52 protein-coding genes and 1 pseudogene (2 of these 53 cut by a window edge) are annotated in these 56298 nt (G+C 71.8%); 23 read left to right on the top strand and 30 right to left on the bottom strand.

All coding sequences use genetic code 11. From position 1 onward, the window contains the following. Positions 1–642 carry the final stretch of a hypothetical protein gene (locus tag KIK09_RS51015; RefSeq protein WP_214326848.1) on the top strand. 921 nt of this gene lie to the left of the window's left edge, so only the last 642 of its 1563 coding nucleotides appear in the window; its start codon lies beyond the left edge, outside the window; the stop codon is at positions 640–642. Here KIK09_RS51015 and KIK09_RS51010 read toward each other — a convergent pair. Both KIK09_RS51010 and KIK09_RS51005 read right to left on the bottom strand, forming a co-directional pair. Continuing rightward, positions 636–1274 carry an NUDIX hydrolase gene (locus KIK09_RS51010; RefSeq protein ID WP_214326847.1) on the bottom strand — a complete coding sequence of 213 codons (639 nt, stop codon included), beginning with the start codon at positions 1272–1274 and terminating at the stop codon, positions 636–638. The two genes, KIK09_RS51015 and KIK09_RS51010, sit on opposite strands and share 7 nt — an antisense overlap. A 9-nt stretch (positions 1275–1283) precedes the next feature. Next, complete coding sequence (locus KIK09_RS51005) at positions 1284–2555, bottom strand: MFS transporter (RefSeq protein ID WP_214326846.1); 1272 nt, start codon at positions 2553–2555, stop codon at positions 1284–1286. A gap of 82 nt (positions 2556–2637) precedes the next feature. Here KIK09_RS51005 and KIK09_RS51000 point away from each other — a divergent pair, with 82 nt between their 5' ends. Then, a complete protein-coding gene (locus KIK09_RS51000) occupies positions 2638–3453 on the top strand; it encodes a LysR family transcriptional regulator (RefSeq protein ID WP_308164795.1) in 816 nt (271 codons plus the stop codon). On the opposite strand, the gene KIK09_RS50995 is transcribed toward KIK09_RS51000, so the two are convergent. Beyond that, on the bottom strand, positions 3450–3974 hold the full coding sequence (locus KIK09_RS50995; protein ID WP_214326844.1) for a Stk1 family PASTA domain-containing Ser/Thr kinase: 525 nt from the start codon (positions 3972–3974) through the stop codon (positions 3450–3452). The genes KIK09_RS51000 and KIK09_RS50995 overlap by 4 nt on opposite strands. A gap of 42 nt (positions 3975–4016) precedes the next feature. Then, positions 4017–5051, bottom strand: a complete 1035-nt coding sequence (locus tag KIK09_RS50990) for a hypothetical protein (RefSeq protein WP_214326843.1) — start codon at positions 5049–5051, stop codon at positions 4017–4019. A gap of 417 nt (positions 5052–5468) precedes the next feature. Here KIK09_RS50990 and KIK09_RS50985 point away from each other — a divergent pair, with 417 nt between their 5' ends. Together KIK09_RS50985 and KIK09_RS50980 are read left to right on the top strand one after the other, a co-directional pair. Continuing rightward, entirely contained in the window at positions 5469–5846 is a 378-nt protein-coding gene (locus KIK09_RS50985) for a hypothetical protein (protein ID WP_214326842.1), read from the top strand. Continuing rightward, complete coding sequence (locus tag KIK09_RS50980; RefSeq protein ID WP_214326841.1) at positions 5846–6457, top strand: tetratricopeptide repeat protein; 612 nt, start codon at positions 5846–5848, stop codon at positions 6455–6457. Before KIK09_RS50985 ends, KIK09_RS50980 begins: the two co-directional genes overlap by 1 nt. A gap of 34 nt (positions 6458–6491) precedes the next feature. Here the strand turns inward: KIK09_RS50980 and KIK09_RS50975 are convergent, their stop codons facing one another. Continuing rightward, positions 6492–9425: a bifunctional [glutamine synthetase] adenylyltransferase/[glutamine synthetase]-adenylyl-L-tyrosine phosphorylase gene (locus tag KIK09_RS50975; RefSeq protein WP_214326840.1), complete on the bottom strand. Its 2934-nt coding sequence runs from the start codon at positions 9423–9425 to the stop codon at positions 6492–6494. A 75-nt stretch (positions 9426–9500) separates the two neighbouring features. Here KIK09_RS50975 and KIK09_RS50970 point away from each other — a divergent pair, with 75 nt between their 5' ends. Continuing rightward, the gene (locus KIK09_RS50970; RefSeq protein ID WP_214326839.1) at positions 9501–10043 is read left to right on the top strand and encodes an HXXEE domain-containing protein; all 543 of its coding nucleotides are present in this window, start codon (positions 9501–9503) and stop codon (positions 10041–10043) included. Here KIK09_RS50970 and KIK09_RS50965 read toward each other — a convergent pair. Further along, the gene (locus KIK09_RS50965; RefSeq protein ID WP_214326838.1) at positions 10021–10704 is read right to left on the bottom strand and encodes a type 1 glutamine amidotransferase; all 684 of its coding nucleotides are present in this window, start codon (positions 10702–10704) and stop codon (positions 10021–10023) included. The two genes, KIK09_RS50970 and KIK09_RS50965, sit on opposite strands and share 23 nt — an antisense overlap. 50 nt (positions 10705–10754) lie before the next feature. Between KIK09_RS50965 and KIK09_RS50960 the strand changes: the two genes are divergently transcribed. Next, a complete protein-coding gene (locus KIK09_RS50960) occupies positions 10755–11600 on the top strand; it encodes an alpha/beta hydrolase (RefSeq protein WP_214326837.1) in 846 nt (281 codons plus the stop codon). On the opposite strand, the gene KIK09_RS50955 is transcribed toward KIK09_RS50960, so the two are convergent. After that, positions 11597–12310 carry a PaaI family thioesterase gene (locus tag KIK09_RS50955; protein WP_214326836.1) on the bottom strand — a complete coding sequence of 238 codons (714 nt, stop codon included), beginning with the start codon at positions 12308–12310 and terminating at the stop codon, positions 11597–11599. The genes KIK09_RS50960 and KIK09_RS50955 overlap by 4 nt on opposite strands. A 261-nt stretch (positions 12311–12571) precedes the next feature. On the opposite strand from KIK09_RS50955, the gene KIK09_RS50950 reads away from it, so the two are divergent. Both KIK09_RS50950 and KIK09_RS50945 read left to right on the top strand, forming a co-directional pair. Then, positions 12572–13819, top strand: coding sequence for a serine hydrolase domain-containing protein (locus KIK09_RS50950; protein ID WP_214326875.1), 1248 nt, complete (start codon positions 12572–12574; stop codon positions 13817–13819). Positions 13820–13988: 169 nt separating this feature from the next. Then, positions 13989–14486 carry a GNAT family N-acetyltransferase gene (locus KIK09_RS50945; RefSeq protein WP_214326835.1) on the top strand — a complete coding sequence of 166 codons (498 nt, stop codon included), beginning with the start codon at positions 13989–13991 and terminating at the stop codon, positions 14484–14486. Positions 14487–14900: 414 nt separating this feature from the next. Here KIK09_RS50945 and KIK09_RS50940 read toward each other — a convergent pair whose 3' ends face one another. The 3 genes from KIK09_RS50940 to glnA2 form a co-directional block, all read right to left on the bottom strand. Further along, entirely contained in the window at positions 14901–15296 is a 396-nt protein-coding gene (locus tag KIK09_RS50940) for an NUDIX hydrolase (protein ID WP_214326834.1), read from the bottom strand. 113 nt (positions 15297–15409) lie between these two features. Continuing rightward, entirely contained in the window at positions 15410–16306 is an 897-nt protein-coding gene (locus KIK09_RS50935; RefSeq protein ID WP_214326833.1) for a phosphotransferase, read from the bottom strand. Positions 16307–16439: 133 nt separating this feature from the next. Beyond that, positions 16440–17801, bottom strand: a complete 1362-nt coding sequence (gene glnA2, locus KIK09_RS50930) for a gamma-glutamylpolyamine synthetase GlnA2 (protein ID WP_214326832.1) — start codon at positions 17799–17801, stop codon at positions 16440–16442. Between the two features lie 151 nt (positions 17802–17952). On the opposite strand from glnA2, the gene KIK09_RS50925 reads away from it, so the two are divergent. Genes KIK09_RS50925 through KIK09_RS59760 form a run of 3 tightly spaced genes read left to right on the top strand, consistent with a single transcriptional unit; the run spans position 17953 to position 20211 of the window. After that, positions 17953–18498 carry an EF-hand domain-containing protein gene (locus tag KIK09_RS50925; RefSeq protein ID WP_214326831.1) on the top strand — a complete coding sequence of 182 codons (546 nt, stop codon included), beginning with the start codon at positions 17953–17955 and terminating at the stop codon, positions 18496–18498. A gap of 11 nt (positions 18499–18509) precedes the next feature. After that, on the top strand, positions 18510–19463 hold the full coding sequence (locus tag KIK09_RS50920) for a terpene synthase family protein (protein ID WP_214326830.1): 954 nt from the start codon (positions 18510–18512) through the stop codon (positions 19461–19463). Between the two features lie 31 nt (positions 19464–19494). Next, a complete protein-coding gene (locus KIK09_RS59760) occupies positions 19495–20211 on the top strand; it encodes an expansin EXLX1 family cellulose-binding protein (protein ID WP_214326829.1) in 717 nt (238 codons plus the stop codon). Here the strand turns inward: KIK09_RS59760 and KIK09_RS50910 are convergent. Then, the gene (locus KIK09_RS50910) at positions 20208–21173 is read right to left on the bottom strand and encodes a DUF5937 family protein (protein ID WP_214326874.1); all 966 of its coding nucleotides are present in this window, start codon (positions 21171–21173) and stop codon (positions 20208–20210) included. The two genes, KIK09_RS59760 and KIK09_RS50910, sit on opposite strands and share 4 nt — an antisense overlap. Before the next feature lie 115 nt (positions 21174–21288). Between KIK09_RS50910 and KIK09_RS50905 the strand changes: the two genes are divergently transcribed. The 6 genes from KIK09_RS50905 to KIK09_RS50880 are packed head-to-tail and all read left to right on the top strand — an operon-like array spanning position 21289 to position 28922. Then, positions 21289–22446, top strand: a complete 1158-nt coding sequence (locus tag KIK09_RS50905; RefSeq protein WP_308164794.1) for an MDR family MFS transporter — start codon at positions 21289–21291, stop codon at positions 22444–22446. A gap of 45 nt (positions 22447–22491) precedes the next feature. Continuing rightward, on the top strand, positions 22492–24339 hold the full coding sequence (locus tag KIK09_RS50900; protein WP_308164793.1) for a sensor histidine kinase: 1848 nt from the start codon (positions 22492–22494) through the stop codon (positions 24337–24339). Positions 24340–24388: 49 nt separating this feature from the next. Next, positions 24389–25825 carry a BTAD domain-containing putative transcriptional regulator gene (locus KIK09_RS60410; RefSeq protein WP_214326827.1) on the top strand — a complete coding sequence of 479 codons (1437 nt, stop codon included), beginning with the start codon at positions 24389–24391 and terminating at the stop codon, positions 25823–25825. A gap of 60 nt (positions 25826–25885) precedes the next feature. After that, positions 25886–27655: an NAD+ synthase gene (locus KIK09_RS50890; protein WP_214326826.1), complete on the top strand. Its 1770-nt coding sequence runs from the start codon at positions 25886–25888 to the stop codon at positions 27653–27655. Positions 27656–27684: 29 nt separating this feature from the next. Further along, positions 27685–28530 carry a TIGR03619 family F420-dependent LLM class oxidoreductase gene (locus KIK09_RS50885; RefSeq protein ID WP_214326825.1) on the top strand — a complete coding sequence of 282 codons (846 nt, stop codon included), beginning with the start codon at positions 27685–27687 and terminating at the stop codon, positions 28528–28530. Positions 28531–28541: 11 nt separating this feature from the next. Further along, on the top strand, positions 28542–28922 hold the full coding sequence (locus tag KIK09_RS50880; protein ID WP_214326824.1) for a hypothetical protein: 381 nt from the start codon (positions 28542–28544) through the stop codon (positions 28920–28922). On the opposite strand, the gene KIK09_RS50875 is transcribed toward KIK09_RS50880, so the two are convergent. The 6 genes from KIK09_RS50875 to KIK09_RS50850 form a co-directional block, all read right to left on the bottom strand. Next, positions 28919–30139 carry a hypothetical protein gene (locus KIK09_RS50875; RefSeq protein ID WP_214326823.1) on the bottom strand — a complete coding sequence of 407 codons (1221 nt, stop codon included), beginning with the start codon at positions 30137–30139 and terminating at the stop codon, positions 28919–28921. The two genes, KIK09_RS50880 and KIK09_RS50875, sit on opposite strands and share 4 nt — an antisense overlap. Continuing rightward, positions 30136–30525 (bottom strand): cupredoxin domain-containing protein, encoded by a 390-nt coding sequence (locus KIK09_RS50870; RefSeq protein WP_214326822.1) that lies wholly within the window; start codon positions 30523–30525, stop codon positions 30136–30138. Before KIK09_RS50870 ends, KIK09_RS50875 begins: the two co-directional genes overlap by 4 nt. Continuing rightward, a complete protein-coding gene (locus KIK09_RS50865) occupies positions 30522–32519 on the bottom strand; it encodes a right-handed parallel beta-helix repeat-containing protein (protein WP_214326821.1) in 1998 nt (665 codons plus the stop codon). The genes KIK09_RS50870 and KIK09_RS50865 overlap by 4 nt, the downstream gene beginning before the upstream one ends. A gap of 225 nt (positions 32520–32744) precedes the next feature. After that, on the bottom strand, positions 32745–33350 hold the full coding sequence (locus tag KIK09_RS50860; protein WP_214326820.1) for a TetR/AcrR family transcriptional regulator: 606 nt from the start codon (positions 33348–33350) through the stop codon (positions 32745–32747). A gap of 7 nt (positions 33351–33357) precedes the next feature. After that, on the bottom strand, positions 33358–34908 hold the full coding sequence (locus tag KIK09_RS50855) for an MFS transporter (protein ID WP_214326819.1): 1551 nt from the start codon (positions 34906–34908) through the stop codon (positions 33358–33360). A gap of 500 nt (positions 34909–35408) precedes the next feature. Continuing rightward, positions 35409–36626, bottom strand: a complete 1218-nt coding sequence (locus KIK09_RS50850) for an MFS transporter (protein WP_214326818.1) — start codon at positions 36624–36626, stop codon at positions 35409–35411. A gap of 133 nt (positions 36627–36759) precedes the next feature. On the opposite strand from KIK09_RS50850, the gene panB reads away from it, so the two are divergent. Continuing rightward, the gene (panB, locus tag KIK09_RS50845; protein ID WP_214326817.1) at positions 36760–37581 is read left to right on the top strand and encodes a 3-methyl-2-oxobutanoate hydroxymethyltransferase; all 822 of its coding nucleotides are present in this window, start codon (positions 36760–36762) and stop codon (positions 37579–37581) included. 355 nt (positions 37582–37936) lie between these two features. Here the strand turns inward: panB and KIK09_RS50840 are convergent, their stop codons facing one another. The 3 genes and pseudogenes from KIK09_RS50840 to KIK09_RS60405 form a co-directional block, all read right to left on the bottom strand. Then, positions 37937–38410 (bottom strand): MarR family winged helix-turn-helix transcriptional regulator, encoded by a 474-nt coding sequence (locus KIK09_RS50840; protein WP_250575129.1) that lies wholly within the window; start codon positions 38408–38410, stop codon positions 37937–37939. 123 nt (positions 38411–38533) lie between these two features. Further along, entirely contained in the window at positions 38534–39379 is an 846-nt protein-coding gene (locus KIK09_RS50835) for an RNA-guided endonuclease InsQ/TnpB family protein (RefSeq protein ID WP_308164792.1), read from the bottom strand. A 271-nt stretch (positions 39380–39650) separates the two neighbouring features. Beyond that, positions 39651–39719: pseudogene (locus KIK09_RS60405) on the bottom strand (hypothetical protein); the annotation flags it as partial. A gap of 172 nt (positions 39720–39891) precedes the next feature. On the opposite strand from KIK09_RS60405, the gene KIK09_RS50830 reads away from it, so the two are divergent. After that, positions 39892–40761, top strand: coding sequence for a 4Fe-4S domain-containing protein (locus KIK09_RS50830; RefSeq protein WP_214326816.1), 870 nt, complete (start codon positions 39892–39894; stop codon positions 40759–40761). Positions 40762–40952: 191 nt separating this feature from the next. Then, positions 40953–41525, top strand: a complete 573-nt coding sequence (locus KIK09_RS50825) for a YbhB/YbcL family Raf kinase inhibitor-like protein (RefSeq protein WP_214326815.1) — start codon at positions 40953–40955, stop codon at positions 41523–41525. Between the two features lie 329 nt (positions 41526–41854). On the opposite strand, the gene KIK09_RS50820 is transcribed toward KIK09_RS50825, so the two are convergent. The 6 genes from KIK09_RS50820 to KIK09_RS50790 form a co-directional block, all read right to left on the bottom strand. Further along, positions 41855–43291, bottom strand: a complete 1437-nt coding sequence (locus tag KIK09_RS50820) for a nitrilase-related carbon-nitrogen hydrolase (RefSeq protein ID WP_214326814.1) — start codon at positions 43289–43291, stop codon at positions 41855–41857. A gap of 96 nt (positions 43292–43387) precedes the next feature. Further along, a complete protein-coding gene (locus KIK09_RS50815; RefSeq protein WP_214326813.1) occupies positions 43388–44053 on the bottom strand; it encodes a response regulator in 666 nt (221 codons plus the stop codon). A gap of 4 nt (positions 44054–44057) precedes the next feature. Further along, a complete protein-coding gene (locus KIK09_RS60400; RefSeq protein ID WP_214326812.1) occupies positions 44058–45257 on the bottom strand; it encodes a sensor histidine kinase in 1200 nt (399 codons plus the stop codon). A gap of 237 nt (positions 45258–45494) precedes the next feature. Further along, complete coding sequence (locus KIK09_RS58740) at positions 45495–46787, bottom strand: pyridoxal-phosphate dependent enzyme (RefSeq protein WP_250575128.1); 1293 nt, start codon at positions 46785–46787, stop codon at positions 45495–45497. After that, complete coding sequence (locus tag KIK09_RS50795) at positions 46787–47083, bottom strand: ArsR/SmtB family transcription factor (protein WP_308164790.1); 297 nt, start codon at positions 47081–47083, stop codon at positions 46787–46789. The genes KIK09_RS58740 and KIK09_RS50795 overlap by 1 nt, the downstream gene beginning before the upstream one ends. A 684-nt stretch (positions 47084–47767) precedes the next feature. After that, the gene (locus tag KIK09_RS50790) at positions 47768–48931 is read right to left on the bottom strand and encodes a trans-sulfuration enzyme family protein (protein ID WP_214326811.1); all 1164 of its coding nucleotides are present in this window, start codon (positions 48929–48931) and stop codon (positions 47768–47770) included. 59 nt (positions 48932–48990) lie between these two features. Here KIK09_RS50790 and KIK09_RS50785 point away from each other — a divergent pair, with 59 nt between their 5' ends. The 3 genes from KIK09_RS50785 to KIK09_RS50775 all read left to right on the top strand — a co-directional run bounded on the left by KIK09_RS50785 (position 48991) and on the right by KIK09_RS50775 (position 54012). Next, positions 48991–50406 (top strand): aminotransferase-like domain-containing protein, encoded by a 1416-nt coding sequence (locus KIK09_RS50785; RefSeq protein WP_214326810.1) that lies wholly within the window; start codon positions 48991–48993, stop codon positions 50404–50406. A gap of 59 nt (positions 50407–50465) precedes the next feature. Then, positions 50466–51149, top strand: a complete 684-nt coding sequence (locus tag KIK09_RS50780) for an alpha/beta fold hydrolase (RefSeq protein WP_250575127.1) — start codon at positions 50466–50468, stop codon at positions 51147–51149. A gap of 271 nt (positions 51150–51420) precedes the next feature. Next, the gene (locus KIK09_RS50775) at positions 51421–54012 is read left to right on the top strand and encodes a BTAD domain-containing putative transcriptional regulator (protein WP_214326808.1); all 2592 of its coding nucleotides are present in this window, start codon (positions 51421–51423) and stop codon (positions 54010–54012) included. Here the strand turns inward: KIK09_RS50775 and KIK09_RS50770 are convergent. The 4 genes in view from KIK09_RS50770 to KIK09_RS50755 are tightly spaced (at most 2 nt apart) and all read right to left on the bottom strand, a layout consistent with a single transcriptional unit that may run on beyond the window. Continuing rightward, the gene (locus KIK09_RS50770) at positions 53975–54301 is read right to left on the bottom strand and encodes a winged helix-turn-helix domain-containing protein (RefSeq protein WP_214326807.1); all 327 of its coding nucleotides are present in this window, start codon (positions 54299–54301) and stop codon (positions 53975–53977) included. The genes KIK09_RS50775 and KIK09_RS50770 overlap by 38 nt on opposite strands. Then, complete coding sequence (locus KIK09_RS50765; RefSeq protein ID WP_214326806.1) at positions 54298–54723, bottom strand: hypothetical protein; 426 nt, start codon at positions 54721–54723, stop codon at positions 54298–54300. The genes KIK09_RS50770 and KIK09_RS50765 overlap by 4 nt, the downstream gene beginning before the upstream one ends. Positions 54724–54725: 2 nt before the next feature. Next, entirely contained in the window at positions 54726–55484 is a 759-nt protein-coding gene (locus KIK09_RS50760; protein WP_214326805.1) for an ABC transporter permease, read from the bottom strand. Then, positions 55481–56298, bottom strand: the 3' portion of a protein-coding gene (locus tag KIK09_RS50755; protein ID WP_214326804.1) for an ABC transporter ATP-binding protein. It continues 118 nt past the right edge of the window; only the last 818 of its 936 coding nucleotides appear in the window; its start codon lies beyond the right edge, outside the window; its stop codon occupies positions 55481–55483. The genes KIK09_RS50760 and KIK09_RS50755 overlap by 4 nt, the downstream gene beginning before the upstream one ends.

Below are 56298 nucleotides of genomic sequence, written 5' to 3'. Positions count from 1 at the left end.
CGCGGCCTGGCCTTCGAGGTCGTCTCGGAGGACCTCTACCTGGACACGTTCGCCAAACTGTCCCTGCGCGACGTGGTGGACGTGCGGGCGAGCAGGCAGTGGGCGGACTACGTCAGGCTGATGAAGGGGATGCTGGAGGATCCGCTCGGCAGGTTCGCCGACCCGCGGCGAGGCGCGCCGGCGGTGATCGCGGCCTACGTGGACCTGCTCGCGGAGACCACCCGGATCGCGGCCGGCCGCGAGCGTCCCGACAAGCCCTTGCCCATGGCCCGCTCGTTCGCGCTGGTCGCGAGCGTGGACGTGGCGGGCGCGCTGCTGGAGTTCACGACCGGGCCGCACGGGGTCCACGTCGTCGTCGCGGGAGCGGTGGCCAGCACCGCCGCGAGCGAGGTCGCGAACGTGACCGTCCGCGTCGGGCTGCGCGCCCTGGAACGGCGGCGCCGCGTCGCCCGATTCGGCAAGGCCCTCGACACGCGCACGCAGATCCTGACGGGCCGCACCGGCGACAGGGCGGCGCGGTTCTGGCAGGACCTGGTGGCCCAGTTCGAGGCCCACATGAGCGAGGAGACGATGGCAGAGGTACGGCGGCGCCAGAAGACCGACGCCACCGTGGAGGGCGGGGACGAAGCCGTCGACTACTGAAAGGGGCTCAGCCGCAGCCGCCTGGCGTGCAGGAGGGCGGCCAGGGTGAAGGAGTCCGTGATCTCCCCCCGCTCCAGCATCGAGTCGAGCTCCGCCGGGTCCGCCAGCAGGACCTGGTCGATGCCCTCCCCCGCGTCGAAGCCGGTGACCTCTCCTTCGAGCTCGGCCCAGTACAGCGCCACCTCGGTGCCGATGAGGCCGCTGTCGGCGTGCATGCGGCCGAGCTCGCGCACCCGCATCCCGGGCATCTGGAGTTCCTCGCCCGCCTCGCGCCTGGCGGTCTCCTCGAAGCTCTCGCCGAGGTCGGCGAATCCCCTGGGGATCTCCCAGTGCCGTCGCCTGGTCGCGTGCCGGAAGTGCCGGACGAGGACCACCTTGCCGTCGCGCACCGGGAGGATCGCCGCTCCGCCGATCCCCGAGGTGTGCAGGAGCCGGACGTAGGCGCCGATCCTGCCGTCGGGGAAACGGACGCGGTCCCTGACGAGCGTGACGTAGGCATCCTTGTAGCGCACGCCGAAGGAGTCGTCGCGGGGATCCAGGATGATCGTGCCGGCGCCTTGCGGGTTGGCGAACAGGTCCGGGTGTCGCCTGCGCAGCGTCCGGTATCGGACGAGGGAGGGATTGGGCCGCATCGCAACAACTTACAGCGCGGTCGTCTCGCTGCGGAGTGTCACGGTTCTGCCTCTCACGGCGTAGGCCAGGGCGGCGAGCGCGACGAGGACGGCGGCGGCCGTGAGCGGGCTCGGGACGCGGGCCAGGACGGCCACGCCGATGGTGGCGCCCACCTGGCGGGCGGCGTTGAGCACGCCGCCCGCGGTGCCCGCCGTACCCGCGGGAGTTGCGGCGATCATGCCGGCGACCAGGGCCGGGAGGCAGAACGACAGGCCGAGGCCCGTCAGCACCAGCCACGGGATCAGCACGTCGGTCAGCGCCAGGCCCGCCAGGCCGGCCGCGAGGAGGGCGAGGCCGGCCAGGATCGGCGGGCGCGCCCCGAACCTGGCGACGATCCGCCCGGTGAGCACGGGGTTGACCGCCATCGGCAGGGTGAGCGGCAGGAACGCCAGCCCGGCGGCCAGCGGTGAGAGCCCCTCGCCGTCCTGCAGCCGCAGCGTGAGCACGAACAGCGCGCCCGCGAAGGCGAAGGTGGCCACCGTGCCCGCGAGCAGTTCCCGCCACGTCGCGCGCAGCAGCCCGCCCGGCAGCGCGGGCGCCTGGCTGCGGCGCTCCACCAGCACCAGGGCGATCAGCGCGGCCGGTGCCAGGACCGCAGCCAGGACCGAGGAGTCGATCAGCGCCTCGGCAAGCAGACCGAGGAACCCGCAGGCCAGGATCTGGACGGCCCAGTCGATCCGCCGCCCGCCCGCCGGCGAGCGCAGCCCTCGTACGGCCAGCAGTGACAGCAGCGCGACGGGCGGGTTGATCAGGAAGACGGCCCGCCAGCCGTACAGGTCGACCAGCAGGCCGCCCAGCAGCGGTCCCGCCGCCAGCGCGGTGCCGGTGATCGCCGCCCACAGGCCCATCGCCCTGGCCCTGCCGGCGGCCTGCGGGTACAGCTCGGCCACCAGCGCCAGCGAACCGCCCAGGCACAGCGCGCCCGCCACGCCGAGCAGCGCGCGCAGCCCGACCAGAGCCCCGAGTGCCGGCGCGGCGGCGCTCAGCAGCGACAGCACCCCGAACGCGGCCACACCGAGCCGGAACACGCGCGCCGCGCCGTAGCGGTCGGCCACCGCCCCGCCGGTCAGCAGCGCCGCGGCGAAGGCGACCGTGTAGGCGTTGACCGCCCACTGCTGGCCCGCCAGCGTCCCGCCGAGGTCGGCACGCAGGTCGGGCAGCGCGATCGTGAGCACGGTCGTGTCGAGCAGCACCAGGAAATAGGCAAGGGAGAATCCCAGGAATCGCCGGGGAGAGATCATGCCCTTAGCCTGCGGAAACCCGGCCCGCCCACACAACAGGCCGACCCGTGGAGGGCATCAGGCGGAACCGTATGCTGGTTGTGTGGAATTGCGACATCTGCGGGGATTTGTCGCTGTAGCCGGGACCGGCAGCGTCAACGGCGCCGCGACCGCGCTCGGACTCGCGCCCGCCTCGGTCTCCGAGCAGATCCGCAGGCTGGAAGGGACCCTGCAGGTCAAGCTCTTCGACCGTACCCCGCACGGCATGCGGCTGACCGAGCAGGGCACGATCCTGCTCTCCCACGCCCAGGAGCTGCTCGACCACGCCGAGCGGGTACGGCGGGCCGTGACGGGCACCCGGCGGCGGGTGCGCATCGGAGCCCTGGAGAGCCTGGTGGCGACCCGGCTGCCGGCCGTGGTGCGCAAGCTGTCGGACCTGGACGTGCACGTGCGGGCGCTGCCGCGGCGCGAGCTGCTCGAGGAGGTGGCCGAGGGCGGGCTGGACGCCGCGCTGCTGCTCGACTCGGGGCTGCGGATCGGCGGGCTGGGCTTCGATTCGCCGCCCGGCCTGGACTTCATCGACGTGGGCCAGGTGTCGCTGATCATGGTGGCGGCGCCGGAGTCGGAGGAGGACACGCTGCTCACGACGCCGCCCGGATGCTCGATCAGGATGGCGGTGGACAGGATCTTCCCGGGGGACGTGCCGCGCAGGGAGCTGACCAGCATCTCCACCGCCCGGGAGTGGAGCAGGCAGGGGCTCGGGAGGTCCCTGCTGCCCGACTTCGCGGTGGAGGCGGACCTGGCCTCGGGGGCGCTGGTGCCGCTCGGGTTCGACGCGCCGACGCTGTCGCTGCGGCTGGTCTGGCTGCGCAGCCGCGAGTCCTCCCTGCGTGACGTGCTCTACGCGCTCAGCGGTTAGCCCCGGCGCGCGGGCTGGGGGCAGCGCTCGCCGTACTTGACGACCCAGAGCTGGACGGGGCGGCCGTCGAGGCGCTCGCCCGCAGGCGGGGTCTGGCGGCAGATCTGCCAGTTGGCGTCCATGAGCGTGAGGCGGTTGCTGCCGCTGGCGTCCTGGACCTTGATGCTGGTCCTGGGCGGCAGGGAGTCCTTGGCGACGCGGACGCTCTTGCCGGTGAAGTCGGGCATCAGCCCGGGCGCGGCGGGCACGACCACGGTGTCGGGGCACACCTCGCCGACCTTGACCACGTCGAGCCGGATCTCGCCGCTGTCCTCGTGCTGGCCGCACACCTGCCAGTCGCGGCGTATCAGCACGATCCGGCCGCGTCCGCTGACGTCGATCGCCCTGATCCGCCTGAACCCGGCCGCGGCCAGCTCGTCGTCGGCGACCGCCAGCCCTTTGCCCACGACCTGCGGCACCGGGTCCGCGGCGGCGCTCACCCCGCAACCGGCCACCAGCGCCAGCACGAGCAGAGACTTCATGACAACTCCCCGTCTGTCCGACCAGGGGGAGCAAGTCCGAGCTTAGCCGGTCTTGGACCTCAACCCGGTGATCCGGCGGAACAGGTCCCACCAGAACGGCGCGCCGAACAGCAGCGCCACGTAGGTCAGCAGGTAGCCGGGCCAGTGGCTGAGCGTGGTGATCCGGCTCCACCACTCGCCGCCGTTCCACTTGATGCTGGGGTCGCCCTCGGCGGGGATGTCGACGCTGACGATCGCGTGTGAGAGCACCTTGACCAGCGCGGGCGAGCTGAGCGTGTCGGTGATGCAGGAGACGGGCTGCTGCGTCTGGCACTGCGCCTTGAGCTCGCTGTAGGCGTCGGGCCCCGACTCGGCCACCGCGCTGACGGAGGCGCGGAAGGCGTTGTCACGCAGCAGCGTCTTGGCGAACTCCAGCCCGTCGGCGCTGAACAGCAGCACCACCACCAGGCCGAGCGCGGCCACCGCCCACTTGACGTAGCGCTTGTAGAGCAGCGACAGGCGCTGCATCTCGCTGTCGAACCAGGTGGTCATGCCCTCCTTGAAGCGCTCCATGTCGCGCTGTGCGGAGTCCCACACGCCCTTGAGGTGGCCGTACAGCGGGCTGTTCATGGCCTTGAGCCTGGTCAGGAAGGCGTCGACGCCGCCTTCCTCGGTCGCGGCCATCTCCATCACGGCCGTGGCGAAGCGCTCGGGCGGGATGTTGGCGATGCTGGTCTTGCCCGTCGTGGGATGGTCGATTTCGCGGACCCGCTCGTAGAGCAGGTTCGTCATGGCGTCCTCGGCCTTGTTCTCGTGCGCGGGCAGCTCCGACTCGGCCGGCGCCGGCTGGTCGCTGTGTTTCGGTCGCGGGTCGCGCACGAACGGCAGCACGGCGAACACGTCCTTGATCCCCGCGGGCAGCCAGGCCCGTCCCTGGGCGTCGGTGCCGTCCAAGGTGTCCCTGAGGTAGGCCCACAGGAACTTGGCGCGGATGCTCAGCATCCGCACGAGCCCCTCGTTCAGCCCGCTCACCAGCAACGACAGGAGCAGGAAGGTGAGCACCAGGCCCAGCGCCAGATCAACGTAAACGGATAGCAAAATTGATCACCCCGCGCTTTGATACACCTGCCGGGGCACTTCTGGCCAGTCGCTTGCGCATGTACGGCTCGCGCGACCATCCTTGGCCATGCCCCGAGACGCATCCGGCGACCGTTCCGAGGCTGCGGAGACGACCGCCTCAAGCGAGCGTTCCGTCGTGGCAGGGGCGATAGGCGACCACGCGATCGTGATTACGGGCGACCGGAATACGGTCAACGTCGCGCAACCCGCACCCCGGCAGGTCGTCGTGGGCGACATCCCGCACCGCCTGCCGTCCTTCCACGAGCGGCCCGCGATCCTGGCGATGCTGCGGGACGGCGAGACGATCGTGCGCTCGGTCACGGGCGGCGCCGGGGTGGGCAAGACGACGATGGCCGCGTCCGCGACTGGCTGGCCGCCGCGGCGGAGCCCTGCCTGGTGGTGTTCGACAACGCCGCGGACGTGTCGATGCTGCGCCCGTGGATTCCCGCCACCGGCCGGGTCCAGGTGGTGGTCACGACCCGCGACCGGGCCTTCGACCGCCTCGGCTTCCCCGTTCCCGTCGGCGTGTTCGCGCCCGAGGAGTCGGTGGCCTTCCTGGGCCGGATGACGGGCCTGGACGATCCGGCAGGAGCCGCAGAACTGGCCGCCGAGCTCGGCCGGCTGGCGCTCGCGCTGGCCCAGGCGGGCGCCGTGATCGAGGAGCGCGGCCTGTCATATGGCGGCTACCTGCGCGCGCTGCGGGCCGAGCCGCTCGCGGACGGCTTGCGCGGTATCGAGGGCGACGCCTACCCCAGGACCGCTCCGGGGTCGTGATGCACCGCCTCACGCAGCGCGCGATCAGGGAGAGCCGTCCCCCGCGCGTAGAGGATGTCCTGGACCTGCTCGAGGACTATCTCCAAGGCATCCCGTCCGGGCCCGCGGCCTGGGAGTTCCGCGACGAGATCGAGGCGCTGGTCGCTCAGGCCGACGCGGTCTACGAGGTGCTGCCACTCACTCCGCGGCTCTACAAGCTGCGCGAGTCGTGCGCCACCCTGCTGGGCCTCCTGCATGAGCCCCAGCGCGCCCTGGCCCTGCGGCTGAGCCGGCTCGCCGACGCCGAGCGCCTGTTCGGCCCCGAGAACGACTGGAACGTCAACGCCCGCTGGGAGCTCGCGCGGGCTTACCAGGCCGCGGAGGAGTACGGCAGCGCCGTGCCCTTCTTCGAGCGGACGATCGCCGACCTGACCGGGGAACTGGGTCCGGAGGATCCCGTGACGACGGCGGCCCGCATCGAGCTGGCCATCTGTCTCATCGGCGTGGACAGGGAACAGGCTCGCGAGCAGGCCACACATTCTGGCTCTGGCGGACGGCGTGCTGGATCCCGGGCATCTGGTCGTCGCGGACGCGCGGGCCGATCTGGAGCGGCTCAGGAACGAGGGCGGTGACCTGCCGTCACGCCCGGCGAAGCCGTGAAATCCTTCACGAGCCGTAGAACACCCGCTCCACCACCTGACGAGCCCGCCGAGTGACGCGGCGGTAGTCGTCGAGGAAGTCCTCTGAGCCGTCCGGCGGGTAGCCCAGCGTCTGGGCCAGGCGGCGCCGTTCGAGGGCGTCGGCGGGGACGCTGTCTCCCGGGCGGCCCTTGACCAGCATGATGGCGTCGCGGATGCGGGAGGCGAAGCTCCAGGACTCCGCCAGGGTCGCCTCGTCGGTCGCGTCGAGCAGCCGTTCGGCGACGGCCGCGCGCAGCGCCTGCAGGGTGCGGGGGGTGCGCAGCGTGGGGCGGTCGTGCGCGTGGCGCAGTTGCAGCAGCTGCGCGACCCACTCCACGTCGGAAAGGCCGCCGGGTCCGAGCTTGGTGTGCAGGCCGGGATCGGCGCCGCGGGGCAGGCGTTCGGCCTCCATGCGGGCCTTGAGCCGGCGGATCTCGCGCACCGCGTCCTCGTTGAGCCCGCCCGCGGGGTAGCGGATCTCGTCGACCATCACGGCGAACTCGGCGCCGAGCGCGGCGTCGCCCGCGGAGAAGCGGGCGCGCAGCAGCGCCTGCGACTCCCACGGCGAGGACCAGCGGGCGTAGTAGGCCCGGTAGGAGGCCAGCGTGCGCACCAGCGGCCCCTGACGGCCCTCGGGACGCAGGTCGGGATCGACGATCAGCGGCGGGTCGGGGGCAGGCAGCGCCAGCAGGCGGCGCAGCTCGTTGGCCACCGCGAAGGCGGCGTCGGTGGCCTCACGCTCGTCGCCGAGCGGCGAGTGGACGAACATCACGTCGGCGTCGCTGGCGTAGGAGCACTCCATCCCGCCCAGGCGGCCCATCGCGATGACCGCGAACCGGGTCGGCACCGGCGCGCCACGATCGGCCGCCACCTTGGACAGCGCCACGTCGAGCGCGGCCTGGATGGTGACGTCGTTGAGCGCGGAGAGCACCACCCCGACGGGCTCGATCTCGAGCAGCCCGGAGATGTCGGCGACAGCCGTACGGAACAGCTCTCGGCGGCGGACGGCGCGCACCGCGGCGACGGCGGGCTCGGCGTGGCCGCCGTGCCGTGAGACGGCGGCCGACAGCTCGCCGAGCAACGCGTCGGCGGGGCGGGGGGCGAGGTCGGCGTCCGAGCCGAGCATGCCGACGGCCTCGGGCGCGTTCATGAGCAGGCCGGTGGCGTAGCGGGAGGTGCCGAGCACGCGGGCCAGCCGGGCGGCCACGGCGGTCTCGTCGCGCAGCAGCCGCAGGTACCAGGGGGTGGTGCCGAGCTTGTCGCTGATCTGGCGGAACCCGAGCAGCCCCGTGTCAGGGTCGGGCGAGTCGGCGAACCAGCCGAGCATGACCGGCAGCAGCGTGCGCTGGATCGCGGCCCGCCTGGACACGCCCGTCGTCAGCGCGGCGAGGTGGCGCAGCGCGCCCTCGGGGTCGACGTATCCCAGGGCCTGCAGCCGGGCGGCCGCCGCCGTGGTCGACAGCCGGGCCTCCGACTCCGGCAGCCGCGCGACCGCCTCCAGGAGCGGGCGGTAGAACAGTTTCTCGTGCAGCCGCCTGGCCTCCCTGGCGTGCCGCTTCCACCGGGCGGTGAACTCGCCGACCGGGTCGGTGTGCGCGCCGAACGCCCGCCCGAGCCTGCGCAGGTCCTCGGGCGCGGTCGGCAGCAGGTGGGTGCGGCGCAGCCGGTGCAGCTGCAGCAGGTGCTCGACCTGGCGCAGGAAGGTGTAGGCCTCGGCCAGGCTCCTGGAGTCGTCGCGGCCCACGTAGCCGCCGCGGGAGAGGGCGGCCAGCGCGGGCAGCGTGGCGCGGCGGCGCAGCAGCTGGTCGAGCCGGCCGTGCACCAGTTGCAGCAGCTGCACCGCGAACTCGATGTCGCGCAGGCCGCCCGGTCCCAGCTTGAGCTCGCGCTCTCCCTCGGCGCGCACGTGCTCCTCGACGCGGCGGCGCATGGCCTGCACGTCCTCGACGAAGTGGGGGCGGGTGGCGGCCGACCAGACCAGCTCGTTGACCGCCGACACGTACGCCTCGCCCAGCTCGGCGTCGCCGGCGACCGGCCTGGCCTTCAGCAGCGCCTGGAACTCCCAGGTCTTGGCCCAGCGCCGGTAGTAGGCCAGGTGGCTGGCCAGGGTCCGCACCAGCGGCCCCGAGCGGCCCTCCGGGCGCAGTCCCGCGTCGACCTCCCACAGCGCGCCCTCGGGCGTGGCGGCCGAGCAGGCCCGCATCATCGCCTGGGCCAGCCGGGTGGCGGTGCGCAGCGCCTTGGTCTCATCCGCGCCGTCGCGCGGCTCGGCCACGAAGATCACGTCCACGTCGCTGATGTAGTTCAGCTCGCGGGCGCCGCACTTGCCCATGCCGATGACGGCCAGCCGTACGTCGTCGTCGCCCACCTCGGCCCGCGCGATCGCCAGCGCGCCCTCCAGCGCGGCGCCCGCCAGGTCCGACAGCTCGCCCGTCACCTCGGACAGCGTCAGCTCTCCCGTCAGGTCGAGCGCCGCCAGCCGCAGCAGCCGCCCCCGGTAGGCCACCCGCAACGCCACGAGCGCGTCCGCCTCGTCGGCCCGCGGGTCCTCCTCGGCGGGATCGGCGCCGACGGCACGCAGCAGGTCCGCGCGCGGCTCCGGCAGATCCTGTACGGCGAGCAGCTCCACGTGGCCCGGATGCCGGACGAGGTGTTCACCCAGTGCGGCGCTCACGCCGAGCACGGCGACCAGGCGGGTACGGACGCGTTCGTCGGCGCGGATGGCGTCAAGGGCGGCCGGATCGCGCTCGGCCAGCCTGGTCAGCGAGGTGAGCGCCAGGTCGGGGTCGGCGGCGTCGACCAGCGCGGGCAGCAGGTCGTCCAGGTCGACTCCCGCGGCCTCGACGAGACGGGCGGCCCGGGCACCGTCGGCGAAGCCGAGCTTGGCCAGGCGGGCTGCGGTGGACTCGATCCTGGGCACCTCTCCATCTTCGCAGCACTGCCGTATGATGAGAATGCAACGCAACGTTGCGTTGTATTCTGGGAGGTCGAAACGATGGGCGAGAAGGTTCCCGCGGCGGTGACCTGGGGGCTGCTGGCGGCCTGGATGGTGCACGACGCGGAGGAGCTGGCCACGATGGCCTCGTGGTCGCGCACGGCCAAGGACCGGCTCGGGGAGCGGTACCCGTGGGTTCCGTGGGAGCGGCTCGAGGTGTCGCAGGGGCACGTGAACGTGGCGATCGGGCTGATGGGCGGCGTCATGGCGGGCGCGTCGGCGCTCGGCGCGCGCACCGGCGGTCGCAGTCCCGCCTTCCAGGCGGTGCTGGCTGCCTTCGGGCTGCACGGGGTGGTGCACCTGGCGCAGGCGGCGGCCGCCCGGGGCTACACGCCGGGCGCGGTCACGGCGCCGCTGGTGGTGCTGCCGTTCTCATGGTGGGCCTGGCGCCGGCTCAAGGCCGCCGGGGTCCACACCGGCGGTGCCTCCTCGACCGTGGCGGGTCTGGCGATCTTCCCGCTGGTCACGGCCGGCGTCCACGCGGCGGCCCACGCCCTGTCCCGCAGGGCTCCTCGCGGTGCTAGGCGGGAGCGGCGGTTCTGACGACTTCGGCGAAGGCCTCCGCGACGGGGCGCCAGGTGGCGATGAGGCGGTCCTCGGCCGCCTTGACCTCGGCGTTGAGGTCCTCGGCGCCGTCCAGGTCGGCGGCGGAGGTCCAGGTGGTGAAGATCTCGGGGGTGGCCTCGGGGTGGAACTGGACCGCCCACGCGGCCTCGCCCATGCGGTAGGCCTGGTGCGGATACTGGTCCCCGGTCATGAGCGGCACCGCGCCCTCCGGCAGCCGGGTCATGGCGTCCTGGTGGTACTGGACGGCGGCAGCCGTACCGACTCCTGACAGGATGCGGTCGGAGGCGGCGGCGGGCAGCGGGCGCACCTCGCGCAGGCCGACCTCGAGGCCGTTGCCGCCGCGCCCGACGACTCCGCCGCAGGCCATCGTCATCAACTGGGCGCCCAGGCAGATCGCCAGCGTGGGCGTGGACTCCTCCACCGCGCGCCGCAGCAGGTCACGCGTGGCGGGGTGCCAGGGCGAGCGCTCGTCGTCCCAGGCGTCGGCCGCCCCGCCGAGCACGATGAGCCCGTCGGCGGCCCGCTCGGGAACGCTGTCCCCCAGGTACGGCCGGACGACGTCGCATTCGAGCCCCAGCCAGCGCTCGAGGTACCCGAGCCCGGCGCCGGCCTCGTGCTCGATGACGGTGATCCGCATGTGCGTAATTTATCCCCTAAAAGCCGGGAAGCAGTCCTTAGGATCCGGTTATGAGAATCGACGACGTCGGCGGGATGCGGATCGCACGGTTCGGGGAGGGCGAGCGGCTGGTCATCGCGGTGCACGGGATCACCGCGTCGCTCATGGCCTGGAAGGCCGTGGCGGCCGAGCTGCCCGAGGGCTGGTCGCTGGTCGCCATGGACCTGGCGGGTCGCGGCCACAGCGCGGGGCTGGCCGGGCCGTACGGGCTGCCGAGGCACGCGACGGACGTGCTGCGCGTGGCCGAGCACGTGGGGGCGGGACCCGACGCGGTGCTGACGGGGCACTCGATGGGCGCCTACGTGGCCGCGCTGGCCGGGGCGCAGCGGGACTTCGCCAGGGTCGTCCTGGTCGACGGCGGGCTGCCGATGCCGCTGATACCCGGCTCCGACCCGGACGAGATGCTGGAGACCACGCTCGGCCCGGCGCTGGCCAGGCTGACGAAGACGTTCCCGTCGGCCGAGGCCTACGTGGACTTCTTCAAGGCGCACCCGGCCTTCGCCGGGCACTGGAGCCCGCTCGTCGAGGAGTACGTCAGGTACGACGTCACCGGCCCGGAGGGCGCCCTGCGGTCGCGCGCGATGCCCGAGGCGGTCAGGGAGGACGGCCGCTGGCTGCTCACCGAGGACGCCGCGATCGCGGCGGCGCTCGAGGCCATCAAGTCGCCGCTGCACCTGCTGCGGGCGCCGCGCGGGCTGCTCAACCAGGACGTCGGCATGCACCCGGACGCGCTGGCGGCCGCCTGGACCGCCCGGCTGCCTGAACTACGGGACGAGCTCGTCCCCGACTGCAACCACTACACGATCCTCTTCGACGACCGCTGCGCCGCCCTCGTCGCCGACCGCCTCACCGGCTAACGCGGGGCGATCCACGTCGCGCGGGCGGAGGCGACCAGGGCGCCGTCGTTCTCGTAGATGGCGCTGCGGCCGAAGAGCTTGCGGCCGTCGCGCCCGGTCGCCTCACCGACCACCGAGTAGGTGCCGCCGGGGTACACGCGCCGGTGGATCTGTACGGCGAGCCGGCCGAGCAGCGCCGACTCGCCGGGGGCGAAGTGCGCCCAGCCCGTGACGCAGTCGAGCGCCGCGCCGACGATCGAGGCGGGCACGCCGTCCTCGTCGGCGACCGTGAAGGGCACGCGCCAGCCGGCGGCCACCAGGCCCGTGCCCTCGACCGGGCCGGGGAAGATGCGCAGGCCGTCGCCGGGCTCGCGCAGCCCGCAGACGAAGCACTCGGGGAAGGCATGGCCGTGCCAGCCGGGGAATCCGGCCTCGGCCCTGGCCGCGTCGGTGAAGGGCACGAAGTCCGGCGCCTCCAGGTCCTCGGCCACGGGGAACGCCTCGACCAGCAGCTTGTCGCCGTCGGTGAGGGTGACGGTGTTGGCCACGTGCTCCAGGCGGACTTCGGTGTCCAACGGCGTGGGAGCATGGAGGGTGACCTCGACGGCTGATCGGTGGCCGTTGAGCGCGTCGGCCATGGTGCCGGCTATCCAGCCCCCGTTGGCCACGGCGGCGGGGCCGCGGAAGCGCTCTGGAACGGTCAACACGGTCTGCAGGGCAGCCGTCGTCATGCGTCATCCTCCATATCGCCCCCAGGGGGCGGTAAGACCAGAAATACCGATAGAAACAGGCCGATTTTACGGGGTGGGGTGTTTACCGAGACCACGGGGTACCCCACACGTGAACAACATCACTACCCCGTCCGAAACTTCCCGCCTGTGATCCGGGAAACGGTGTCGCATCGTTCCATCCCCACCGCGCCCCCACACTTCCGACATCCCGTAAGATGCGTGGTCAATGTGGCCGATGTGACTTAGGGGTTAGAAGTGACCATGCTCAGCCGGCGGACGTTGCTCAAGGCGGGCGCCGCGGCCGTGCCCGCGATCGCGCTGGGATCCCTGTCCGAGCAGGCCGACGCGGCGACGCTGGTGACGAGCGGCGTCATGCCGTCCCAGCTGGCCAGCTTCGACAAGACCGTCCAGCAGTACATGACCGAGCGGAGCATCAGCTGCGGCCAGCTCGCGATCGCCCGCAAGGGCAAGATCCTGGCCGCCCGGGGCTACGGCACCTACATCCCGAACGGCGGGACGCTGGCGAAGGTGCAGCCGACGTCGCTGTTCCGCATCGCCAGCCTGAGCAAGAACATCACCTCGGCCGCCATCCTGCGCCTGGCCCAGGACGGCAAGCTCACGCTCACCACCCCGATCACCAAGCTGCTGGGCCTCTCGTCCGCGGCGGACGGTCGCCTGGAGCAGGTGACGCTGTGGCGGCTCATGCAGCACACCGGCGGCTGGGACCGCGAGGTCAGCAAGGACGCGCTCTGGCTCGACCAGACGATCGCGGCCTCCCTCGACAAGGACTTCCCGATCACGCACGCCGACATCATCAAGTACGTCACGGGCAAGCCGCTCGACTTCGCGCCGGGCTCCGAGATGTCCTACAGCAACTACGGCTACATGCTGCTCGGCCGCGTCATCGAGAAGGTGTCGGGCATGAGCTACGAGGCGTACGTGCGCACCAAGCTGCTCGCGCCGCGCGGCATCACCCGGATGCGGCTCGGCAAGAGCCTGCGCTCGGAGATGTCGGCCTCCGAGGTCAGCTACGAGTCGAAGTACACCACCAAGATCGTGGTGAACGACTCGGGCATCACCGTGCCCTACCCCTACGGCGGCTTCAACATGCCCAACCAGGACGCCAACGGCGGCTGGCTGGCCTCTGCGGTCGACCTGGTCAGGTGGGCGGGCGTGTTCGATGCCTCGAGCACCGTGCTCAACGCCACGTCGATCTCGCGGGCCTTCGCCAAGCCGGAGATCGGCGTCAGCACCGACGGGTCCTGGTACGGGGCCGGATGGTACGTGCGCAACTGGGGCAGCGGCCTCAACACCTGGCACAGCGGGTCGATGCCGGGCACCTTCACCTTCCTGGTGCGCCAGGCGCTCGGGGTGACCTGGTGCGTCCAGTTCAACCGCAGGGAAGAGGAAGGCTCGCCCGACTTCGACGTCGTCGACAAGCTGCTGTGGCAGGCGCACGACGCCGTGACCACCTGGCCCACGACGGACCTGACCTCGCGCTACTTCTAACCCACGCTACGGCGGGCCACGGCCGGTCGGTACAGCGGGCCACCGCCGGTCGCGGTGCGGCGCACCACGACCGGCGAGCGGTACGGCACACCACGGCCGGCGAGCGGCACGGCGGGCCACGGCGTCGCCCGGTTTGGCGCGTCGTGGTCGTGCGGTAACGTCCCCTCGCGTGACCTTCGCCATCCGCCCCGCCGAGCCGCGCGACCTCGCGGCGCTCCCGGACATCGAGCGCGTCTGCGACGGCGTCTTCCATGAGGTCGGCATCGTCTTCCCCGACGGCCCGCCGGTGATCGAGGAGGTCATCGCCCACGGCGACCCCATCTGGGTCGCCGGGGACCCGCCGGTCGGCTTCGCCGGCGTCATCGAGCTGGACGGCCGGGTCCACCTCGAGCAACTGGCGGTCCTCCCCCAGCACGGCCGCCAGGGCATCGGCGCCGCCCTCGTCTCAGCCGTCCTGACCGCGGCCGCCGAGCGGGGCTCCCCCGGCGTCACCCTCCTGACCTTCCGCGACGTCCCGTGGAACGCCCCCTTCTACGCCCGCCACGGCTTCACCGAGTTCCCTCCGGCCCTCTGGGGCCCCGCCCTCCAGGCCCACTGGCAAGCCGAACTCACCGCCGACCTCCACACCCTCGGCCCCCGCCTCGCCATGCACCACCCTCTCGCCTAGCCCGCCACATCAGGGCCGCTCGAGGTCGCGGGCGCATTGGCGGCTGGGGGCTCGGACAGATGGCGGCGGTCCAGGGAAGGTGCGCCGACTCTCCGGGGCGAGGCAGTCCCAAGCCGGGCGCGTAAGGGGCGCAATGCCGCGTGAGCGGGCGCGGCGCGAAGGCGCGCAGGCATGGCGGGCCCGAAGGCGCGAAGGCATGGCGGGCGCCCACCGAGGTGCCCCACAGCCCGAAGAGCAGACCCATCACGTCGCCGGCCACGGAACGAGGCGAACCCAGCCGCACAGAGGAGCGGCGCGCAGACCGGCCGCGCAAGTGGGCAGCGCGCGTCGGCATGGGGACGCGAAGGCGTGCCGGGTGGCGGACGCGAAGGCACGCCGTGGTGGCGGGCGCGAAGACGTGCCGGGGTGGTGGGGTTACGTGAGGTGGCCGGTGGATTTGAGGGTGTCGAAGATGAGTTGGTCGACGGGGGCTACGCGGGGGCGGTCGGCGTAGGTCAGCCAGACGACCTCTTCGATCTCGCTGCTGGGCACCGGCGTGCCTTCGTAGTCGGCGCTGTAGCAGGTCATCTGGACGATGACGCCGTCTGTATGGCCGTGCGCCTGGGCCGAGTAGGTGCCGACGTGGGTGGCCGTGGCGGGCAGGATGGTGACGGCGAGTTCCTCCGAGATCTCCCGCACGAGCGTCTCCACGTCGCTCTCACCAGCCTCGCGCTTGCCGCCCGGCAGGTAGTAGACGTCCTTGCCCCGGGAGCGCGTGCTGAGCACCCGGCCGTCCTCGATGCGGATCCACGCGACCTTGTCGATGACCATCGGCCCACGCTACAGGGCGGCCACGACGATCCCGACCACGATCAGGACCACCACGACGCAGCGCAGCACCTTCATAGCGTCAACTCTAGGTTGACGCTAGTCAATCGTCAACTCTAGGTTGACAGGGCGAAGCGCTCGAGATCCACGGTCACCAGATCCGTCAGGAAGGCCGCCTGCCGCGGATCGTGCCAGTCCCCCGTCTCCAGACCGTTGACGACCGTCCACACGCCCCACTCCAGGAGCATGTACCGCAGCGCGACCGGCCACAGCCGCCGCTCGTCCGCGGTCAGCTCGACCTCGCCCAGGTACGCCCGCGCGAAGACCTCCCACTCCTGCCTGGTGAACAGCCGGTCCCCCAGGTCGTTGTGGAACAGCAGCACGGCGAGCGCCAGATCGAGCACCCGCGGCACCCGCTCCCCGTTGTCGGGATCGATGAGCACGGGCCCGGCCTCGGTGTAGACGAGGTTGTTCGCCTTGAAGTCCATGCTCGCGTCGACCCACGGCAGCCGGGCCTGCCGTACGGCGGGCAGCTCGGAATCCATGAAGGCGCGCAACCGCGGCGCGAACCGCCCGAGCACCTCCTCGCGCAGCGCGGGACGGTGGGCGCTCATCGCCTTGTCGAGCCCGGTGACGTCCTCCTCGACGGTGGCGGCGTCGCGGTCGGGCCAGCGGAAGTCGCTCAGCCCGGCGGGCTCGGCGCCCAGCGCGTGCAGCCGGCCGAGCAGCGTGCCCGCGGCGTCGATGTCCTCAGGGGTGCACTCGTAGGCGCGTCCCTCGACCCACGGATAGGCCACCCAGTCGTCCTCGCCGATCCGGTACGGCCCCGCCACCGGGGTCACCACCGGGAACCCCACCGAGGCGAGCCGCCTGACCCAACGGCCCATCCCGTCGGCGGAATGGGTCCGCTTGACGGCCACCCCGTCGCCGCGGAACACCGGTGCGTACGGATAGATCGACTCCTGCGCCGGAATCCCGAAACGCCGGAAGACCTCGGCATACTCGCCAGACATACCGCTGGACACTAGCGCCACACCGGACAAATCGCCCACCATTTTCCACCCACCGAGCGCCGGGCGCCCACCGCCACCACGGCGGCATCTCCGGATGGTGCCAGTTAACGGCTTGCACGACCCGGTGGAGGGGTCAGAGGACCGGCAGGTAGCGGCCGAGTTCGAACTCGGTGACGGTGCGGCGGTATTCGCGCCACTCCGACCGCTTGTTGCGCAGGAAGAAGTCGAAGACGTGCTCCCCCAGCGTCTCGGCCACCAGCTCGCTCTGGTCCATGACGCTGATCGCCTCGTCGAGCGAGCCCGGCAGCGGCTGGATGCCCAGGGCGCGGCGCTCGGCGCTGGTGAGGGTCCAGACGTTGTCCTCGGCCGCCGGCGGCAGCTCGTACCCCTGCTCGATCCCCTTCAGCCCGGCGGCCAGGATCAGGGCGAAGGCCAGGTAGGGGTTGCAGGCCGAGTCGAGCGAGCGGAACTCGATGCGCGTCGAGCCGCCCTTGTGCGGCTTGTACATGGGCACCCGCACCAGGGCGGAGCGGTTGTTGTGGCCCCAGCAGATGTAGGAGGGCGCCTCGCCGCCCTGCCCGGCGATGGCCTCGGCGCCGCCCCACAGCCGCTTGTAGGAGTTGACCCACTGGTTGGTGATGGCGGTGATCTCCGCGGCGTGCTTCAGCAGCCCGGCGATGAACGAGCGGCCGGTCTTGGACAGCTGGTACTCGGCGCCCGCCTCGTAGAAGGCGTTGCGGTCGCCCTCGAACAGCGACATGTGGGTGTGCATGCCGGAGCCGGGGTGCTCGGTGAACGGCTTGGGCATGAAGGAGGCCCAGATGCCCTGCTCCAGCGCGACCTCCTTCATGACCAGGCGGAAGGTCATGATGTTGTCGGCGGTGGTGAGCGCGTCGGCGTAGCGCAGGTCGATCTCCTGCTGCCCGGGCGCGCCCTCGTGGTGGCTGAACTCCACCGAGATGCCCATGGACTCCAGCATCATGATCGCCTGACGCCTGAAGTCGTGGCCCGAGCTGTGCGGGGTGTGGTCGAAGTAGCCGCCGGAGTCGATCGGCTCGGGCCGCTCGCCCGGCTCGGGCCGGTTCTTCAGCAGGAAGAACTCGATCTCCGGGTGGGTGTAGAAGGTGAAGCCCATGTCGGCGGCCTTGGCCAGGGTGCGCTTGAGCACCCAGCGCGGGTCGGCGTGCGACGGCGAGCCGTCGGGCATCAGGATGTCGCAGAAGATGCGCGCCGCCCCCGGCGTCTCGCTGCGCCAGGGCAGGATCTGGAACGACGAAGGATCGGGCTTGGCCAGCATGTCGGACTCGTAGACCCGGGCGAAGCCCTCGATGGCCGAGCCGTCGAAACCGATGCCCTCGGCGAAGGCGCCCTCCAGCTCGGCCGGCGCGATGGCCACGGACTTGAGGAAGCCGAGCACGTCGGTGAACCACAGCCGGATGAATCGGATGTCGCGTTCCTCGAGCGTGCGGAGCACGAACTCCTGCTGGCGGTCCAAGGCATCCCCTCAAGCAGACAGTACTGGTCAAGTACCAGAATGCCGTGTCAGTGTTTCACACACGTTACGAGCCTCACCGGTGCGTGCCTCACTGACAAACCCCCCGGCCCGACCTAATGTGATCACGCAGATCAGTCTCGGGGGAGGCAACGTGGCCATCGACCTGCTTGATCACAAGCTGGATCGCGCCTTCGACCACATCGACGCCGACGGCGACGGTGAGATCGACCGGGAGGACGTGTTGGGCCTGGGGGCCCGCATCCTGGTGGGCTTCGGGGAGTCGCCCACCTCGGTCACCGGCAGCAGGATCGTGGACGGCTTCGACGGGATCTGGCGGAGCCTGGCGGAGGCGCTGGATCGCGACGGCGACTCGAGGCTCTCTCGTGAGGAGTTCCGCGCCGGCATGACCTGGGCGTTCGTCTCCGGCGACCGCTACGACCAGGTGTTCAGGCCGACCACGGAGGCGCTGGCCGAGCTGGCCGACACCAACGGCGACGGGCTGATCGGACCGCGGGAGTTCCGCACCATGATCACCGCCTTCGGCGCCGCCTACGACGACGTGGACGAGGCCTTCGACCGGCTGGACAGGACCGGCAGGGGCACACTGACCACCGACGAGCTGGTCCTGGCGGCCTGGCAGTACTACTGCCTCGACGACCCGCATGCCACCGGCAACTGGCTCTTCGGACCCCTGTGATGATCGCGTCCGTGAGATCCGCGCTGCGGTCCGTGCTCAGGAGACCGCTGCTGCCCGCGCCGCGCAGGGGCACCTCGCCCGCCGAGGCGCTGCTGCCGCTGACGGACCGGGTGCCCGCGATGGGCGTGCCATGCCGGATGCACCCCGCCGTGTACGCGATCGAGGCCGCGGTCATCGACTGGGCGCGCAGGACCGGCATGCAGGCCGACCCTGGCGTCGGCTTCCACCGCATCGCCGGGCGGGTGTTCGCCGAGTTCGACGCTGCCGCCGCCGCGCTGTTCGCGCAGTGGCTGACGTGGCTGTTCAACCTGGACGACGAGCTCGACGAGGGCGCCAGGCCGCTGAACCTGTTCCAGGGCATCCTGGCGGGCGCCTGCGGGCATCCGATCGAGGCGGCCTTCGCCGACCTGTGGCGGGTGACCAGCGCCAGGATGAGCGACCAGTGGCGGGCCCGTTTCGCGTTCAACCTGCGCCGCCAGCACGACGCCTGCCGCGACGAGGCGGCCAACCGGGCCACGGGGCGCATCCCCACGCTGGCCGAGTATCCGGCGCTGCGCCGCGGCACCGTGGGCCCGTACCTGTTCGACCTGGTCGAGCCGTGCCTGCGGGTGGAGGTGCCGGCGTGGCTGCAGGGCAGCGAGTCGTGGCGCGAGCTGGTGGACGCCTGCATCGACGCCACCGCCTGGTGCAACGACATCACCTCGCGCGCCAAGGAGCGCGACGACCAGCACAACCTCGTCGTCATCGCGATGCACGAGCTGCGCATGGACCAGCGCGAGGCGGTCGCCTGGGTGCTGGACAGGATCGTCGAGCGCTGCCACGACATGCACCGCGCCGCCAAGCGCATCCCGCTGGAGGCCCTGACGCCCCAGCAGTCCAGGGACGTCAGCAAGGTCGCCTGCGCCTACCTGGCCGCGCCCCGCGCCCACCTCGACTGGCTGCTGGAGTCCAACAGATACACGTAACGTGACGGGCCGATTCCGCTATGTACTCAACGTGGCACGGCACAGAAGGAAACGGCGACGGCCAGGGCTCACCACGATCTCCGTACTCGGCGTGACCGGCGCCGTGCTGTGGAGTCTGTACCTGGCCCGCGGCCCGGCCTGCGCGGCCACTCCCGTCGCGTGCACGGCCGCACCGGCCGACCTGTACGCGTCGGTCTCGCCCCAGGAGTACGGCGAGGCCGCGGCGTGCGGCGGCTACCTGGACGTCACGGGACCGCGGGGCACGGTCCGCGTGCAGATCACCGGGGCGTGCGCGGACTGCCGGGCCGGCGAGGTGGACCTGAGCCGGGCGGCCTACGGCCGCATCGCCGAGCCCGGCCGCCCGGTCACCGCGGTGACCTACCGCCAGGTCAAGGATCCGCAGCTGCGCGAGCCGCTGGGGTTCCGCATCAGGCGCGGGTCCACGCAGGACTGGCTGGCCGTCCAGGTGGTCGATCACGGCAACCCGCTGCACAGCGTGGACGTGCGGGTCGACGACCACTGGCGGGCGATGAAGCGGCGCGCGGACGGCTCGTGGGTGGCGGCCAGAGGCGCGGGCGACGGCCCGTTCACCTTCCGCGTGACCGACGTGCGCGGCCACCGCAAGCAGGTCGGCGATCTGGACCTGCTGCCCGGCCAGATCCAGCGCTCGGCCGTCTTCCTGTACGGCAGCGCCAGAGCGGTCCCGCTGCCGACGATCGCCGCGACCCCGGTCAAGCGCAGCTGCTAGGACACCGGAGCGGAGCCGGCGGCCAGGGCGTCGCCGGTGGGGGTGCGGCGGTAGACGACCTGCTTGCCGACGCGCATGCCGACCGCGAGCCCGCCGTCGCTGAGCACGCCGAGGTGCTGGCTGACCGCGCCGGGGGTGAGCGACATCCGCCCGGCCAGCGCCGAGGTGGTGGTGGGTTCGGCCAGCGCGAGCAGGATCTGGGCCCGGCTGCGCCCGATGAGCGCCGCCAGCGCCCCCGGGGCGGGCGGCGGGCCTTGCTCCCACAGCGTGCCGACGCCGAGCACCGGGTAGACGAGCGTCGACTGGTAAGGGGCCGACATCACCGCGACCGACGGCCAGTAGAACGCGGTGGGCACCAGCACCAGCCCGTCGCCGTGCAGGCCGCCGGTCTCGCACCAGGGCCTGTCGACGATCAGCTGCTCCCCCGTCCAGTTGACGGCGGGGTCGAGCGCGGCGAACAGCGCCTTGGCCCCTCCCTGGGCCAGCTGCCGCGACCTGCGCAGCACGTCGCGTTCGAGCAGCCCGTAGACGCGGGGCCAGAACTCGGCGAAGCAGGCCTCCCAGTAGGCGCGCAGCGCCTCGGTCACGCGGGCGACGGCCCCGGCGGGGTCGGCCACGATGCGGTCGATGATCGCGGGGTCGGTGCCCTTGACGTGGCGCGCCTCGGTGGCGACCCGGTCGGGCGGCGTCAGCCGTACCCGGTCCAGTTCGGCGGCGAAGTCGGGCAGCGGCGTGTCCGGCGGCGGGGTGAGGAAGTCGGCCAGGTAGCCCTTGGGTGGGATCAGTGCGAACAGTTCGGCCAGGTCGAGTTCGGCCAGGCGCGGGCGGACGGCCTTGATCCAGGGCAAGTGGACCGACTGGCGGGCCGGGTCCTGCAGGGTGCGGAGGCTGGCGACCAGCTCCCACAACGGGGAGAAGGCGAACCTGATCCTGGCCACGTCTTCCGGCTTCAGCACCCACATCACGGACACAGCTTTTAGTCTGCCCTAAATCGTTCGCGCGGGCATATACGCGCCCTCGACGCTTGGACGCGTGACAAACGCTCTCGCGAACAGGCCGTCTTTCTGGCGTTCCAAGGTGGGGGGCCTGCCCCGGCCGTTCTGGGCCCTGTGGACCGGCTCGCTCGTGAACCGGCTCGGCACGATGGTGGTGCCGTTCACCGGGGTGTACCTGACGCAGGCCCGCGGGCTGTCGTTGGCCGCGGCCGGACTGGTGATGGCGGTCTTCGGCGCCGGGTCGCTGCTGTCGCAGGTGACCGCGGGGATCCTGACCGACAGGGTCGGGCGGCGGGCCACGCTGGCCGGGTCGATGCTGGCCACCGCGGCGACCATGCTGGCGCTGGGTTACAGCACGACGCTGCCCGCGATCCTGGTGTCCATGTTCCTGCTCGGGCTGGTGGTGGACGCCTACCGGCCCGCCTCGAGCGCCCTGGTGGCCGACCTGGTCTCGCCGGCCGAGCGGCCGCGCGCCTACGGGCTGCTGTTCTGGGCGATCAACCTGGGCTACTCGGTCGGGATGACCGCGGGCGGGTGGCTGGCGGAGGCGGGGTTCGTCTGGCTGTTCTGGTTCGACGCGGCCACGTGCGTGATCTTCGCCGTGCTGGTGTGGCGGGCCGTGCCCGAGACGCGGCCGGAGGTCGGGCACGCGGAGGGCGGGTTCGGCGTGGTGCTGCGCGACCGGCTGATGATCGCCTTCACGCTGGTGGTGCTGGGCGACGCGGTCGTCTACTCGCAGTCGTTCACGATGCTGCCGGTGGCGATGACCAAGCTGGCCGGGCTGACGACCGGCGAGCTGGGGGCGGCGCTGGCGCTCAACGGCGTGCTGATCGTGATCGTGCAGCCGCTGGTGTCCGACTGGCTGGGGCGTCGCGACCCGTCGCGGATGTTCGCGCTCGGGCTGGCGGGGATAGGCGTCGGGTTCGCCCTGACGGCGTTCGTCACCTCGGTGGAGTGGTTCGCGGTGTCGATCGTGGTGTGGACCGCGGGCGAGGTGGTCACGGCCGGGATCCCGGCGGCCATCGTGGCGGCGCTCGCTCCGGAGCACCTGCGCGGCCGGTACGCCGGGCTGTTCGGGTTCGCCTGGTCGGCGGCGGCGGTGCTGGCGCCGGTGCTCGGCAGCCGGCTGCTCGCGCTCGGGCAGGGTCCGATGTGGTTCACGATGGGCGCGATCGGCGTGATCTCGGCCGTCGCCATGCTGGCGCTCGGCCCGGCGATCCGCCGCAGGTCAGCTCATTGAGCAAATTTTGATCCAATATTGGTCCCGCCCCGGTACGTTCCCCGGGTGCGGATCACTTCGGCCAGGGGCATGGCCATCGGGCTGGCCACGCTGGCGGTCGTGCTGGAGCTGGCCGACATCTGGGTGACGGCCCAGCTGCCGCCCTCGCCCTACACGCCGCTGCCGTTCGCCCCCGAGGACATGGCGGGGACCGCGTTCCCCGTCTTCGGGGCGATCCTGGTGCACAGCAGGCCGAGGCTGGTCATCGGGTGGCTGCTGTGCCTGGGCGGGCTGGCCTCGGCGGCCAACATCCTGTCCGCCAACACCGCGCGGCTGCTCGGCGACTCGCCCGCGGACTGGCCGGTGGTGGGCTTGACGTGGAACGCCTGCACGCTGGCGCTCGGCGTGCTGCTGCCTCTGCTCTATCCGACGGGCGCGCTGCTGTCGCGGCGGTGGCGGTGGGTCGTCGTGCTGGCCGTGGCGGGCATGGGGCTGGACTGGGCGGCCAAGCTGCTCCCCGTGCCGGGCGGCAGGCAGGCCGCCCAGGTGGTGGTGGCGGCCGCGATGGGGCTGGCGTTCGTGTCGCTGGCCATCCGCTTCCGCCGCGCCGATCCCGCCGAGCGGCGGCAGCTGATGTGGCTGGTGGTCACGCTCCCCGCGCTGCTGGTCCCGTGGATGATCGGCGATCCGGTGTGGTGGCTGGCCACGCCGGCGATCCCGCTGATCCCCGCGGCCATCGCGGTGGCGGTGCTGCGTTACCGGCTGTTCGGCATCGACACGCTGATCAGCAGGGCGCTGGTCGGCACCGGGCTGGCCATCGTGATCGCCGGCGTGTACGTGGCGGCGAGCGGCGCCTCCACGCTGCTGCTGTCCGGGGTGGACCGCTCCGCCGGGCTGGCGGCGGCCCTGTTCGCCGGGGCGTTCTTCCTGCCGATGCGGCGCCTGCTGCTGCGCGGCGTCGACCGGCTGCTGTACGGCAGCACCGGCGACCCGCAGGCGCTGGCGGGGCGGCTCAAGCACCGGCTGCAGCACGCCGACCCCGGCCACGGTCTGCTGGCCACGCTGGACGTGCTGGTCGAGGGCCTGTCGGTGACGGGCGCCGCCGTGGACGTCGACGGGACGGTCACCACGTCGGGCACGCTGGGACGGCCCGCCAGGACCGTGGCGCTGGTCTGGCACGGCGAGCCGGTCGGGCTGCTGCTGATCGGCCCCACCGAGCGCCGCCGGTTCCCTGCCGCGCACGACGAGCGGGTGATCGCGACGCTCACGCCGTACATCGCCGACGCCGCGCACGCCGTACGGCTGACGGCGGCGCTGCAGCGCTCGCGCGAGCACATCCTCCGCGTGCGCGAGGAGGAGCGCCGGCGCCTGCGCCGCGACCTGCACGACGGCCTGGGCCAGTCGCTGTCGGCGATGGCCATGACGATCAACGTGGCGCGCATGTCGGTGCGCCGCTCCCCCGACCAGGCCGAGCGGCTGCTGACGGACCTGCGCGCGGGCATGGACGCCGTCACGGGCGACGTCAGGCAGCTGGTGTACGGCCTGCGTCCCCCCGCCCTGGACGAGCTGGGCCTGGCGGGAGCCGTCGAGCGGCTGGCCTTCGGACCCGTGCGGACGGCAGGGGACCTGGACGGGCTGCCCGCGGCGGTGGAGGTGGCGACCTACCGCATCGTCCAGGAGGCGCTCACCAACGCGCGCAAGCACGCCGACGCCACCAGGATCGAGGTCCGGCTGGAACGTGACACCCGGCTGCGCGTCACGGTGTCCGACGACGGGAAGGGGCTGCCGGCGGACGCGCGGGCGGGGGTCGGCATGAGCTCCATGCGGGAGCGCGCGGCCGAGCTGGGCGGGACGTGCGTGGTGCGCGGGCGCCGGGGCGGAGGGACCGTCGTCCACGCGGAGCTACCACTGTGAAAAGACGCCATATCACTAAATGCCGGGAACGTTTACGCTTTTGCCTGCCATGGTGACCTTCAATGTGCTCGGACCGTTCCAGGCCTGGAACGACGGAGCCCCCATCGACCTCGGCGGGCAGCGCCAGCGCGCGGTGCTCGCCCGGCTCCTCGTCGCGGGCGGCCGCGCCGTACCGGTGAACACGCTCATCGACGAGCTCTGGCCGGGACGGCCGCCCGCGCAGGCGCTGTCGACGATCCAGGGATACGTCTCGCGGCTGCGGCGGGTGCTCGAGCCCGAGCGGGCGCCGCGCGAGGAGGCGGGGGTGCTGGTCAGCGCGCCGCCCGGGTACGCGCTGCGGGCCGCGCCCGACGAGGTGGACGCCTGGCGCTTCGAGTCGCTGGTGAAGTCGGGCGAGGGGTCGCCCGCCTCGGTCTGGGCGGCGATGGACGGCGCGCTGGCGCTGTGGCGCGGGCCGGCGCTGGCCGAGTTCACGGACCTGGCGTGGGCGGCGACCGAGGCGGGGCGCCTGGAGGAGTTGCGGCTGATCGCGGTGGAGCGGCGCGCCGACGCCGGGCTGGCGCTCGGGCGGGCCACCGACCTGGTGGCCGACCTGGAGGCGCACGCCAGCGGCCATCCGCTGCGGGAGGAGGCCTGGCGGCTGCTGGCCCTGGGCCTGTACCGGACGGGGCGGCAGGGGGACGCGCTGGCGGCGCTGCGGCGGGCGCGCTCGGTGTGGCGCGACGAGCTGGGGCTGGACCTGTCGAGCGGGCTGCAGCGGCTGGAGGCCGACATGCTGGCCCAGCGGCTCGAGGAGGTCGCCGAGCCCGTGCCCGCGTCGCACCAGGGGCAGCTGCGGGTCGTGGTGGCCGACGACCAGGCGCTGGTGCGGGCCGGGTTCCGGGCGATGCTGGACGGGGAGCCCGGGTTCGAGCTGGCGGCCGAGGCGGCCAACGGCGAGGAGGCGATCGCGGCGGTCCGCCGGGAGCGGCCGGACGTGGTGCTGATGGACATCCAGATGCCGTATCTGGACGGGCTGGCCGCGGCGCGGCGGATCCTGGCCGATCCCGAGCCGCCCAAGGTCATCATCATGACCACGTTCGGCACCGACGAGAACCTCTACGCGGCGCTGCGCGCGGGCGTCAGCGGGTTCGTGCTGAAGACCTCGGCGCCCGAGCAGCTGCTGGCCGCGATCCGGGCGGCCGCCGCCGGGGACGCGCTGATCGACCCGGCGATGACCGCGCGCCTGATCTCCGCCTTCGCCGGCAGGCCGGACCCGGACGCGCCGGCCAACCTGGCGGGCCTGTCCGACGCCCGGCTGGACCTGCTCAAGCTGGTGGCCAGGGGGTTGACCAACCGTCAGATCGCCCGCACGCTGGCCGTACCCGAGCCCGAGGTCGCGGGCGAGGTGGCGTGGCTGCTCGATCACCTCGGCCTGTTCGACCGGGCCCAGCTGGTGGTCGCCGCCTACGAGTCCGGGCTGGTCACCCCGGTCGAGCGCAGATGAGACACGGATCACTTTTCGTCGCTTTGACGATAAGAAACGGCACATACTACGCTTGATTCCGTGGCTCAACTGCGCATAGCCCTGGCACAGACGAATCCGACCGTGGGCGACCTGTCGGCCAACGCCGACCTGCTCGTCGAGTGGACGCGCGAGGCCGCCGGCCGCGGCGCGCACCTGGTCGTCTTCACCGAGATGTTCCTCACCGGGTACCCGGTGGAGGACCTGGTGCTCAGGACGTCCTTCGTGGACGCCAGCATCGCGACGCTCGAGGACGTGGCGGCAAGGCTGGAGCGGGAGGGGCTGGGCGAGCTGCCGGTGGTCGTCGGCTACGTCGACCGGGCCAACCGGGCGCCGCGCGCGGGCCAGCCCAAGGGAGCGCCGCTGGACGCCGCCGCGCTGCTGTACCACGGGGAGGTGGTGACCAGGACGGCCAAGCACCACCTGCCCAACTACGGCGTGTTCGACGAGTACCGCTACTTCGTGCGCGGCGACCGGCTGCCGATCTTCCGGCTGCACGGGGTCGACGTCGCGATCGCGATCTGCGAGGACCTGTGGCAGGACGGCGGGCCGGTGGCGGTGGTGGGCCAGGCGGGAGCCGGGCTCCTGGTGGTGCCGAACGCCTCGCCGTACGAGCAGGAGAAGGACGACGTCCGGCTGGAGTTGTGCGCGCGACGCGCCCGCGAGGCCGGGTGCGCGCTGGTGTACGCCAACCAGGTGGGCGGGCAGGACGAGCTGGTCTTCGACGGCGACTCCCTGGTGGTTGACGCCGCGGGCGAGGTGGTGGCGCGTGCCGCGCAGTTCCGCGAGGAGCTGCTGGTCGTCGACCTGGACCTGCCGGAGTCGCACGCCGAGCCGGGACAGTTCCCGCACGACGCGGGCGACGGGTCGACGATCACCGTGGACCGGTTCGTGCTGTCGCAGGAGCCGGTCGAGCCCTACGAACCGCTCCCTCACCGGGTGGCCGAGCGGCTGGACCTGGCCGCCGAGGTGTACTCGGCGCTGGTGCTGGCGGTGCGCGACTACGTGGTCAAGAACGGCTTCCGCTCGGTCATCGTGGCACTGTCCGGCGGCATCGACTCGGCGCTGACCACCACGATCGCGGCCGACGCGATCGGGCCCGACCGGGTGCACGTGGTGCTGATGCCCTCGCGCTACTCCTCCGAGCACTCGGTGACCGACGCCGACGAGCTGGTGCGCAGGCAGGGCGTGAACGCGCGGATCGTGCCGATCGCCGACATCGTCAACGCCTTCGAGAAGGAGATCGAGCTGTCGGGGCTGGCGGCGGAGAACCTGCAGGCCCGCGTCCGCGGCATGACCCTCATGGGGCTGTCGAACGAGCACGGGCACCTGGTGCTGACCACCGGCAACAAGAGCGAGCTCGCCACCGGCTACTCCACGCTCTACGGCGACTCGGCGGGCGGCTTCGCGCCGATCAAGGACGTGCCCAAGACGATGGTGTGGGAGCTGTCGCGCTGGCGTAACGCCCACACCGAGCCGTGGTTCGAGCTGGAGGCGGACCGGCCCATCCCGGAGAACTCGATCGAGAAGGAGCCCAGCGCCGAGCTGCGGCCCGACCAGCGCGACACCGACTCGCTGCCGCCCTACGAGGTCCTCGACCCGCTGCTCGACGACTACGTGGAGAAGGACATGGGCTCCCAGGAGCTCATCGCCGCCGGGCACGACGCGGCGCTGGTGGCCCGCATCATCAGGCTGGTGGACCTGGCCGAGTACAAGCGGCGGCAGTACCCGCCGGGCCCGAAGATCACGCCGAAGAACTTCGGCCGCGACCGGCGCCTGCCGATCACCAACCGGTGGCGCGAGTTGCCATGACACCGGCGTCAGGGTTCTAACGTGTCCGGGTGAAATTCGGAATCGCCTACAACACCGCACTGCACGGCCTGGAAGCCGAGCAGGTCGCAGGGTTCGCGCGGCACGCCGAGGCGTGCGGGTTCGAGTCGCTGTTCGTCCCCGAGCACTCGGTCCTGTACCCGGGTGCCATGGTCGGGCCGTTCGAGATCCCGCCGTCGATGCCCTACGCCGACCCGCTGGACCTGCTGAGCTTCGTCGCGGCGAGCACGAGCGAGATCCTGCTCGGCACCGGCGTGCTGCTGCTGCCGTACCACCACCCCGTGCACCTGGCCAAGCGCCTGTCGACCATCGACGTGCTGTCCGGCGGGCGGATGCGGCTCCTGACCGTGGGCCTCGGCACGCTGCCCGGCGAGGCGCACGCGCTCGGGGTCGACTTCGCCTCCCGCGGCCGCCGGGCCGACGAGGCGATCGACGTGCTGCGGCTGCTGTGGACCGGCGGCGAGGAGGGTGTCAGCTTCGACGGGGAGTTCTTCTCCCTCGACCGCGCCTGCAGCTTCCCCAAGCCGTACGGCGTGCCTTCCCTGCCCGTCCACGTGGGCGGCTCGAGCCGGGCGGCCGCGCGGCGGGCCGGACGGCGTGGCGACGGCTTCTTCCCTGGCGGGGCGCTCGGGCCCGAGGAACGGGCGCTGCAGTGGGAGCTGGCCCGCTCCGCCGCAGCCGAGGCCGGACGCGATCCCGGCGCGCTGGAGTACACCCGCTGGGGCGCCATCGACATGGACGCCGACCGGGTCGAGGAACTGGCCGCGCAGGGCGTGACGCGGATCGTCGTCAGCGGCGACCTGGACCAGATGTCCGCCTTCGCCGAAGCGTATTGCGGAAGATCCACATCCATGTGATCATCGGCAGAATGAGGCGCTTAGTCGCATTTCTGGCCAGTGTGGTGCTGGCCCTCGCGCTGTTCCCCACCTCCGCGGAGGCCGCCGGCGGCACGCGGCTCAAGCTGCGGTTCGGCTGGTGCGAGTCGGCCTGCAAGATCTACGTCACGGTGACCAACAGGAGCAGGTACAACATCTCCTGGGTCGGCGGGACCTGCCGGCTCCAGGTGAACGGCCGGTACGTGGGCAAGGGGACGATCTACATCGGCCCCATCAGCCGCGGCCGCTCCCGCACCAGCACGTGCAGCGTGGTCGACGCGCGCCTGGTGGACGCCTGGTACGACTACCAGGACGGCGACGCGGACTTCGACACCTACGCCACCGCCCACGCGCAGGTGCACTACCGCTACTAGGCGGCGAGCAGCAGGGTCAGCCCGCCCAGGGTGTAGCAGATCATCAGGATGAACAGCGGGATCTGGCCCGCGATCGCGCGGGCGGGAGGCAGCAGGCGCACCGACCGGTCGTGCGCGGCGATCACCCCGCACACGTGGCCTGCGACGATCGCCACGACCTGGACCGTGGCGATCGCCGCGGGCGAGACCGCGTTCTGGTCCACCCGGGCGGGCAGCCACAGGGCCAGCACGGCCGCGCGCTGCCCCTCGATGACCAGAAGCGAGAAGTAGTGCGCGATCAGGTAGCCGGCCGCGATGGGCACCAGCGAGTGGGCGAAGCGCGGCGCCAGCCCCCTGGTCCGGCCGATCAGCCCGGCCGCGGCCAGGCAGGCGCCGTACAGCGTGGCCACGGCGACGATCGCGGCGAGCAGGCCGAGCGTACCCAGCGCCGTCCTGCCGAGCGGGCCGGTCTGCAGCGCGTTCACCCAGCCGGGCGAGCCGGAGAAGCCGTCGTAGGCGGTGCCGCCCAGCAGCACGCAGACCGTGGCGACCAGGCCGGGCGCCGGCTCGATCGCGTCCAGGCCGTCGAACGGGCCGCGCAGCACGACCTTCCCGTCCGCCCGCCTGCCCAGCGGTGACAGGTGGCCGATGAGCGTGGAGTACACCTCGAAGGCGTCGCCGCGTTCCAGCCACGCGTGGCCGTACACCAGCGTGCCGGCCACCTGGGCCGCGCCGTACGCCAGCAGGAAGATCGCGAGCGTGAGCCGGTCGGCGGGGTGCGGCGAGACGAGCTCGGTCCAGGTGAAGGCGAGCAGCCCGAGCGCGGCGGGCCAGTAGCCGAGGCGGAGCGGCAGCGGCCGGCGCGGCCGGTCGGGCAGCAGCCGCAGCGGGTCGAGCAGCCGCCAGACCGGCCCGAACAGCAGCGACGCGGGCACCAGCCCCACCCAGAAGACCACGTAGAACAGGTACGGCGCGGCGTTGCCCGCGTCGGGGCCCACCGCCAGCCAGCCCGCGGCGTAGAGCACCACCAGCAGCGTCGCCACGCGCAGCGCCGTGGCGGGCGGCCTGAGCCGGATCACGCGGCCCGCCGTGTCGCCGCGGAAGCGCGAGTCCGGCCACAGCAGCCCGAGCGCCAGGAACGAGGCCACCAGCGCGGCCAGTGCCCCGGCGTAGGCGTAGAAGATCGGGATCGGCAGGTCGCTGCGGCTGCCGACCCCGTGCGCCAGCACGCCGGTCATCGCACCGCGACCTGGGTCAGCACCAGCTCGGTCCGGTGCGTCTCGACCTCGAAGACGCCGGTGATGGTGGCCTTGAAGCGGATGGTGACCGGCTCGCCGGGCCGCAGCTCGGACTCCAGGTCGTAGCCGTGCACGTGCACCTCGTCGGCCACGTCGCTGGTGACGGTGATGGCGACCTGCTGGCCCTTGGGCACGTCCAGCCAGCCGGAGGGCGGGTTCACGTGCCCGTGGTTGATCGAGATCGTGGCCTCGATCTCGCCCGGCGGGACGCTGGGATCCGTGGTGGCCACCTCGTGGGTGGTGCCAGGACGATGGTGCGTGTCCGACAGCGGCGCGCACGCGCACACGACCGCGAGGGCCGGCACGACGACCCACGCCATCCTCATACCGGCACCTCGACGTGCGGTTCCTCCTCGACCCGGCTGCGCCGCGGGGCCAGCACCACGACCGCGCACAGCACCCACACACCGGCCAGCAAGCCACGGATCCAGCCCGGCCCGACCGGGATGAGCGGGATCAGGTGGACCGACCGGTCGAAGGCGTCGGCGAAGGCCAGCAGGCCCAGGATCACGCTGAACCAGCCGAACTTGCCCCGCCTGGCCAGGCCCACGCCCAGCCACCAGCTCCCCATGCCGACCAGCGCGAGCGAGGCTCCCATGGTGCTGTCGAAAGCCGCCGCGACGACGTCGAGGGCGAGCCCGGCGAAGCCCATCACGGTCGCCACCGCCAGGACCCACGCCGAGTCGCTGCTGCGGCGACGCCTCCACAACAGGGCGCCGATCAGGGCCAGGACCAGGGAACCCGCGAGGGCGAGCTGGGTCTCGACCTTGGCCAGGCCGGTGGCGCCGAACCAGTCGCAGCCCGCGGGCAGCTTGGCGTCCCTGGAGCTGAAGTCGGCGCACAGGTAGAGCTTGACGAGCTTGACCGGCTCGGCCACCCACCGGTTCGAGCCGCCCGACAGCGCGGGCGCCCGCGCCTCGCACACCGGCAGTACGGCCGGCGTCGACGAGCCCGCGTCCGCCTGCCAGCAGTTGCCCGTGCCCTGCCCGTCCCACCAGACGTTCACCCCGTTGCCGCGGAACAGGTTGCCCTCGTAGCGGTTGTAGTTGGAGGTGTCGGCCTGCTTGGCCAGAGACGTCTCGCCGCGGATGAAGGCGGGCACGCCGAACAGCTGGAACCCGGCCCGGTTGTGCCCGGTGACCCGGTTGTTGCGGAAGATGTCGTAGTTGCCACCGGCGACCAGGATGCCGGTGCCCGGCGGGACGCCGACCTGGGAGCAGACCACGCCCTTTTCGTAGCCGCGCTCGGCGGGGGGCTTGTTGCAGATGCCCTTGCGGATGTAGCCGTAGTAGTCGCGGTTGTTGTCGTGGATGTAGTTGTTCTCGAACTTGGCGTGGTTCTGCGGCAGTCCCGGGTGGCTGGGCCACAGGCTGTCCGTCGTGGCGCCGACCATGTTGTCGTAGAACTCGTTGTCGTGGACCCACATCGAGTCGCCTGCCGTGCCCGAGTAGCCGAGCGCGTTGTCGTGGCTCTTGCAGCGGCGGATCTCGATGGCGTACCTGGGCACGTCGTGGCCCCGGCCGTTGTTGATGTTGGAGGCGCTGCCCGGGTAGAGCCCGCCGTCGCCGTTGCCGTAGGCCTCGCAGTCGGTGTAGAGGCCGTGGTCGCTGGCGAAGGTCAGGAACCCGTACTCGTCGTTCCAGCGGGTCAGCACCCGGTCGATGACGAACCCGTCGGTCTCCAGCACGTACAGCGAGTTGAACGTGGTGCGCTGGGCGGTGAGGTTGCGGAAGTAGACCCCGTCGCTGCGGTCGGAGCGGATGGCGTTGAGCTTGCGGTACTGGGCGTCGACGACCACGTCCAGCGGGCCCGCGCCGGTGCCCTCGATCTGGAGGTCCTTCTTGCCGAGGATGGCGACCAGGTTCTGGTTGTGCGGGCACCTGCTCTGCTGCTCGAAGGAGAGGATCTGGTAGCCCCACGAGGACCAGCGGGCGGGCAGGTGGGCGCAGTCGCCGGTGGGTGGTGCCTGGCTGGGCTCCTCCTGGTAGAGGCCGGGCAGCATCGCGATCGTCATCCCCGGGCGGTCGACCCTGTCGACGGCCTCCTGGAGGTTGCGGAAGCCGTCACGCCGGCACTTCGCGAAGAGGTCGGCGTTGCGCCGCCGGAGGTCATCAGGAAATGTCGCGATACGACGGTCGAAGTCGGCCTTGTCGGTCTTACACACCAGCAGGTCGGGCTCCGCGGTCCGATAGACCGGCACGGACCCGCTCCCGTCGGGCAGCGTCACCGGCCGCTCGTCGTGGGCCAGCGCCGCCGTTGCGGGTAAGAGCAGGCCCAGGGCCAGTCCTATGACGATCGCGATCCTGCGCATGGGGGGCATGCCCCGGAGACTAGAACGGTGCTCACATTTTGCCTAGCGCTTGTTCATCTGGCTGTTCACGTCGAGCCCTGGGATCCGGTGCGCCGTGACGGCGGGCGAGCGTCCCCGACTCGCCGCGAGCGCCGGTCGCGGGTCCTCGGCCGAAGTACGGCGGGCGGCGGGTGGGGCGGCTTGCCGTACAAACGAAAAAGGCCCGCAAGCCATGCGGGCCTTTTCAGCAGGAAGCTACGGTGCCAGGCCGCGGAGGGCGTGGTCGACGAGGGACTCGGCCAGGTCGGCCGGCAGGTCACCCTCCGGGCCCCACTTGGTGAACCAGGTCATGGCGCCCGACAGCAGCGCCATGGCCAGGTCGACGTCCACGTCCGCGCGCAGCTCGCCGTTGGCGACGCCGCGCTCGAGCGTGTCGCGCATGGCCTGCCTGCGCGGCTCGATGGCCGTCTTGAAGAAGCGCTCCATGAGCCGCGGGTAGCGGTCGTGCTCGCTCATCGCGATGTTCATGACGCATCGGACGCGCCCCATCCCCGCCTCGGCGCGCATGGCGTCGAGGAGGGTGATCAGGTCGGCCCGCACCGACTCGCCCGACAGCGCGGGCAGCGGTGCCTTGAGCGTGACGAGGGCGTCGACGACCAGGTCTTCCTTGTTCGACCACCGTCGGTAGATGGTCGTCTTGCCTACGCCCGCTCGGGATGCGATCGCCTCGATCGACAGCTCGGAGATGCCCATCCCCTCGCTGATCAGGTCGAGCGTCGCCTCGATGATGGCCTTCTCGGCCTTCTCGCTGCGCGGTCGGCCCGCTGGCCGGGTCGCCTGGCTTGCGTCCTGGATCGTCATCGCGGCCTCACACTACCGCTGGTTCCTTCGTTTCCGCGTGACGCGCCGGGCGCGGCTTACCCGGCATCCACTTGGCCACCACCAGGACGCCCAGCAGCGCGATGACCGCGGACACCATGGCCGTGACGTGCATCCCGTGGATGAAGGCGTCGAAGGCGGGCTTGATGAGAGCCTGCCCCTGAGCGCCCATCGCATGCGCGCCGCCCACGGTCGCCATGATCGACTCACCGAGCTTGTCACGCACCGCGGACGGCAGCCCGGTCAGCGCGGGCTCGATCTGGCCCCGGTACTGCGTGGACAGGACCGAGCCGAGGATGGCCACTCCCAGCGCGCCGGAGAGCTGGCGGACGGTGTTGCTCATGGCCGAGCCTACGCCGGCCTTCTCCCTGGGCAGCGCCTCCATGATCGCGGTGGTCGCCGGCGGCATGATGTTGGCCATGGCGGCACCCTGGATGAAGAAGACGACCTCCATCAGCAGGACGGGTGTGTTCAGGTCGAACAGCGCGTAGCTGGCCAGCGCGGCGGCGACCACGAGCATGCTGATCGTGGAGGCGACCTTGGCGCCGAGGGCCTGGTTGACCCGCTGGCTGAGCGGCGCGAAGATCAGCTGCGCCGCGGCGAACGGGATCATCAGCGCGCCCGCCTGGACCGGGCTGAACCCCTTGACGATCTGGATGTAGAAGGTCAGGAAGAACATCCCGCCCATCATCGCGAAGAAGACGACGCCCATCATGCCGATGGCGGAGGAGAAGCGGACGTTGCCGAAGTTGCGCACGTCGAAGGCGGGGTGGTCGATCCGCCGCTCCCACCAGACGAACGCGCCCAGCACCACCACGCCGATCAGCGACGGGATCAGCACCTCGGCGTCGGCGAACGTGGCCAGCTCGCCGCCACGGATGATGCCGTAGACGACGGCCACCAGGCCCACGATCGACAGCAGCACGCCCACCGGGTCGAGCCTGGACGGCTTGGGGTCGCGCGACTCGGGGACGACGGTGCTGATCAGGATCAGGCTGATGATGACGATCGGGACGTTGATCAGGAAGACCGAGCCCCACCAGAAGTGCTCGATCAGCAGGCCGCCGGTGATCGGGCCGACCGCGACCGCGAGCCCGACGCCGCCGGCCCAGATGCCGATGGCCTTACCGCGCTCGGCAGGGGGAAAGACATTGGAGATGATCGCCAGCGTGGCCGGCATGATGGCGGCGCCACCGATGCCCATCGCCGCCCTGGCGAAGATCAATTGGGTGGGGTCCTGGGAATAGGCACTGGCCAGCGATGCAAGGCCGAACAGCGCCATACCGATCATCAACATGCGCTTACGGCCGGTGCGGTCGCCGATCACGCCGAAGGTGAACAGCAATCCGGCGAAGACCAGGGTGTAGGAGTTGATCGCCCATTCCAGCTGGCTCTGCGTGGCGCCGAGGCCGACCTTGGGGTCGGCGATCGTCTTCATCGCCACGTTCAGGATCGTGTTGTCGAGCACGACCGCCAGCAGGCTGAACACCAACACGCCGAGGATCCCCCAGCGGCGCGGGTGGCCCGTGTTCGCGTCCATGACAGCATCCTTCAATTTCGATACGAGTGAGTTTCGCAACGCAACCGTATCGCAAGGCATTCCGATACGCAACGGGCTCGTTTCGTAAACTCTCCCTAACAACCGGTGAACCCCGAAGGCTGTTCCTCTTTCGGCCCCTTCGTCCTCGACTTCCGCCCTGTACGGGCGGGGTCTCGTCCTCTATGGCGGCCCTTCCGCCCTGTACGGCGAGCCACCGCCACCGGCCGCCCGCCGTACTTCGGCTCAGGACCTCAGCCCGGCGCTTCCGGCGAGTCGACGCCCCTCACCCACCGTCACGCCGCTTCGATACCCGAGCACCACGGCCCCCTGCCCGCCGTACAAGGCGCCGACCTTCGCCGCACGCCCCCTCGCCGACCCGGCGCCCGGAACCGCAACCGTGGGCGAGACCCCATCACGACAGACGCCTGGAAGCGCGCCCGCCGATGCGTGCCTGGGCCGCTCGCCCCCTCGCCGACCCGGCGGTCTGGAAGGGCGTGGGGTCAGTGGGCGGCTGCGGTGGGTTCGGGGTGTCTGGTGGGTTGGTGGGTTGGTGGTTGGGGGCGGCGGCGCCAGAAGGGGGCCGCTATGACGACCATCGTGACGCCTACGAGGCCTGCGGTGAAGAAGGCCCAGGGTGCGCCGTGGGCGTCGATGATGGCGCCGGCGATGGGGGACGACGAGGCGCCGCCGATCAGAAGGGCGGTGCCGTGCAAGCCCATGGCCTCGCCCCGGGCGCCGGAGGGGACCCAGCGGCTGACCGTGTCGACGGTGGACGACAGGGCGGGGGCGCACAGGACGCCGGCGGGCAGCAGGGCCAGGATGAGCCACTTCCAGTCGCCGCCGACCAGCGCGACGGGAACGGTCAGGACGCCCATCAGCGCGATGAGCAGCAGCGGCGAGAAGCCCCGCGACAGCCCCCCGTACACGAAGCCACCGAGCAGCGAGTAGACGCACCAGATGCCGACGGCCAGCCCCACCCACTGGGTCTGCCCCGCGTGCTCCATCGTGCCGACCAGCGACAACTCGGTCGCGGTCAGCACGAACGTGGCCGAGGCCACGGTGCCGAGCAGCGCGACGAACGCGGGCGTGAGCCACTGGCGCCTGGGCACCTTGACCGCCGGGGCCTCGAGCTCCTCGGCCGAGCGGGTGGGCGGGTTGAGCAGGAACAGGGCCAGGCCGGAGCCGGTGGTGCCGACGGCGATGACGCCCAGCGTCCAGGCGCTGCCGATCGTGGTGATCCCGGCGACCGCCAGCGCGGGGCCCGTCATGTAGGCCAGCTCCACCAGCATGGAGTCGAGTGAGAAGCCCATCCTGCGCTGGTCGACGGGCACCATCGCAGCCAGGCACTGCCGGATCACGCTGAAGACCGGCAGCATCAGCAGGCCGCCGACGGCCGCGGCGACCACGAGCACGGGATAGGGCAGCTCCCAGGCCGTCGACCAGAACAGCGCCTGGGCGGCGGTCGTGACGGCCAGGATGGGGCGCAGGCCGTACTTGTCGACGAACCTTCCGGACAGCGGTGAGCCGATGGCCATCCCGACCGTGCTCGCCATGGTGACCAGGCCCGCCTTGGCGAAGCCGAGCCCCAGGCCGTTGACGACGTGGAGTGTCAGCGCCATGCCCATGGCGGTGGACGGGATCCTCGCGAGCAGGCCGACCAGGAGCAGAGTACGGACACCAGGCAGCCTGAGCAGGCGCCTGTAAGGTTCGATGGCCATCTTGATTGCTTACCTCCGCCACTATTGTGACGGGCTGGACTGACAGTTTCGCCACTGGATATCGCCTCGTGAGACCATCGGAGGCGTCCGGGTACGCCACTGGGGCGACTCGAGACCTTTCTGGAGGCTTCACATGTCCTCTCTGTACGGCGGCACGTCCCAACGGAGGGTCACAGTCCGCGATCTGGCCGCGGCCAAGGAATCCGGCGAGAAGTGGCCGATGGTCACCGCCTACGACGCGATGACGGCCCGCGTGTTCGACGAGGCCGGCATTCCGGTCCTGCTGGTGGGCGACTCGGCGGCCATGGTCGTCTACGGCTACGACTCCACGCTCCCTGTCACGGTCGACGACCTGCTGCCGCTGACGGCTGCGGTCGTGCGCGGGTCGCGGCGCGCGCTGGTGGTCGCCGACCTGCCGTTCGGGTCGTACCAGTCCTCGCCGGCGCAGGCGCTGGAGTCGGCGGCCCGCTTCATGAAGGAGGCGGGCGCGCACGCGGTCAAGCTGGAGGGCGGGCGCCGTGTGCTCCCGCAGGTCGAGGCGCTGGTGTCGGCCGGAGTCCCGGTGATGGCGCACCTCGGGCTCACGCCGCAGTCGGTCAACGCGCTCGGCGGCTACCGGGTGCAGGGCCGCGGGCAGGCGGGCGACGAGCTGATGGCCGACGCCAAGGACATGGAGCGGGCGGGCGCGTTCGGGGTGGTGCTCGAGTGCGTCCCCGCTGACCTGGCCGCCCGCGTGACCACGTCGCTGTCGATCCCCACGATCGGCATCGGCGCCGGTCCCTCGACGGACGCGCAGGTGCTGGTCTGGCAGGACATGACGGGCCTCACGCCGCGGCCGGCGCGCTTCGTCAAGCAGTACGCCGACGTACGCGCGGTGCTCGACTCCGCCGTCCGCGCCTTCGCCACCGACGTGGCGACCGGCGCGTTCCCAGGTCCCGAGCACACCTACAGCTGACCCCCGTCCGTACGGCGGGCTGTTGCACGACGGGCCGCCCGCCGTACGGCGATCTCATGTTCGACGATCTGTTGTACGGCGGGCTGCCGGAACCGGCCGCCCGCCGTACTTCGGCTGAGGACCTCAGCCCGGCGCTTGCGGCGAGTCGGTGACGGTTCCCGCCGTCACGGCGCTTCGTGACCCGTGTCCCACGGCCCCCTGACCCGCCGCACGGGGCGCCGGACCTCGCCGTACCTCTCCTGACCGACCCGGCGCCTGGAAGCACAACCGTGGACCAAGGCCCCGAAAGCGGGCCCAGGTGAGGTCCTAGGAGCGGGACCGCGGGCAAGGTGCCGATACTCGAGGCGGGACCTCGCTACCGAATCAGGCGATCACACTCTTCGGCCGCACTCTCGTAGCTGCCCAGCAGGAAGGTGTGGATCGCCGCCAGTTGGTCGCCGGAGAAGGTGGCCATCAATTGGCGGCTGCGGGCGTCCATCCCTTCGTAGAACGAAGCGATTCGTTCGAGTCCTGGCGCCCAGGCTTCGACGAGTACCCGGCGGCGGTCCGTCGGGTCCGGTTTGCGCCGGACATATCCCGCCTTCTCCAGGCGGTCGATCATGTGCGTGACCGCGCCGGTGGTGCGCCCGAGCTGAGAGCCGAGAGCGCCGGCGGTGCAGGCTCCTGCGCGGTTGAGTACGTGCAGGCAGAGCAGATCGGTCTGCGCGATGCCGAGCTGCTGGGCGATCAGGTCGTTCAGGCGTCCCAGAGCTCCGGCGAGGTCCGTCATGGAGGCAATGATCCGGTTGGCCAGTTCGTCATTCTGGTCGTCCTGCGGTTTGACGGGCATGCGTGGTCCCATTTATCTTCGCGGCTAAGATACTTAGTGATGAAGCTACTGTATCCGATGCTCTGCTTCTGCGACTTGGAAGGGGCAGTGACTCCTCCGCTCTCTGAAGGGAGCGGCTTCTCGCTAAGCCGCTTCCGCAGCCTGGCGAAGGGCAAGCCCTGCCCTCAAGATGTTGATCGCCGCGTTCACGTCGGCGTGCGCCTCGTGCCCGCATGCCGTACATCGGAACTCGGCCTGGGTGACACGGTTCTCCTTCACGCAGTGCCCGCATCGGGCACAGGCGCGGGAGGTGTTGGCGGGGTTCACTGCGATCACCTCTCGACCGGCGCTTTCAGCCTTGTGCGACAGGACCGTCAGGAACACCCCCCAACCCGCGTCCAGGATCGAACGGTTGAGACCCGACTTCTGGGCCACGTTGGTGCCGGGCGCGTCCACGGTGCCGGAGGCCGACCGGGTCATGTTGGCGATCTGCAAATCCTCATGCACGATCACGTCGTAGTCGCGGGCCAGCGCGAGCGCCGCCTTATGTGCGCCGTCAAGACGCTGACGGCGCACCTTTGCGTAAAGCGCAGCAACCCGTGCAACAGCCTTTCGGCGCCGCCTGGAGCCGCGTTTCCTGCGGGCAAGCTCCTGCTGTGCAGCGGCGAGACGGTCGGCGGTCGCGGCAAGGTGACGCGGATTGGCCACGTGCCAGCCGTCGCTGGTGGTGACCAGCCAGGCAACACCCATGTCCACGCCCACTACCGCACCCGTCGCCGGCAGAGGCCGGGCGGGCACCTCATCGCACGACAGCACCACGAACCAGCGGGCGCCCTCCCGCTTCACGCTGATCGTCTTGACGCTGCCCAGCACACGACGGTGCCGATGCACCCGCACCTGCCCAACGCCCTGAAGGCGCACGAACGTGGCGCTCAGGTGGTGAGGCTGGGAGTCCCACCGGCAGCCGTCGCCATCCTTGGGCCACTCCACCGTGTCGAACCACCCCCGCCCCTTGAAACGCGGGGAACCCGGGCGTGCGACCGGCCTTGACGCGGTCGAAGAACGCACGGAACGCCTTGTCCAGCCTGCGGAGCGTGGCCTGCTGGGAAGAGAACGACCACCGGGCCTGCCCGTCGGGGTCCTCGGTCCGGATGTGCTTCAACTCGCCGGACTGGTCACCGTACCCAACCGTCACACCCGCCCTGCGGTAGGCCGTACGACGGTGTTCGAGAGCAGCGTTGTAAAGCACCCGATGGTCCTCCAGGCATGCCGTCAACGCGGCGGCCTGCCTGCTGGTGGGGCGCAGCAGGAACTTGAACGACCTGCGCACACCCACCCCCAACCCGAACCGCAGTGATCAACGCTACCGGTCGGCACCGACAAACCCGGAAGGAGACTTGGATGCGCGAATCTGGCAGGTCACCGCACACTCGGGCCTTGACGGCCCTCCCGCTCCCGATTCCCCCGTCGCCTGAAGACGACGGTCCCCTCGGGAGAACTTGATGGACGGCTGGTACGTGGACGACCGCTGCATCAACTGCGATACCGCCCGACAGCTCGCGCCCGGCCTGATCGGCGAAGCCGGAGGAAGGTCACGGATCCTGCGCCCTGCGAACGACGAGGCGGAGACACGGCGCCTCCACGCGGCCGCCTTCGCCTGCCCCACCCGCTCGATCCGCCCGGCGTCCGGGCAGCCGGACCAGGCCCTCGACCCCTTTCCGATGGCTTTGGACAACGACGTCCTGATGTGCGGGCACAACTCCCGGCACACCGCCGGGGCCAACTCCTACCTGCTGCTGCGGCCCTCCGGCACGGCGATGATGATCGACACACCCCGCTGGAGCCGACGGCTCGCCGAGCGCTACGCGACATCGGGCCTCGTCACCGATGTGCTGCTCACCCACCGGGACCACGCCGCACACGGCCGCCGCTACGCGGACCATTTCGGCGCCCGGCTGTGGATCCACGAGGGCGACCTCGACGCGGCACCGGACGCGGACCACGTGATCCGGGGTCTCGAACCTCTGGAGATCAGCGAGGGGGTCACCGCCCATCCACTGCCCGGCCACACCCGGGGCAGCGTGCTCTACCTCGCGGATGACCGCTACTGCTTCAGCGGAGACAGCTTCTACTGGTCACGCACCACCGGTGACTTGGAAGTCGCGGACAGCGTGACCTGGTACTCCATCGAGGAGTTGGCCACCTCCCTGGCCAGGACGGCCGGGCGGTTGCGATTCCAATGGATCCTGCCAGGCCACGGTGACCGCCACCGCCTGGCCACCGACGAGATGTCCCGGCGGCTGCGAGCGCTGGCAGAACGCACGCGACCGCTACGGCCCAGGCCGATCGACTTCACGGCCGTCCGCTGGTGAGAGACCGGCCCAACCGGCACCGAGGCCCGCACCGCATCGGCCACGACCTCCAACCGCCCTATGGCCGGCCGTCGCCCGAGATGCGCGAACCGGACGCGACGGCACCCGCGCGGACGGATGCCGAACATCGTCGGCTCAGCGAGCAATCCGCCCCGGAGACCTACCCAACACGTGCGACAGACAAGGACACCATGACGATCCTGGGAACCCTGCTGAAGAACAAGCGCGCCGGCGAAGCGAATCTGGCCTGGCACCTCCCCGCCATGGCAGGACCCGAGGTGCTGGGCCTTCACAGCTCCGATTTCGAGAACGGGAGCGTCATCCCCAAGGCCCACGTCGGCAAGCGCGCCGGCGGCGAGAACCGCTCTCCTGCTCTCGCCTGGAGCGCCACACCGGAAGCCACCGCCCAACTGCTGCTGGTCGTCCAGGACATCGACTCCCCCACCCGCACCCCGTTCGTCCACTGTGTCGCCCTGCTCGAACCCGATCTCGTCACGCTGCCCACCGGAGCCTTGAACGCGGGGAGTCCGGTCCAGGGAGTGCGGGTACTTCGCTCAGGAATGGGGCGTGGCTACTTGGGGCCCGAACCGATCAAGGGACACGGCCTGCACCGTTACGTCTTCCAACTGTTCGCCCTGCCCACCGCCATCACCTCGGCGAAAGGCGACGCGCCACTGGACACGGCCAAGCCCGGGGCGGTGCTCGCCACCGTCAGCGGCCCGGTCCTGGCCCGCGGCCGCCTCGACGGTCTCTACACACGCTGAGCCGCACCGACGGCGCGACGCTGGAACTTCCCGTTACGCCGGTTCAAGCCCACAGCGCCACCGTGGGCAAGGTCCTGGGGCGTGCGTGTTCCGGAAACGGTGGATCTAGCCTCCTGTCCGCCCAGCAGACGCCACAGACCTGCAGCAACCGCTCCGGCGGGATCTCCCCGCCGGCCGGAGATCGGACAGTCCCAGGTCCCGCGAACGTTATCGCGGGCGAGTTGCGGGAGCGGGATCGCGGGCGAGTTCCGGGAGCGGGATCGCGGGCGAGTTCCGGGAGCGGGATCGTGGGCGTGTTTCGGGAGCGGGATCGTGGGTGGGGCGTAGCGCTAGTGGGTGGCTGTGGTTGGTTGTGGGTGGGGGGTGGTCTGGTGGGCGGGGGGTTTGGGGTGGCGGCGTAGGGCTGTGGTTGCGAGGGTCGCGGCGAGTATGGCCGCGCATGCCCACGGGAACCAGTCGCCGAGGCGGGAGTAGGGCGTGGGGGCCACCGGGCCGGGCAGGGATGTGGTGAGGGTGGCGAAGTCGCCGTCGCTGGTGGTTTCGGCCACGATGCGGCCGCGTGGGTCGCTGACGACCAGGGTTCCGGCTCGGGCGGCGCGTGCCACGGTCATGCCCGACTCGACGCCGCGGGTGACGGCCATGCGGCCGTGCAGCCAGCCGTCGTCGACGAAGTCCCAGGCGGGTGCGTAGAGCACGGTCGCGCCCCTGGCACGGGAGGCGCGGACGAGTTCGGGATAGTCCAGGTCCTTGCAGATGATCAGGCCTTCCGTTGTGCCCGGGAGCAGGGCGGGCGCGCCCTCACCCGGCTGGACCTCGTTCTCGACGCCGGGGATGAGGTGCTTCTTGACGTACCGCACGCCCGACGGCAGGGCGAGGGCGACGTTGTTCGCGCCCTGTCCCCTCTCCTGCACCAGGCCCGCCACGATGGTCACCCGGTGGCGGGTGGCGACGCGGTTCAGCGGGGCGAGCGCGGCCATGGTCCGGGGTCCGACGCGGAACGTCTTCTCCGGCAGCACGATCGTGCGCACCCCGCTCGCCGCCAGGGCCTCGGCGCGGGCGGCGTAGCGGGCCACCAGGTCGCGGCCCTCCGCCGTGTCGACCGGGATCGTGTCGTTGGGGTGGTCGGTGACGAGCAGGGCGATCCGGGGGCCACCCGCCGGAGCGGTACCCAGGAGCTGGAACGTGCCGTAGGCCAGCGCCACGGCCACCACGGTGCCGAAGGTGAGCGCGAGCCGCAGCCGCCCCGCCGTACCCGAGAGCGCGGCGGCGATCGCCGAGGGTACGGCGAGCAGCAGGAACGTGACGCCCCACACGCCGGTGAGCGAAGCGGTCTGCAGGACCGGCAGCAGGTCGGCCTGCGTGTAGGCCAGGCTCCACCAGGCGCCGTGCGGCATCGCGACGGAGAACGCGTACTCCACCAGGGCCCACCCCGCGGGGACGAGCAGCGCGGCGGAGACCGGGCGGCCTCGCCGTACCAGGGTGCTGAAGCCCGCCGTGAGCAGGCCGAACAGCAGGGAGGGTGCCAGCTGGCTGAGCGCCAGAACCGGGAGCGGCATCTCCACCACATTCAGGAAATATCCCCACATGGGGACCTGTCCGAGCGCCCACGCGGCGAACCCCGCCACCAGCGCCGCACGGAACCGCACCCGCGCCGCGACCACCAGCACCGGCAGCGCCGCGAGCCAGGTGAACCACGGCACCGGATGCAGCCCGGTGCCCAGAACGAAGAGAACGGCCGACAACACGACCGCGAACGGCTTCCACATGCCGTCGATGCTCCGCCCCCACCACCCTCCAGATCATCGCCCCCACGCGCGATCTCCGACGTCACTCCCCAGGACCACCAGCACCACCGCGCGATCTCAGGCGTCACTCCCGGGGACCACCAGCCCCGACTCGTAGGCGAAGACCACTGCCTGGACCCTGTCTCGTAGGTCGAGTTTGGTGAGGATGCGGCTGACGTGGGTCTTGACGGTGTGCTCGCTGACGACGAGCCGCGCGGCGATCTCAGCGTTGGAGCGCCCCGCGGCCACCAGCCGCAGCGTCTCGGACTCCCGCTCGGTCAGCGCCTCGAGCCGGGCCGCGAGCCTCGGCGCTACGCCGTGACCGGGCCGCCGTACCAGGTCCTCGACCAGCCGCCGGGTGACCGCGGGCGCGAGCAGCGACTCCCCCGCGGCGACCACCCGAACGGCGTGGGCCAGCTCGTCCCGCCGGATGTCCTTGAGGATGAATCCACTCGCACCCGCCCGAAGCGCCCCGTAGACATACTCGTCCAGGTCGAACATGGTGAGGATCAGCACCTTCGCCGACGTCGTCGCACAGATCTGCGCGGTCGCCTCGACACCGTCCATGCCGGGCATCTGCACATCCATCAACACCACGTCGGGCGCCAGCTCGACGGCCGCGGCCACGGCGTCCGCCCCGTCCCCGGCCTCGCCCACCACCTCGATGTCCGGCTGCGCGCCAAGAATCATGGCGAACCCGGCCCGGAACAGGTCCTGGTCGTCGACGATCAGCACGCGCAGCATGCCCTCATCCAACAGGAAGCTCGGCCGACACCACGAAACCCCCAGCCCCGGCCCCCGCACGGAACTTCCCACCACAGGCCTCGACCCGCTCCCGCATCCCCCTCAACCCAAACCCACCCGACTCCCGGAGCCCGAACCCACCCGACTCGCCCCGCTCCCGGATTCCCCCAAGCCCGAACCCGCCCGACTCGGCCCGCTCCGGCATCCTCCTCTGCCCGAACGTGCCCGGCTCGCCCCGCTCCCGCATCTCCTTCAGCCCGTGCCCGCCCGGCTCGGCGCGCACCAGCCCGCCGTCGTCGGCGATCTCCACGTGCAGGACTTCTCCCCACGCCAGCCTGATGCGTACGGCCTGCGCCGACGAGTGCCGTAGCACGTTGGTCAGCGCTTCCTGGACGATCCGGTAGGCGGCGACGTCGACCTCGTCGGGGACAGGCCGCGGCTCCCCGTCGGCGACGAGGTCGACCCGCAGCCCGGTCCTGGCGATGCGCTCGACCAGTTGGGGCAGCGCGGCCAGGCCGGGCCGCTCGGCGCGCAGCGTCCCGATCAGCCCGCGGAGCTGGAGCAACGCGGCGCGGCCCGTCTCGGCGATCGTGTCGAAGGCGTGCTCGGCCCTGGCCGGATCGGAACGCAGCACCACAGGACCCGCCTCGGCCTGCACCACCATCAGCCCGACGGAGTGGGTGACGATGTCGTGCACGTCACGGGCGATGCGGGTACGCTCCTCCGCCGCGGCCCGCGCCCGCTCCACCGCCACCCGCCGCGCGCGCTCGGCCATCTCGGCGGCCCTGGCACGGCGCGCCCTGGTACCGAGCCCGAGCGCATAGGCCGCCACGAACGAGGTGCCGACGAATCGCCACGCCTCGGAGTCCTCGTGCGGCACCAGAAGCGAGGCCGTCACGATCACCGCGGTCACCGGAACCACGACCAGCCGCTGCGTCTTCGTGCTCTGCGCGGCGATCGTGTACAGACCCACCAGCGGGCCGAACGGCAGCAGCGGCTTCTCCCACAGCACCATCGCGGTCATGGCCAGGCCCACCACCAGGCTGGCCCAGATGGGCGCGCGCCGCACCCAGTACACGGGCACCGACGCCAACACCGCCAGCCCGATCACCCACCAGGCCCGCGGACTCGGCACCAGCACCGGGATCACGGTGGCCGCGGTAACGGCCCCCGCGATCGCGAGATCGACACGCCGGAACTCCACCGGGCGAGTCTAGATGTCCGCTTCCTGCCCGGCATCGCTCCCGAGAGCGACCCCACAGGTCACTCCCGCGACTGAACCAGCGTGGCCCGATCGGTGTTCAACCCGCGCATCAGCACCACCACCCCGCTCCCCCGGATACGCGCCCTCGGGTCACCCCCGCGACTGAACCAGCGTGACCGGATCGGTGCTCGACCCACACACCACCACCACCCGCTCCCCCGGATACGTGCCCTCGGGTCACCCCTGCCGCTGAACCAGCGTGGCAGGATCGGTGTTCGACCCGCACACCAGCACCGCGACCCGCTCTCCCAGCTCAGGCACGTACGCGCCCGCCAGCAACGCGGCATAGGCCGTCGCCCCCGCGTGCTCGACGGCCAGTCGGTGCTCCTCCCAGAGCGTACGGCGAGCCTCGATGATCGCCTCGTCGGACACCAGCACGCTCTCAACCCCGGCACGGGACACGATGTCGTACGCCAACACCCCCACCTTCGTGGCGCCGAGCGCGTCGGCCCCCACCCCGCTCACCTTCACGGGCACGGGCCTACCCGCCTCCAACGCGCTGTGCATCGCATGCGTCAACTCCGGCTCCACCGCCACAACCCGCGGCCCACCCTCACCCCGCAACACACGGCTTCCCCCCTCACGGCCGATCTCCCCCGCCGAACCACGTGCGCTACCCGCCACGCCATGCGCGTTCCCCGCCTCACCGCGAGCCTCCCCAGCCTCACCACGGGCTTTCCCAGCCTCACCACGGGCCTCCCCAACCGCGCCACGCGCGTTCCCACCCGCACCGCGCACGTTCCCCGCCTCACCGCGGGCCTCCCCACCCGCACCCCGCACGTTCCCCGCCTCACCGCGGGCCTCCCCAACCGCGCCACGCGCGTTGCCCGCATCGGAGACGGTGCCACCTTCTGTAGCCGTGGCCGACACGATCCCGGGCTGACCCGTGGCGGTTCCGGCCTCTTGAACGCCCTCGACTCTCAAGGCTCCCGAGCCGAGGGTGATGCCGGCGATGAGGCCACCGCCGCCCACGGCCACCAGGATCGTGTCGACGCCGCCCGTCTGTTCCATGATCTCCAGGCCGACGGTGCCCTGGCCGGCCACGACCTCGGGCTGGTCGTAGGCGTGCACCTCCAGCGCCCCGGTCTCGGCGGCGCGCTTGGCGGCGGCCTCGGCGGCCTCCGAGTAGATGGACCCCGTCTGTGTGATGTGGGCGCCCAGAGCCCGCAGCCCCGCCACCTTGACCGGGCTCGTCACGGTCGGCACGAAGATCTCCGCCCGTACGCCCAGCGACCTGGCCGCGTACGCCACCGCCAGCCCGTGGTTGCCGCCGCTGGCCGCGATGACCCCGGCCTCGGGCAGCTTCCCCGCCGACAGGATCCGGTTGAACGCCCCGCGCACCTTGAACGACCCGGAATGCTGCAACTGCTCCAGCTTGAAGAACAGCCCCGGCGCCACCTCGTAGACGGGCGTCCGCAGGACGTGCCCGCGAATCCGCTCGGCCGCCGCCCGTACATCCGGAAGTATCATCACAGCTCCTGGTCGATGGTCCGCTTGAGCTCGGCTATCCGCCGCTCGTCCCGTTGGTAGAACACCCACTGCTTGATCCGCTTGCCCCTGATCAGCCCGGCGCGCTCCAGAATCTTGAGGTGACCGGTGGCGCTCGGCTGCGTCATCCCGAGCTTCTGCGCGATGAACAGCGAGCACACCCCATCGGCCACCAGATCCCCGTCGACCTGGGGCGGAAAGTGCGCCACAGGATCCTTCAACCACTCCAGGATCAGCAACCTGGGCCGACTCGCCAGCGCCTGCATCTCGGACAGCACTTAGGCATTTTCCTAATCCCCTAACCCTCCCGTCAACCCACGCTCCCGAAATTCCAGGCACACGACGCGAGGGCTCCAGGCGCCAGGGTTTCCCTGGCGCTGGAGCTTCCCAGGCGCAGGGGCGGAGGGACGCGGATTCCGCAGTTACCGGACGCCCGGGTACGAGGCTTCCCCGGACGCCTGGAAACCGAGAGTTTCAGGACGCGGGGTCGGCGGGACGCTGGCCCCTCGCGCCCGGGTCACGAGGGTCTTCCAGGCGCCGGGGCGGCGAGACTGTGGTCGGCGAAACACGGCGCCCTGTGCGGCGGGAAACCAAGGGCCGCGAGACATGGGTTCCATGCGACACACCAGGACGGTGCCCCGGGCCAGGAGGTATCCCCGGGCGCCCAGATCCCGAAGGGTTTCCGGACGCCCGGTCGACGGGAGTCGGGTTTCGCGGTTCTCTCGCGCCCAGGTCACAAGGGTCTTCCAAGCGCCAGGGCGGCGAGACGGTGGTCGGCGGAATGCGGCGGAGGAGCGGGGGCCGAGGGACGTGGGTTCTGAGGGGCGTTGCGGCGGGTGAGCGCGCGCCGCTGGAGGAGCGTCTCCCTGGACAGGGCCCGGCCGGAGTGCGGTGGGTGGCGGTGGCGGCGGCCTTGCCGTATGAGGGGTGAGATGGAGTCCCGTACGAGCGGTGAGATGAAGTTACGGCAGGGCTTGGGAGATGTCCTCCCAGAGGTCCTCGGGGTGCTCGATGCCGACAGCGATACGCACCGTGCCTTCGGTGATGCCGTGGCGGGACAGTTCGGCGGCGCTGAGCGAGCGGTGGGACGTGGTGGCCGGGTGCAGGACGAGCGTCTCGACCCCGCCCAGCGACGGCGCGAGCAGCGCGAGCCGGATCGAGCTCATGAACTTCTCCCCCGCCTCCCGCCCACCGGCCAGGTCGAAGGCGAAGACCCCGCCGAAGTCCGGCAGGAGCTTGGCCGCCAGTTCGTAGGACGGGTGGCCGGGCAGCCCGGGCCAGTGGACCGCGGAGACGGCGGGGTGTTCGGCGAGCCGGGTGGCCAGCAGGCGGGCGTTGGAGCAGTGCCGCTCCATCCGCAGCGCCAGCGTCTGCATCCCGCGCAGCGTGAGCCAGGCCGCGAACGGGTCGGCGGAGGCCCCGAGCTCGATCGAGAAGTGCCACACCTTCTTCCACAGCGCCTCGTCGGCGAAGACCGCGATGCCGCCGACGACGTCGGTGTGGCCGGACAGGTACTTCGTGGTGGAGTGGAGGACGATGTCCGCCCCGTGCGAGATCGGGCGGCACAGGATCGGCGAGGCGAAGGTGTTGTCGACCACCGAGAGGATGCCGAGGTCGCGGGCCGCGGCGCACATGCCGGGCAGGTCGGCGACCTGGGCGATGGGGTTGGCGATGGTCTCCAGGTAGACCAGCCTGGTCTCGGGGCGTACGGCGGCGCGCAGCGCGGCGGGGTCGTCCTCGGGCACGTAGCTGACGGTGATGCCGAAGCGGCCGACCAGCTCGTTGATCATGGCGGCGGTGCCGCCGTAGAGCGCCTTCTGCGCGATCAGGTGGTCGCCCGGCTTGAGCAGGCCGAGCAGCACCGTGTTGATCGCGCCCATGCCCGAGCCGGTGGCGATGGCCCCGGCGCCGCCCTCCATGCCGGAGACGGCCTCCTCCAGCGAGCGGACGGTGGGGTTGGTGTAGCGGCCGTACACGAACGGACCGTCGGGGCGGCTCATCCCGTCGGCCATCACCGCCGGGTCGTCGAACACGAAGCCGGAGGTCTGGTAGATCGGCACGCTGATGGGGCGGCTGCCCTCGATCGGGGGTTGCGGCAGGTGAACGGCCCTGGTGTCTGGTCTCATGCCACCAGCTTCTCCGGAATCGGGAAGGAAGTTCAGATCCAATGCGGCAGAATTGGTCCATGAATGGGGCCAATCTCGATGATCTGGTCGACCTGCTCGGGCGGTGGGCGTCCGGTCGCGGGCCGCTCTACCTGCTGCTCGCGGCCAGGTTCCGCGCCCTGATCGACGACGGCGTGCTGCCCTCGGGCGAGCCCCTGCCGCCCGACCGGGTCCTGGCCACCCGCCTCGCCGTCGGCCGCGGCACCGTGGTGGCCGCCTACGACCTGCTGCAGCAGGAGGGCCGCGTGGTGCGCCGCCAGGGCAGCGGCACCCGGGTGGCCCCGCTCAACCTGCCCGCCACCCGCACCGCCGACAGCGTGGTGGCCAACCCGCTGCTGCTGCACATCCTGCATCCGCCGGACGGCGTGCAGCTGCTGACCTGCGCGGCCCCCGACGAGCCGCCGGAGGCGATGGTCGAGGCCTACCAGGAGGCGGCCGCGCGGTTGTCCGGTACCCGCGACCTGGGCTACCAGCCTGCCGGCAATCCCGTGCTGCGCGAGGCGGTCGCCGCCTACTACCGCGACCGCGGCCTGCCCACCACGCCGCAGGAGATCCTGGTGACGACCGGCGCCCAGCAGGCGCTCACGCTGCTGGCGACGCTGCTGCTCGCGCCCGGCGACACCGTGCTCACCCAGGCGCCGACGTATCCGGGAGCGCTGGAGGTCTTCCGTCACGCCGCCGCGATCGTCAAGCCGCTCGGCTCCCCCGACCGGCCCGCGGCGATCTACGTGGTGCCCACGGCGAGCAACCCCACGGGCTCGATCATGGATCCGCCCGAGCGGCACCGCCTGGTCACGCGGGCCGCCGCGCTCGACGCGCCGCTGATCGACGACGAGGTCAACGCCGAGCTCTGCTTCTCGGGCGAGACGCCCGCGCCGCTGGCCCGCTACGCCGCGAGCGGCGCCGAGCACGTCATCACGATCGCCTCGATGAGCAAGCTGGTGTGGGGCGGGCTGCGCGTGGGGTGGATCCGCGCCACGGCGCCGCTGATCTCCCGGCTGGCCAGGCTGCGCGCGGTCCACGACCTGGGCGGTGAGGTGGTCTCCCAGCTGGCCGCCGCCTTCCTGCTGCGCCGCCTCGACGAGGTACGGCAGGCCAGGGTGGGCCGGCTGCGCGCCAACCACGACCACCTGTGCGCCGAACTGCGTTCCCGGCTCCCGACCTGGACGTTCGAACCCGCGCTCGGCGGCCAGACCCTGTGGGTGCGGATCCCGCGCGGCGACGTGGACTCCTTCTCCCAGGTGGCGCTCAGGCACGACGTCGCCGTGGCACCGGGCAGGTCCTTCGATCCCCTGGGCGGGCTGGCCGACCGGATGCGCCTGCACTTCCTCTTCCCCCAGGAAGAGCTGACGCTGGCGGTCGAACGCCTGGCCGAGGCCTGGGCCGCCTACGACGGCACGCGCCACCCCACGGCCAGGCATCAGTTGATCGTCTGAGCGGTCAGCTCTGGGCTGATCAGGATTCCCGGAGTCGGGCGATGGACCAGGGTGGGGGCATGCAGTCGACCTTCGTGCTCGTGCACAGCCCCGCCGTCGGCCCGTCGACCTGGGCGCCGGTGGCCGCCGCGCTGAAGCGGGCGGGCCACGCCGCCGTGGTGCCCGACCTGACCGGCGTGACCCGGGGCGGCCCGCCGTACTGGCCCGCCGTGGTCGAGGCGGTGCGGGCGGCCACGCCGGAGGGTCGGGTCGCGCTGGTGGCGCACAGCAACGCTGGGCTGTTCCTGCCCGCGATCAGGGAGGGGCTGGGCGAGCGGGTGGAGGCGTGCGTGTTCGCCGACGCGCACCTGCCGCCGCGCGAGGGGCTGGTGCGGGTGGCCGAGGAGGAGTTCCAGCCGTTCCTGCGCGGGCTGGCCGACGAGCAGGGGCTGCTGCCGCGCTGGACGGAATGGTGGAGCGAGGAGGACGTGGCGCCGATGTTCCCCGACGCGGAGACCAGGGCCGTGGTGGTGGCCGAGCAGCCGCGGCTGCCGCTCGACTACTACACCCAGCTCGTGCCCGTGCCCGCCGGGTGGGACCGCGGGCGGTGCGGCTACCTGTGGTACGGCCCGCCGTACGAGACGTTCGCGGAGGAGGCGCGGCGGCGGGGCTGGCCGGTCCTGCGGACGCCCGGCCACCACCTGCACCAGCTCGTCGATCCCGCGGCGGTGACAGCGGCCTTGCGCAAGTTGACGGGAAAGTAGGAGTACCAGACAGGGACAAAGTCAATCCGTTTCCGGATAATTAGGGCGGCACTCATAGGGGGGCGATGTGTCGCCAATCCGTTTCGGCATCCTGGGGCCGCCGGTCATGTGGGAGAGGGGGGACGAGGTCCGGCTCACCACCCGGCGTTCCCGGGCGGTGCTGGCGCATCTGCTGCTGAGACCGGCCTATTCGGCGTCCGTCGACACGCTCGTCGATGTGATTTATGGGGATACACCGAGCAAAAGCGCGCGTAATCAGGTGCACCGCGGCGTGGGGGAACTCAGAAAGCACGGAGTGGTCATCGACGTGCACGACAACGTGTACACGCTGGCGGCCAGCGACGACCGGGTCGACGCTTTCGTTTTCACGCGGCTGTACGAGCAGGCGCGCGCGGCCGCGCGGTCGGGCGACCATGAGGCTGCCGCCCGCACGCTGCGTACGGCGCTCGCGCTGTGGCGCGGGCCCGCCCTGGCGGGGCTCGACAGCGCCGCGTCGGTGACCGCCGCCGCCGAGTGGAACGAGCGGCGCCTGGCGGCCGTCGAGGACCGCGTCGACGCCGACCTCGCGCTCGGGCGGCACCGGGAGGTGATCGCCGAGCTGCGGCATCTGACCGCGCAGTATCCGCTGCGCGAGCGTTTCCACGGCCAGCTCATGCTCGCGCTCTACCGGGCCCAGCGGGGCAGCGAGGCACTGCGGGTGTACTCAGGACTTGAGGGCCTGCTGCGCGACGAGCTCGGCACCGATCCGGGCTCGGACCTGCAGCAGCTCCAGTTGCGCGTACTGCGCCAGGATCCCGCCCTCGACCCGCGCGACGGCCTGGAGCTCGGCGGCCTCACCCTGCCGGGCCCCGAGCAGGACGAGCTGGACGTGCCGGTGCCGCGCCAGCTGCCCGGGCGGCCGGAGTGGCTCATCGGGCGCGAGGCCGAACTCGACCGGCTGGCGCGGGCGCTGCGCGGCGGCGGGCAGGTCGTGGTCACGGGCCAGGGCGGGGCGGGCAAGTCGGCGCTCGCCCTGGAGGCGGCCCACCGGGCCGACTTCCCCGACGGGCAGCTGTACGCCGAGGACCTGTCGTCACCGGAGGACGTCCTCGGCAGCTTCCTGACCGCACTCGGGGTGCGGGAGATCCCCTCGGGTGTGGCGGCCAGGTCGGGGCTGCTGCGCGGCGTGCTGGCCTCGCGACGGGTCCTCGTCTTCCTGGACGGCGTGCTGGACGCCGACCAGGTCCGCCCGTTCCTGCTGGGCGACGGAGGCAGCGCGGTCCTGGCCACCAGCCGTTCCCCTCTCGCCCTGCTGCCCGGCACGTCCCGCGTCGCCGTACCGCCGCTGTCGCCCGCCGACGCCGGGCGCCTGCTCGTCACCGCGCTTGGCGGCCAGGACGAGCGGATCGGGGCGGAGCCGGAGGCGGCCGACCGGATCGTGGAGCTGTGCGCGGGGCTGCCGATCGCGTTAAGGATCGCGGCGGCCAAGCTGGCGGCCCGTCCGCACTGGCCGCTGCGGCGCCTGGCCGACCGGCTCGGCGACCCGGCGACGATCCTGGACACGCTGCGGCACGACGGTCAGGCGATGCGCCCTACCCTGCGGCGGGGCTACGAGGCGCTCTCCCCCGGCCTGCGCGCGCTGGTCCGGGCCATCGGCTGGTACGGCGAGCCAGAGGTGTCCACCACCGTCGCGGCCGCCCTGATCGACGTGCCCGTCGACGCGGCGGAGACGTCGCTGGCCGAGCTGGCCGAGCAGCACTTCCTGATCACCCAGGGCCCGGCGGAGGGCGGCGGGTTCGCCTACCGCTGCCACGAACTGCTCCTGGGCTTCGCCGCCGAACGTGCCGCGGCCGAGGATCCGGAGCCCGCCAGGACGGCCGCCGTCGAACGCGCCCTCGGCACCTGGCTCACCCTCACCGACCGCGCCCACGCCCACCTGCGCGGCCGCGACCACGCCATCCCCCGCGGCCACGCGCCCCGCCACCCGGTGGCACCACCCGCTCCGCGACCGGATCACGACGTGGCGGACGCGGTCGCGTTGGAGCGCGTCGCGGCGGCCGTGCGGCGGGCCGCCAGGGCGGGGCTGGACGAGTCGTGCTGGGAGCTGGCGATCGCCCCGCTGGCCGTGTTCGAGATGCGGGCGTGCTTCGACCTCTGGCTGGAGACCCACGAGGTGGCGCTGGCCTGCGTCCGTGACAGGGGCAACCGGCGCGGCGAGGCGGCGCTGCTGTACTCGCTCGGCGAGCGGGCGATGCTGACCGGCGACACGATGGGCGCCAGGGAGCTGCTCAACCAGGCCTCGCGCCACTTCACCGAGCTGGGCGACCGGCACGGGCGCGGCCTGACGCTGCGCCTCCTGGGCGACCTCGACCGTTTCCGCCAGGACTGGGAGCGCGCCCACGGCACCTACCTGGAGGCGGCCGGGCTGCTGCGCGAGTGCGGCGACCCGGTGGCGGAGGCCGACGCGGTGGGCGGGCTGGCCCTGGTGCTGCACGCGACCGGCGAGACGCGGGAAGGGCGGGAACACCTGGAGCGGGCGCTCGAGCTGTGCCGCCAGGGCGGGTGCCTGCGGCCGGAGGTGCGGATCCGCTGGGGCCTGGCCGTACTCGCCGCGCGGGAGGGGAACCCGGAGCAGGCCTACCCCGAGCTGCTGCGCGCGCTGGAGATCGCCACCCGCATCGGGGACCGGCTCGCCGAATCGGACATCCTGCTCGACCTGGGCACCACCGGCATCCTGCTCGGCGACCCGCAGACCGCCTACTCCAACCTGGTCAGCGCCGAGAAGCTGGCCCGCACCTCGGGCCTGGCCAGGATCGTGGCGCGGGCCCGGATGGCCCAGGACTTCCTCAACGGTCCGCTGCCCGAGGACCCTCGGAGACCGTGACCTCGGCGATCTCGCGCAGGGCGCGCAGATGGCGCTCGAAGGCGGCCCTGCCCGCCGGGGTGAGCGACAGCGAGGTGCGCGGCCGCTTGCCGATGAAGGTCTTGCTGACCTTCACGTAGCCGGCGGCCTCCAGCGTGGAGATCTGCTTGGACAGCGCCGAGTCGGTGACCTCGATCGTGTCGCGCAGCGCGCGGAAGTCGGCCGAGTCGACGGCTGCCAGCGCGGCCACGATCGAGAAGCGCACCGGGGCATGGATCGTCTCGTCCAGCTCCCACCTAGGGTGGCTCACGGCTGCCTTCTCGTCGCCCGCAGGTCCAGATATCCCACGAGGAAGAAGGGTACGGCCGTCACCAGCGCGCCCGGCAGCCACCATGCCAGCGAGCCGGGGAAGACGGCCGAGCCCACGGTCACCACGACCGAGTACAGCAGCGCGCCGGTGGTGGTGCACAGCGCGTAGAGCGTGCGGTAGTGGCGCGGCACGACCGGGCGGGTCGCCGTGTAGATCACCAGCGTCATCAGCGGCACGATGCCCACTCCGGTGATGGCGTAGGAGGCGGGCTGCGGCACGAGCACGCCGAACACCACGAGGATCACCGCGGCCGCCACGCCGAGGCCGAACGCCAGCCAGGCGCGCGAGCGGGCCTTGGCCCGCATCCCCGCGGCCAGCGCGTCGACCCCTTCGAGCGCCTGCCGCGCCTGCTCCCTGTCCACGGCTACACCTCTCCCTGGTCCCACTTGAACGTCCTGACCGCCAGCAGCGCCGCCACCGCGGTGGTGCCCGCGACGACCGCGACCGACACCCACACCTCGTGGAACGGCCGGCCGCCCGGCAGTTGCGTGGCCATCAGGTCGGCGAAGAACGAGCTGGGCAGCAGGCTCAGCGCGTCGGCCACGCCATGCGGGAAAAGGTACAGCGGGAACGCGAGACCGCTCAGGAACAGCGCTCCCAGTTGCACGAGCGTGCCCACGTTGGTGGCGGCGTCCGGCGAGTTCATCCGCCCGCCGATCAGGTAGCCGATGCTGCCGAACATGGCCAGCCCGAGCAGCGTGATCCCGAGCAGCGCGGGCAGCGCAGACACCGGGACGGCCCCGATGGCCAGGGCGAGCGCGAGCACCAGCACGGCCTGCACGACCACCATGGCCAGCCGGATCGGCATGTGCGTGAGCAGCAGCCTGGCCCGGCCGACCGGAGTGGTGCCGAGCAGCCGCAGCGTGCCCTTGGTGCGCATGGCGGCCAGCGGTCCCGCCGTGACGGTCAGGGAGGCGCCGGTGACGGCCAGGAAGAGCGCCATCGGCACCACCACCTGCTTGAAGTCCGGCATGTCCGGCCCACCCTCGGGCAGGAGCTGGGCGATGCCGAGGAAGATCCCGGCCATCCCGAACGGGAACAGCAGCGCGAACCAGAAGTAGCGGCGGTCGCGCAGCAGCTCACGCGCGTGCAGGCCGATGAGCTCGCGGGTGGCGGAGGTCATGAGGTCACCTCGTCGAAGTCGGCGAAGGCACGGCCGGTGACCCTGCGGAAGACGGTCTCGAGTCCGGCGTCCCTGGTCTGGATCTGCCGTGCTCCCAGCGCGCCGGTGAGGACGGGGAACAACGCGTCGGGATCGGCGGTGCGCAGCCGTACGCGGGTCTGGCCGTCGCGCGCGTGCGCGGTCAGCTCGATCACGTCGGCCCGGGCACGCAGGCCCTCCAGGTCGCGGTCGGCGCTGACGGTGAAGTGCAGCTCCTGCTCGGGGGCGAAGCGGCTGACGAGCTCGGCGGGCATGCCGCAGGCCACGATCTTGCCCTGGTGCATGATGCCGACCCGGTCGCACAGCTGCTCGGCCTCCTCCATGGAGTGGGTCGAGAGCAGGACGGTGCCGCCGTCGTCGCGGTGGGCGCGGATGGCGTCCCACAGGTCCTGGCGGGCGTTGGGGTCGAGCCCGGTGGAGGGCTCGTCGAGGACGAGCAGCCGGGGCCTGGAGATCAGCGCGGTGCCTACCAGCAGGCGCTGGCGCTGGCCGCCGGAGAGCTTGGCGACGCGGACGCGCCGGGAGTCACCCAGCCCGAGCCGCCGGATGACGGAGTCGACACCGGCGGGCGAGCGGTAGAAGGAGGCCCACACCCGCAGCAGCTCCTCCACGGTCTGCTGCTCGAACAGGGCGGCGTGCTGCGGCTGGACCGCCACCACGCGGCGCACCTGGTCGCGCTGCTCGATCGGGTCGAAGCCGAACACGCGCACCGTGCCCGAGGTGGGCCTGCGCAGCCCTGCCAGGGTCTCGATGCTGGTGGTCTTGCCCGCGCCGT

Origin of the sequence: Nonomuraea sediminis, from assembly GCF_018531495.1 — a bacterium.
Classification (GTDB): Bacteria; Actinomycetota; Actinomycetes; order Streptosporangiales; family Streptosporangiaceae; genus Nonomuraea; species Nonomuraea sediminis.
The sequence above is the reverse complement of the archived record's forward strand: the minus strand, read 5'-3'. Positions and strand labels throughout refer to the sequence as shown.

What these genes read in the sequence shown, in the direction of transcription:
- KIK09_RS51010 (WP_214326847.1), bottom strand. Translation starts at nt 1,274, where the DNA reads ATGCGGCCCAATCCCTCCCTCGTCCGATACCGGACGCTGCGCAGGCGA.
- KIK09_RS51005 (WP_214326846.1), bottom strand. Translation starts at nt 2,555, where the DNA reads ATGATCTCTCCCCGGCGATTCCTGGGATTCTCCCTTGCCTATTTCCTG.
- KIK09_RS50995 (WP_214326844.1), bottom strand. Translation starts at nt 3,974, where the DNA reads ATGAAGTCTCTGCTCGTGCTGGCGCTGGTGGCCGGTTGCGGGGTGAGC.
- KIK09_RS50980 (WP_214326841.1), top strand. Translation starts at nt 5,846, where the DNA reads ATGCACCGCCTCACGCAGCGCGCGATCAGGGAGAGCCGTCCCCCGCGC.
- KIK09_RS50970 (WP_214326839.1), top strand. Translation starts at nt 9,501, where the DNA reads ATGGGCGAGAAGGTTCCCGCGGCGGTGACCTGGGGGCTGCTGGCGGCC.
- KIK09_RS50965 (WP_214326838.1), bottom strand. Translation starts at nt 10,704, where the DNA reads ATGCGGATCACCGTCATCGAGCACGAGGCCGGCGCCGGGCTCGGGTAC.
- KIK09_RS50960 (WP_214326837.1), top strand. Translation starts at nt 10,755, where the DNA reads ATGAGAATCGACGACGTCGGCGGGATGCGGATCGCACGGTTCGGGGAG.
- KIK09_RS50955 (WP_214326836.1), bottom strand. Translation starts at nt 12,310, where the DNA reads ATGACGACGGCTGCCCTGCAGACCGTGTTGACCGTTCCAGAGCGCTTC.
- KIK09_RS50950 (WP_214326875.1), top strand. Translation starts at nt 12,572, where the DNA reads ATGCTCAGCCGGCGGACGTTGCTCAAGGCGGGCGCCGCGGCCGTGCCC.
- KIK09_RS50940 (WP_214326834.1), bottom strand. Translation starts at nt 15,296, where the DNA reads ATGGTCATCGACAAGGTCGCGTGGATCCGCATCGAGGACGGCCGGGTG.
- KIK09_RS50935 (WP_214326833.1), bottom strand. Translation starts at nt 16,306, where the DNA reads ATGTCTGGCGAGTATGCCGAGGTCTTCCGGCGTTTCGGGATTCCGGCG.
- KIK09_RS50910 (WP_214326874.1), bottom strand. Translation starts at nt 21,173, where the DNA reads ATGTGGGTGCTGAAGCCGGAAGACGTGGCCAGGATCAGGTTCGCCTTC.
- KIK09_RS60410 (WP_214326827.1), top strand. Translation starts at nt 24,389, where the DNA reads ATGGTGACCTTCAATGTGCTCGGACCGTTCCAGGCCTGGAACGACGGA.
- KIK09_RS50880 (WP_214326824.1), top strand. Translation starts at nt 28,542, where the DNA reads ATGAGGCGCTTAGTCGCATTTCTGGCCAGTGTGGTGCTGGCCCTCGCG.
- KIK09_RS50875 (WP_214326823.1), bottom strand. Translation starts at nt 30,139, where the DNA reads ATGACCGGCGTGCTGGCGCACGGGGTCGGCAGCCGCAGCGACCTGCCG.
- KIK09_RS50870 (WP_214326822.1), bottom strand. Translation starts at nt 30,525, where the DNA reads ATGAGGATGGCGTGGGTCGTCGTGCCGGCCCTCGCGGTCGTGTGCGCG.
- KIK09_RS50865 (WP_214326821.1), bottom strand. Translation starts at nt 32,519, where the DNA reads ATGCCCCCCATGCGCAGGATCGCGATCGTCATAGGACTGGCCCTGGGC.
- KIK09_RS50860 (WP_214326820.1), bottom strand. Translation starts at nt 33,350, where the DNA reads ATGACGATCCAGGACGCAAGCCAGGCGACCCGGCCAGCGGGCCGACCG.
- KIK09_RS50855 (WP_214326819.1), bottom strand. Translation starts at nt 34,908, where the DNA reads ATGGACGCGAACACGGGCCACCCGCGCCGCTGGGGGATCCTCGGCGTG.
- KIK09_RS50850 (WP_214326818.1), bottom strand. Translation starts at nt 36,626, where the DNA reads ATGGCCATCGAACCTTACAGGCGCCTGCTCAGGCTGCCTGGTGTCCGT.
- panB (WP_214326817.1), top strand. Translation starts at nt 36,760, where the DNA reads ATGTCCTCTCTGTACGGCGGCACGTCCCAACGGAGGGTCACAGTCCGC.
- KIK09_RS50840 (WP_250575129.1), bottom strand. Translation starts at nt 38,410, where the DNA reads ATGCCCGTCAAACCGCAGGACGACCAGAATGACGAACTGGCCAACCGG.
- KIK09_RS50830 (WP_214326816.1), top strand. Translation starts at nt 39,892, where the DNA reads ATGGACGGCTGGTACGTGGACGACCGCTGCATCAACTGCGATACCGCC.
- KIK09_RS50825 (WP_214326815.1), top strand. Translation starts at nt 40,953, where the DNA reads ATGACGATCCTGGGAACCCTGCTGAAGAACAAGCGCGCCGGCGAAGCG.
- KIK09_RS50820 (WP_214326814.1), bottom strand. Translation starts at nt 43,291, where the DNA reads ATGTGGAAGCCGTTCGCGGTCGTGTTGTCGGCCGTTCTCTTCGTTCTG.
- KIK09_RS50815 (WP_214326813.1), bottom strand. Translation starts at nt 44,053, where the DNA reads ATGCTGCGCGTGCTGATCGTCGACGACCAGGACCTGTTCCGGGCCGGG.
- KIK09_RS58740 (WP_250575128.1), bottom strand. Translation starts at nt 46,787, where the DNA reads ATGATACTTCCGGATGTACGGGCGGCGGCCGAGCGGATTCGCGGGCAC.
- KIK09_RS50790 (WP_214326811.1), bottom strand. Translation starts at nt 48,931, where the DNA reads ATGAGACCAGACACCAGGGCCGTTCACCTGCCGCAACCCCCGATCGAG.
- KIK09_RS50785 (WP_214326810.1), top strand. Translation starts at nt 48,991, where the DNA reads ATGAATGGGGCCAATCTCGATGATCTGGTCGACCTGCTCGGGCGGTGG.
- KIK09_RS50780 (WP_250575127.1), top strand. Translation starts at nt 50,466, where the DNA reads ATGCAGTCGACCTTCGTGCTCGTGCACAGCCCCGCCGTCGGCCCGTCG.
- KIK09_RS50760 (WP_214326805.1), bottom strand. Translation starts at nt 55,484, where the DNA reads ATGACCTCCGCCACCCGCGAGCTCATCGGCCTGCACGCGCGTGAGCTG.